Annotated in this window: 55 protein-coding genes (2 of these 55 cut by a window edge); 20 read left to right on the forward strand and 35 right to left on the reverse strand. The window is 70.4% G+C overall.

All coding sequences use genetic code 11. The features are described from left to right. From HL658_RS23360 to HL658_RS23375, 4 genes are all read right to left on the reverse strand, one after another. On the reverse strand, positions 1–85 hold the 5' end (the start) of the coding sequence (locus tag HL658_RS23360; RefSeq protein ID WP_180284286.1) for an ABC transporter permease. The gene continues 725 nt to the left of window position 1, outside the view; 85 of the gene's 810 nt are visible here — the first part of the coding sequence; it begins with the start codon at positions 83–85; its stop codon lies beyond the left edge, outside the window. Between the two features lie 12 nt (positions 86–97). Then, on the reverse strand, positions 98–955 hold the full coding sequence (locus tag HL658_RS23365; RefSeq protein ID WP_180284287.1) for an ABC transporter permease: 858 nt from the start codon (positions 953–955) through the stop codon (positions 98–100). A 158-nt stretch (positions 956–1,113) separates the two neighbouring features. After that, positions 1,114–2,160: an ABC transporter substrate-binding protein gene (locus HL658_RS23370; RefSeq protein WP_180284288.1), complete on the reverse strand. Its 1,047-nt coding sequence runs from the start codon at positions 2,158–2,160 to the stop codon at positions 1,114–1,116. A gap of 43 nt (positions 2,161–2,203) precedes the next feature. Next, positions 2,204–3,322 carry an ABC transporter ATP-binding protein gene (locus tag HL658_RS23375; protein ID WP_180284289.1) on the reverse strand — a complete coding sequence of 373 codons (1,119 nt, stop codon included), beginning with the start codon at positions 3,320–3,322 and terminating at the stop codon, positions 2,204–2,206. 199 nt (positions 3,323–3,521) lie between these two features. Here HL658_RS23375 and HL658_RS23380 point away from each other — a divergent pair, with 199 nt between their 5' ends. From HL658_RS23380 to HL658_RS23405, 6 genes are all read left to right on the forward strand, one after another. Further along, positions 3,522–4,892, forward strand: a complete 1,371-nt coding sequence (locus HL658_RS23380) for an amidase (RefSeq protein WP_180284290.1) — start codon at positions 3,522–3,524, stop codon at positions 4,890–4,892. Between the two features lie 54 nt (positions 4,893–4,946). After that, entirely contained in the window at positions 4,947–5,903 is a 957-nt protein-coding gene (locus tag HL658_RS23385) for a toll/interleukin-1 receptor domain-containing protein (RefSeq protein WP_180284291.1), read from the forward strand. A 656-nt stretch (positions 5,904–6,559) separates the two neighbouring features. Continuing rightward, positions 6,560–8,143, forward strand: a complete 1,584-nt coding sequence (locus HL658_RS23390; RefSeq protein WP_180284292.1) for an ATP-binding protein — start codon at positions 6,560–6,562, stop codon at positions 8,141–8,143. A gap of 118 nt (positions 8,144–8,261) precedes the next feature. Further along, positions 8,262–9,302 carry an L-glyceraldehyde 3-phosphate reductase gene (gene mgrA, locus HL658_RS23395; protein ID WP_180284293.1) on the forward strand — a complete coding sequence of 347 codons (1,041 nt, stop codon included), beginning with the start codon at positions 8,262–8,264 and terminating at the stop codon, positions 9,300–9,302. Positions 9,303–9,329: 27 nt separating this feature from the next. Beyond that, the gene (locus tag HL658_RS23400) at positions 9,330–10,349 is read left to right on the forward strand and encodes a Gfo/Idh/MocA family protein (RefSeq protein WP_180284294.1); all 1,020 of its coding nucleotides are present in this window, start codon (positions 9,330–9,332) and stop codon (positions 10,347–10,349) included. Positions 10,350–10,569: 220 nt separating this feature from the next. Beyond that, complete coding sequence (locus HL658_RS23405; RefSeq protein WP_180284295.1) at positions 10,570–10,965, forward strand: hypothetical protein; 396 nt, start codon at positions 10,570–10,572, stop codon at positions 10,963–10,965. A gap of 7 nt (positions 10,966–10,972) precedes the next feature. Here HL658_RS23405 and HL658_RS23410 read toward each other — a convergent pair whose 3' ends face one another. Then, positions 10,973–11,863, reverse strand: a complete 891-nt coding sequence (locus HL658_RS23410; protein WP_180284296.1) for a LysR family transcriptional regulator — start codon at positions 11,861–11,863, stop codon at positions 10,973–10,975. 133 nt (positions 11,864–11,996) lie between these two features. Between HL658_RS23410 and HL658_RS23415 the strand changes: the two genes are divergently transcribed. The 7 genes from HL658_RS23415 to HL658_RS23445 all read left to right on the forward strand — a co-directional run bounded on the left by HL658_RS23415 (position 11,997) and on the right by HL658_RS23445 (position 19,435). Then, positions 11,997–12,662: a peroxiredoxin-like family protein gene (locus HL658_RS23415; RefSeq protein ID WP_180284297.1), complete on the forward strand. Its 666-nt coding sequence runs from the start codon at positions 11,997–11,999 to the stop codon at positions 12,660–12,662. Positions 12,663–12,735: 73 nt separating this feature from the next. Further along, entirely contained in the window at positions 12,736–13,026 is a 291-nt protein-coding gene (locus HL658_RS23420) for a BufA1 family periplasmic bufferin-type metallophore (RefSeq protein ID WP_180284298.1), read from the forward strand. 4 nt (positions 13,027–13,030) lie between these two features. Continuing rightward, positions 13,031–13,909 (forward strand): MNIO family bufferin maturase, encoded by an 879-nt coding sequence (gene bufB / locus HL658_RS23425; RefSeq protein WP_180284299.1) that lies wholly within the window; start codon positions 13,031–13,033, stop codon positions 13,907–13,909. Then, positions 13,899–14,645 carry an HvfC/BufC family peptide modification chaperone gene (locus HL658_RS23430; RefSeq protein ID WP_180284300.1) on the forward strand — a complete coding sequence of 249 codons (747 nt, stop codon included), beginning with the start codon at positions 13,899–13,901 and terminating at the stop codon, positions 14,643–14,645. Before bufB ends, HL658_RS23430 begins: the two co-directional genes overlap by 11 nt. Positions 14,646–14,650: 5 nt before the next feature. Then, positions 14,651–15,157 carry a DoxX family protein gene (locus tag HL658_RS23435; RefSeq protein WP_180284301.1) on the forward strand — a complete coding sequence of 169 codons (507 nt, stop codon included), beginning with the start codon at positions 14,651–14,653 and terminating at the stop codon, positions 15,155–15,157. After that, a complete protein-coding gene (locus tag HL658_RS37305; RefSeq protein WP_246337813.1) occupies positions 15,142–16,863 on the forward strand; it encodes a methyl-accepting chemotaxis protein in 1,722 nt (573 codons plus the stop codon). Before HL658_RS23435 ends, HL658_RS37305 begins: the two co-directional genes overlap by 16 nt. Positions 16,864–16,879: 16 nt before the next feature. Beyond that, a complete protein-coding gene (locus HL658_RS23445; RefSeq protein WP_180284302.1) occupies positions 16,880–19,435 on the forward strand; it encodes a bifunctional diguanylate cyclase/phosphodiesterase in 2,556 nt (851 codons plus the stop codon). On the opposite strand, the gene HL658_RS23450 is transcribed toward HL658_RS23445, so the two are convergent. The 21 genes from HL658_RS23450 to HL658_RS23550 form a co-directional block, all read right to left on the reverse strand. Further along, on the reverse strand, positions 19,432–19,785 hold the full coding sequence (locus HL658_RS23450; RefSeq protein WP_180284303.1) for a hydroxyisourate hydrolase: 354 nt from the start codon (positions 19,783–19,785) through the stop codon (positions 19,432–19,434). The two genes, HL658_RS23445 and HL658_RS23450, sit on opposite strands and share 4 nt — an antisense overlap. 28 nt (positions 19,786–19,813) lie before the next feature. After that, positions 19,814–20,515 (reverse strand): GntR family transcriptional regulator, encoded by a 702-nt coding sequence (locus tag HL658_RS23455; protein WP_180284304.1) that lies wholly within the window; start codon positions 20,513–20,515, stop codon positions 19,814–19,816. 18 nt (positions 20,516–20,533) lie between these two features. Beyond that, positions 20,534–21,406: a phytanoyl-CoA dioxygenase family protein gene (locus tag HL658_RS23460; RefSeq protein WP_180284305.1), complete on the reverse strand. Its 873-nt coding sequence runs from the start codon at positions 21,404–21,406 to the stop codon at positions 20,534–20,536. Between the two features lie 31 nt (positions 21,407–21,437). Next, the gene (locus HL658_RS23465) at positions 21,438–21,944 is read right to left on the reverse strand and encodes an aromatic-ring-hydroxylating dioxygenase subunit beta (RefSeq protein ID WP_180284306.1); all 507 of its coding nucleotides are present in this window, start codon (positions 21,942–21,944) and stop codon (positions 21,438–21,440) included. Then, positions 21,931–23,268 (reverse strand): aromatic ring-hydroxylating oxygenase subunit alpha, encoded by a 1,338-nt coding sequence (locus HL658_RS23470; RefSeq protein ID WP_180284307.1) that lies wholly within the window; start codon positions 23,266–23,268, stop codon positions 21,931–21,933. The genes HL658_RS23465 and HL658_RS23470 overlap by 14 nt, the downstream gene beginning before the upstream one ends. Positions 23,269–23,300: 32 nt before the next feature. Continuing rightward, positions 23,301–24,365 (reverse strand): ABC transporter ATP-binding protein, encoded by a 1,065-nt coding sequence (locus HL658_RS23475; RefSeq protein ID WP_180284308.1) that lies wholly within the window; start codon positions 24,363–24,365, stop codon positions 23,301–23,303. A gap of 20 nt (positions 24,366–24,385) precedes the next feature. Beyond that, positions 24,386–25,447, reverse strand: a complete 1,062-nt coding sequence (locus tag HL658_RS23480; protein WP_180284309.1) for an extracellular solute-binding protein — start codon at positions 25,445–25,447, stop codon at positions 24,386–24,388. 41 nt (positions 25,448–25,488) lie between these two features. Beyond that, on the reverse strand, positions 25,489–26,325 hold the full coding sequence (locus HL658_RS23485) for an ABC transporter permease (RefSeq protein ID WP_180284310.1): 837 nt from the start codon (positions 26,323–26,325) through the stop codon (positions 25,489–25,491). Positions 26,326–26,330: 5 nt separating this feature from the next. Then, entirely contained in the window at positions 26,331–27,179 is an 849-nt protein-coding gene (locus HL658_RS23490; protein WP_180284311.1) for an ABC transporter permease, read from the reverse strand. Beyond that, the gene (locus HL658_RS23495; protein ID WP_211109823.1) at positions 27,176–29,554 is read right to left on the reverse strand and encodes a xanthine dehydrogenase family protein molybdopterin-binding subunit; all 2,379 of its coding nucleotides are present in this window, start codon (positions 29,552–29,554) and stop codon (positions 27,176–27,178) included. The genes HL658_RS23490 and HL658_RS23495 overlap by 4 nt, the downstream gene beginning before the upstream one ends. Next, complete coding sequence (locus tag HL658_RS23500; RefSeq protein ID WP_180284312.1) at positions 29,551–30,042, reverse strand: (2Fe-2S)-binding protein; 492 nt, start codon at positions 30,040–30,042, stop codon at positions 29,551–29,553. Before HL658_RS23500 ends, HL658_RS23495 begins: the two co-directional genes overlap by 4 nt. Then, the gene (locus HL658_RS23505; protein ID WP_180284313.1) at positions 30,039–30,917 is read right to left on the reverse strand and encodes an FAD binding domain-containing protein; all 879 of its coding nucleotides are present in this window, start codon (positions 30,915–30,917) and stop codon (positions 30,039–30,041) included. Before HL658_RS23505 ends, HL658_RS23500 begins: the two co-directional genes overlap by 4 nt. Positions 30,918–31,303: 386 nt before the next feature. Then, positions 31,304–31,918, reverse strand: a complete 615-nt coding sequence (locus HL658_RS23510; protein ID WP_180284314.1) for a GAF domain-containing protein — start codon at positions 31,916–31,918, stop codon at positions 31,304–31,306. Beyond that, positions 31,915–32,787 (reverse strand): phytanoyl-CoA dioxygenase family protein, encoded by an 873-nt coding sequence (locus tag HL658_RS23515; protein ID WP_180284315.1) that lies wholly within the window; start codon positions 32,785–32,787, stop codon positions 31,915–31,917. The genes HL658_RS23510 and HL658_RS23515 overlap by 4 nt, the downstream gene beginning before the upstream one ends. 23 nt (positions 32,788–32,810) lie before the next feature. Further along, positions 32,811–33,920: a cyanuric acid amidohydrolase gene (gene atzD / locus HL658_RS23520; RefSeq protein WP_180284316.1), complete on the reverse strand. Its 1,110-nt coding sequence runs from the start codon at positions 33,918–33,920 to the stop codon at positions 32,811–32,813. Beyond that, complete coding sequence (locus HL658_RS23525) at positions 33,917–35,422, reverse strand: amidohydrolase family protein (protein WP_180284317.1); 1,506 nt, start codon at positions 35,420–35,422, stop codon at positions 33,917–33,919. The genes atzD and HL658_RS23525 overlap by 4 nt, the downstream gene beginning before the upstream one ends. Beyond that, positions 35,419–36,528 carry an ABC transporter ATP-binding protein gene (locus HL658_RS23530; RefSeq protein WP_180284318.1) on the reverse strand — a complete coding sequence of 370 codons (1,110 nt, stop codon included), beginning with the start codon at positions 36,526–36,528 and terminating at the stop codon, positions 35,419–35,421. Before HL658_RS23530 ends, HL658_RS23525 begins: the two co-directional genes overlap by 4 nt. Then, the gene (locus HL658_RS23535; RefSeq protein ID WP_180284319.1) at positions 36,525–37,346 is read right to left on the reverse strand and encodes an ABC transporter permease subunit; all 822 of its coding nucleotides are present in this window, start codon (positions 37,344–37,346) and stop codon (positions 36,525–36,527) included. The genes HL658_RS23530 and HL658_RS23535 overlap by 4 nt, the downstream gene beginning before the upstream one ends. After that, positions 37,343–38,206 carry an ABC transporter permease gene (locus tag HL658_RS23540; protein WP_180284320.1) on the reverse strand — a complete coding sequence of 288 codons (864 nt, stop codon included), beginning with the start codon at positions 38,204–38,206 and terminating at the stop codon, positions 37,343–37,345. The genes HL658_RS23535 and HL658_RS23540 overlap by 4 nt, the downstream gene beginning before the upstream one ends. A gap of 5 nt (positions 38,207–38,211) precedes the next feature. Further along, on the reverse strand, positions 38,212–39,306 hold the full coding sequence (locus HL658_RS23545; protein ID WP_180284321.1) for an ABC transporter substrate-binding protein: 1,095 nt from the start codon (positions 39,304–39,306) through the stop codon (positions 38,212–38,214). Positions 39,307–39,475: 169 nt separating this feature from the next. Continuing rightward, positions 39,476–40,216, reverse strand: coding sequence for a GntR family transcriptional regulator (locus HL658_RS23550; protein WP_180284322.1), 741 nt, complete (start codon positions 40,214–40,216; stop codon positions 39,476–39,478). Between the two features lie 254 nt (positions 40,217–40,470). On the opposite strand from HL658_RS23550, the gene HL658_RS23555 reads away from it, so the two are divergent. From HL658_RS23555 to HL658_RS23570, 4 genes are all read left to right on the forward strand, one after another. Beyond that, entirely contained in the window at positions 40,471–40,938 is a 468-nt protein-coding gene (locus HL658_RS23555; RefSeq protein WP_180284323.1) for a tripartite tricarboxylate transporter TctB family protein, read from the forward strand. Then, entirely contained in the window at positions 40,932–42,434 is a 1,503-nt protein-coding gene (locus tag HL658_RS23560; protein ID WP_180287669.1) for a tripartite tricarboxylate transporter permease, read from the forward strand. Before HL658_RS23555 ends, HL658_RS23560 begins: the two co-directional genes overlap by 7 nt. After that, positions 42,431–43,393, forward strand: coding sequence for a tripartite tricarboxylate transporter substrate-binding protein (locus HL658_RS23565; protein WP_180284325.1), 963 nt, complete (start codon positions 42,431–42,433; stop codon positions 43,391–43,393). Before HL658_RS23560 ends, HL658_RS23565 begins: the two co-directional genes overlap by 4 nt. A 63-nt stretch (positions 43,394–43,456) precedes the next feature. Further along, positions 43,457–44,959, forward strand: coding sequence for an amidohydrolase family protein (locus HL658_RS23570; RefSeq protein WP_211109824.1), 1,503 nt, complete (start codon positions 43,457–43,459; stop codon positions 44,957–44,959). Positions 44,960–44,978: 19 nt separating this feature from the next. Here the strand turns inward: HL658_RS23570 and HL658_RS23575 are convergent, their stop codons facing one another. The 7 genes from HL658_RS23575 to HL658_RS23605 all read right to left on the reverse strand — a co-directional run bounded on the left by HL658_RS23575 (position 44,979) and on the right by HL658_RS23605 (position 52,357). Next, the gene (locus tag HL658_RS23575; protein ID WP_180284326.1) at positions 44,979–45,827 is read right to left on the reverse strand and encodes an alpha/beta hydrolase; all 849 of its coding nucleotides are present in this window, start codon (positions 45,825–45,827) and stop codon (positions 44,979–44,981) included. A 108-nt stretch (positions 45,828–45,935) separates the two neighbouring features. After that, the gene (locus tag HL658_RS23580) at positions 45,936–46,748 is read right to left on the reverse strand and encodes a beta-keto acid cleavage family enzyme (RefSeq protein ID WP_180284327.1); all 813 of its coding nucleotides are present in this window, start codon (positions 46,746–46,748) and stop codon (positions 45,936–45,938) included. Then, on the reverse strand, positions 46,745–47,686 hold the full coding sequence (locus tag HL658_RS23585; protein ID WP_343055300.1) for a 3-hydroxyacyl-CoA dehydrogenase NAD-binding domain-containing protein: 942 nt from the start codon (positions 47,684–47,686) through the stop codon (positions 46,745–46,747). Before HL658_RS23585 ends, HL658_RS23580 begins: the two co-directional genes overlap by 4 nt. Then, positions 47,683–49,575 (reverse strand): TRAP transporter fused permease subunit, encoded by a 1,893-nt coding sequence (locus HL658_RS23590; protein WP_180284328.1) that lies wholly within the window; start codon positions 49,573–49,575, stop codon positions 47,683–47,685. Before HL658_RS23590 ends, HL658_RS23585 begins: the two co-directional genes overlap by 4 nt. A 54-nt stretch (positions 49,576–49,629) precedes the next feature. After that, complete coding sequence (locus HL658_RS23595) at positions 49,630–50,601, reverse strand: TAXI family TRAP transporter solute-binding subunit (protein WP_246337814.1); 972 nt, start codon at positions 50,599–50,601, stop codon at positions 49,630–49,632. Beyond that, positions 50,598–51,014 carry an AtuA-related protein gene (locus HL658_RS23600; protein WP_343055301.1) on the reverse strand — a complete coding sequence of 139 codons (417 nt, stop codon included), beginning with the start codon at positions 51,012–51,014 and terminating at the stop codon, positions 50,598–50,600. The genes HL658_RS23595 and HL658_RS23600 overlap by 4 nt, the downstream gene beginning before the upstream one ends. Then, on the reverse strand, positions 51,011–52,357 hold the full coding sequence (locus tag HL658_RS23605) for an acyclic terpene utilization AtuA family protein (protein ID WP_180284329.1): 1,347 nt from the start codon (positions 52,355–52,357) through the stop codon (positions 51,011–51,013). The genes HL658_RS23600 and HL658_RS23605 overlap by 4 nt, the downstream gene beginning before the upstream one ends. Before the next feature lie 112 nt (positions 52,358–52,469). On the opposite strand from HL658_RS23605, the gene HL658_RS23610 reads away from it, so the two are divergent. The 3 genes from HL658_RS23610 to HL658_RS23620 all read left to right on the forward strand — a co-directional run bounded on the left by HL658_RS23610 (position 52,470) and on the right by HL658_RS23620 (position 54,389). Then, positions 52,470–53,408 carry a LysR family transcriptional regulator gene (locus HL658_RS23610; RefSeq protein WP_180284330.1) on the forward strand — a complete coding sequence of 313 codons (939 nt, stop codon included), beginning with the start codon at positions 52,470–52,472 and terminating at the stop codon, positions 53,406–53,408. Between the two features lie 65 nt (positions 53,409–53,473). Next, positions 53,474–53,797, forward strand: a complete 324-nt coding sequence (locus HL658_RS23615) for a hypothetical protein (RefSeq protein ID WP_180284331.1) — start codon at positions 53,474–53,476, stop codon at positions 53,795–53,797. 145 nt (positions 53,798–53,942) lie between these two features. Continuing rightward, positions 53,943–54,389: a hypothetical protein gene (locus HL658_RS23620; protein ID WP_180284332.1), complete on the forward strand. Its 447-nt coding sequence runs from the start codon at positions 53,943–53,945 to the stop codon at positions 54,387–54,389. Here HL658_RS23620 and HL658_RS23625 read toward each other — a convergent pair. Both HL658_RS23625 and HL658_RS23630 read right to left on the reverse strand, forming a co-directional pair. Next, positions 54,386–55,144, reverse strand: a complete 759-nt coding sequence (locus tag HL658_RS23625; RefSeq protein WP_246337815.1) for a hypothetical protein — start codon at positions 55,142–55,144, stop codon at positions 54,386–54,388. The genes HL658_RS23620 and HL658_RS23625 overlap by 4 nt on opposite strands. 698 nt (positions 55,145–55,842) lie before the next feature. Further along, positions 55,843–56,223 carry the 3' end of a helix-turn-helix domain-containing protein gene (locus HL658_RS23630; RefSeq protein WP_180284334.1) on the reverse strand. Its footprint extends 642 nt past the window's final position, so only the last 381 of its 1,023 coding nucleotides appear in the window; its start codon lies off the right edge, out of view; the stop codon is at positions 55,843–55,845.

The following is a 56,223-nucleotide window of genomic DNA, read 5'->3' on the forward strand; positions in this document are numbered from 1 at the left end:
CCGCCAGCAGCACCAGCGAGGCCAGCGCCAGCCCGGCCATGGTGACGGAGAAGCTGATCTGGTCGAGATCGCGGCGGCGCGCCATGGGGAACCTCCGTCAGGCCTGGGCGTAGCCGCGCGACAGGCGGCCCAGCAGGTTGAACAGCCACACCACCAGCAGCACCGCGGCCAGGAAGATGATCGAGATGGCGGCCGCGAAGGGCCAGTTCTGGAGCGTCGACGCCTGCTGGTAGATGTACATCGGCATGAACAGCATCTGCCCGCCGCCGACCAGCGACTGGGTGATGAAGGCGGTGATCGCCGCGGCGTAGGTCAGCAGGCAGCCGGCGACGATGCCCGGCAGCGACAGCGGCAGAGTCACCTTGCGGAAGGTGCGCCAGTGCCCGGCCCCGAGCACCGCCGAGGCGTCGGCAAGGTTGGGGTCGATGCGGGTCAGCGCGGTGATCAGCGGCAACACCATCAGCGGCATCTGCACCTGGGCCAGGGCCACCACCAGCCCGCCCTCCGTGTAGAGCATGCGCAGCGGCGTGTCGATCAGCCCCAGATCCATCAGCGCCGCGTTGACGATGCCCTGGCGGCCGAGGATGACGATCCAGGCGAAGGTGCGCACCACCACGCTGGTCAGCAGCGGCAGCAGCACCACCAGCATGATCACCCCTTTCGCCCAGCCCGGCGAGCGGACGTGCAGCCACGCCACCGGATAGCCCAGCAGCAGGCACAAAGCCGTGACCTTCACCCCCAGCCACAGGGTCGAGCCCAGCACGCCCAGGCTGAAGGCGTCGCCGAGGAAGGCGACATACTGCGCCACCCCGTAGCCGCCGCCGTCCGGCGCGGCCTGGAGACTGAGCACGAACAGCAGAAGCAGCGGCGCCACGAAGAACACCGCGAAGAAGGCGGCCAGCGGGGCGGCCAGCCTCAGCTCGTAGACCGTCACGTCGCGAAGATTGGTGCGCATGCGGGCGGTGTCCTTGCGGGGGCGCGGGAAGTGTCAGCGGCGGGCCCCCACCCAACCCTCCCCCATCTTCAACGGGGGAGGGCTTGTTCTTCTCCCTCCCCCGCGAAGTGGGGGAGGGCCGGGGTGGGGTACAACTCAGCAACGTCTCGGACAACGCCTCAGATCTTGATGTCGCGGTTGAAGCGTTGGATCCACTCCGCCCGCTGCTCGTTGATCTTGGCCCAGTCCTGGAAGACGAACTTGCGCTGCAACTCCGCCTGGTCCTTCGCCAGCACCTTGGCGATCTCGCCGCCCATCCGCACCTTGCTGTTGGTGGGGACGATCAGATAGGGGGAGTCCATCAGCGTCGCCTGCACCTCGGGCGACAGGGCGGCCTCGATCAGCTTGAAGGCGAGCTCGCGGTTGGGCGAGTTCTTGACGATGTGGATGGTGGTCTTGAAGGCGATGGCGCCTTCCTTCGGCGCCACGAACTCCACCGGCACGCCGCGCGCCTTGAGGATCTGGATGGCGTTGAAGTTGCCGGGGGAGATGTCGATCTGGCCCTGCTGGAACAGGGTGGCGAGCTGGCCGGGGTTGGCGGCGACGGCGGCGAGGTTCGGCTTCAGCTTGTCGATGGCGGCGAAGCCCGGCTCGACATTCGCCTCCGACCCGCCGTGCATCTTGGCGATCTCCACCAGGAAGCCGGTGCCGAGCGTGGAGTTCAGGTTGGTGATGCCCACCTTGCCCTTGAACTCCGGCCGCCACAGATCGGCCCAGGAGGTCGGCGGCGTCTTCACCGTGTCGGGGTTGTAGGTCAGCCCGACCGTCTGGAAGAAGGGGGCCGGGCCGTTGGCGTCCTGCGCCACCGGGATCAGATCCTTGAAATGCGCGCTCTTTTCCACCGGGTAGGGTTCGACCAGACCCTGCGCCACCGCCTGGAGGGCGGGGCCCGGATCGTGCAGCATCACGTCGATGGGCGGGTTGCCGGGGGCGGCCTTCACCTTGGAGATCTGGTCCACCGACAGCATGGGGTCGAGCACCATGTCGGCGTTGCCGTTGGCCTTGCGGAAGGCGGGGACGAGCACGGCCTTGTGCGCCTCCTCCCAGCTTCCGGTGAAGGTCGCGAAGACCAGCGGGCGGGCCTGCGCCCAGGTCAGGCCGGGGAAGGCGTGCATCGCCCCCAGCGTCAGGGCGGTCTGCATCAGGTTTCGGCGGGTCAACAGCATCCGTGTCTCCTTCGGAGGGAGGGGGTGTGGGCGAAAAAGGGGTTCAAGCCGCCTGGGGGAAGACCGAGGCGAGGCGCGGGCCGGCGGGGGCCAGCCGCACCGGGGTTCCGGGGGGCAGCACGCTGGCGCGCTGGCGGCGCGGCTCGGCGACCTTGACCGCCGTGCCGGTGCCGATGCGCACCTCGTGGACCACGGTGGCGCCCAGCGGCAGGCCGAGGTCGACCACGCCGGGGATGCCGTCCTCGTCGCCGTCGGAGCCGCCGCCGACCACGGTCAGGTGTTCCGGCCGCAGGCAGACGGTGACGCGGCCGCCGGGCGCCACCGCACCCACCGGCGCCCGCGTCTCGATCACCGCCCCGCCGTCGAGCCGGACCCTGGCGCCTTCGGTGTCGGCACCCAGCAGCGTGCCGCCCAGCAGGTTGGCGGTGCCGACGAAGCTGTTGACGAACAGGGTGGCCGGGGCGTCGTAGACCTCGGTCGGCGGGGCGAACTGCTCCAGCCTGCCCTGGCTCAGCACCGCCACCCGGTCGGCCATGGACAGCGCCTCCTCCTGGTCATGGGTGACCAGGATGGTGGTGGTGCCGGCCATGCGCTGGATGCGCTTCACCTCGATCTGCATGTCGAGCCGCAGATTCTTGTCGAGCGCCGCGAAGGGCTCGTCGAGCAGCAGGATCGCCGGCTTCACCGCCAGCGCGCGGGCGAGCGCCACCCGCTGCTGCTGGCCGCCCGACAACTGCTTCGGGTAGCGCCCGGCGAGGTGGCCGAGCTGCACCAGCTCCAGCATGCGTTCGGACTCCGCCGCCTGCGTCCGCCGGTCGGCGCCGCGCGCGGCCAGCCCATAGGCGACGTTCTCCGCCACCGTCATGTGCGGGAACAGCGCGTAGTTCTGGAACACGATGCCGACCGCCCGCTTGTTGGGCGGCTGGTCGTCGATCGCTTCGCCCCCCACCAGAACCCGGCCGCGGGTCTGGGCGATGAAGCCGGCGATGATGCGCAAAAGCGTGGTCTTGCCGCAGCCGGACGGCCCGAGCAGGGCGACCAGCTCACCCCCGCGGATGTCCAGCGTCACGTCATCGACCGCGGTGGACCCGCCGTAGCGGTGGGTGACACCGTCGATCATCAGCGTACGGCCTTGCGGGGGCTGCTCCGGGTGGTCGATCATGGGCGCGGCACCGTGGATGGTTGGCGGGATCGTTCGATGTCTTAAGAGCAAACAGCATGCCATTTTCGTGATTATTGTTTTCTAATAATGACTTAGTTATATTTTTGCGGCCACGATCGGTTGACGGGACGGATGGTTTGATCAAGATTGCGCCACCGTGCGCGTGCAACTGGTCACGGATTGGACAGGGAGGGGACGGATGACGCTCACGGAACGGCCGGCGACGGAGCTGGCGGGGCGGCTCGCCCGGCGCGAGCTGTCGGCGCGCGAGGTTGTGGCCGCGCATCTGGAGCGCATCGCCGCGCGTGACCCGCAACTCAACGCCTTCCTGACCGTGGCGGCGGGCGCCGCGCTGGCGCGGGCCGACGCGCTGGACGCCCTGCCGGCCCCGGCCGGGCCGCTGCACGGGCTGCCGGTGTCCATCAAGGATCTGGTCGACACCGCGGGGCTCCGCACGACCTACGGCTCGGCCTTGTTCGCCGACCATGTGCCGGCGGCCAACGACCTCGTGGTCGAGCGCATCGAGCGGGCCGGTGGCGTCGTCATCGGCAAGACCAACACGCCGGAATTCGGCTTCGGCGCCGTCTGCACCAACCCGCTGCTGGGGCCGACGCGCAACCCCTTCGACCCCGATCTGACCTCCGGCGGGTCGAGCGGCGGGGCCGCGGTGTCGGTGGCGACCGGCATGGCGGCGCTGGCGCACGGCACGGATTTCGGCGGCTCGGTGCGGGTGCCGGCGAGCTTCTGCGGGGTGGTGTCGATCCGCCCGACGCCGGGGCTGGTCCCCGCCCCCGGCCGCGCGCTGGGCTGGGACACGCTGTCCACCCATGGGACCATCGCCCGCAGCGTGGACGACTGCGCCCTGCTGCTCGCCGCCATGGCCGGCGCCGACCCGCGCGACCCGACCTCCTTCGTGCCATCGGTGCCGGATCACGGCGCCCGGCCGCGGCTGGCGGCGACGGCGGATTTCGGCGTCGCCCCTGTCGCCCGCGCGGTGCGCGCGCTGTTCGAGGCGGCGGTCGACGGCATCGCCCGCGCCGCCGGGCCGGTGGTCCGCCGCAGTCCGGAGTGCGGGGAGGCGGCGGCGACCCTGCGCACCCTGCGCGCCGCCCATGTGCTGAACGGCTTCGGCCCGCTGCTGGCGAAGGACCCGGAGCGCATCACCCCGACGCTGCGCTGGAACATCGAGGCCGGTCGCGGCATCACCGCCGAGCAATACCTGTCCGCCCAGGCCGCCCGCACCCGCCTCTACCGCGGCTTCGCGGCCCTGTTCCGCGAGGTGGACGTGCTGGTCGCCCCCGCCTGCTGCGTCCTGCCCTGGCCCAACGAGGACGGCGAGGTGACCGCCATCGACGGCCGCCCGGTGGAAACCATCCTCGACTATCTGGCCGTCACCACTGTGATCACCCTGATCGGCTTCCCCGTCCTGACCCTGCCCGCGGGCCGCTCGGCGGACGGCATCCCCTTCGGCGTCCAGCTCATCGCCCGGCCGGGGGAGGAGGCGCTGCTGCTCCGCCTCGGCCGCGCGCTGGAGGCGGCGGGGTTTGCGTGGGAGGCGCCGGGGGGCTGACGGAGCGGCGGCACCCGTTGTCGCGCACGCGCCGCGTGTGTTACCGTTCAGCCTATGACTCCGAACGTCTTCATCAGCTACAGCCACCGTCAGGCCGAGTGGGTTCACCGGCGCCTCGCACCCGTGATCCGGGCAAGCGGAGCCGAGGTGGTCCTGGATGTGGCGGATGGTCGGGCGGGCCTCAGCCTGGATGTGCAGATGCGGCGGTGGGGGGACGCCGCCGCCCATGTGGTGGCGGTGCTGTCGCCCGACTATCTGCGCAGCGACGCCTGCCGGCTGGAGTGGGAGCGCGCCCAGGCGCGCGATCCTGGCTTCCTCAACGGCGGGACGCTCATCCCGGTCCTGCGGGAAACCTGCGACCCGATGCCCCCGGCCCTGCAAGGCACCGCCGGCCCCTTGTATCTCGACCTGCGCACGGATGGCCGCGGCAAGCCGGACGGGGCGGTCGAGCGGGCGTGGCGCGCGCTGCTGGCGGTGTGGGGCGGCACGTTGGGCACCACCGTCACCGACTGGCTGGCGGCGCTCTGCGCGATCCGCCGGGACTTGGACGAGGGCAAGCATGTCAGCCTGTGCGCCGCCCCGCCCGTCCATTGGAAGGAGTTGATCGCGGCCCTGCCCGGTGAGGACGCCACCGCCACCCTGCCGACGGTCGATCTGGCGAAGCCGGCGCTGTGGGAACTCACCGGCTTCCTCGATGGCGTGCTGGGGGCCTTCGGGGTGCGGGCCGCGACGCCCGGCGGCGGCGATCCGGTGGCGGAACTCGCCGCCTTCTCCAGGGCCTTGGGCGCGCTGCCGCCGCAGCGGTTGGTCCTCCGCAACTTCCAGAAGGCGCGCACCCTATCCGGCTTCGGCGCCCACCTGTTCGACGCCCTCCGCTACCACGCCATGGACGACGACCGCAACCTGACCCTGCTCGTCCACACCACCGAACCCTTCGGCGGGCTGCTGCCCGCGGGCCACATCCTGTCGCAGATGACGGCCGCCCACATCCATTTGCGGCCTCGACGATGACCCTGACGCGGCCCGACCGAATCAATCCACTGACGTGGCAAGGGCAAAAGGCGGCGTTGCTGTGGCTGTGGGTAATGTACGCAAAGCCACATCGATTTTGGCACATCGCGAAAGGGCTTGATCGCTTTGGGTGGAGACGGCGGTTGCGGGCAGTTGCCGCACTACAGACAACAATATGTCTATTGGGTTTGGTTGCTATATTGTTGGGACGCGCAGTATTCGTTGAAATTGTTACTGAACCAGTGGCGTTTCCTTGGTTTTTCGCAACTGTTAGTCTCGCTATAGGCGTTGCAAGCTGCCTATCGATTGGCATTGTAATCGGGATCGCACCAGGAATTGTATGTGGGTTCAACTTTGGCATATCGCTCTGTGTAGCGGCAGGATTGACAGAGCATTTCAAAGCATATCTCGCGATTGCTTTGGTATCAATGATCGGTCTTGCGGGTATTAGCTCGTCTGATTCTCGAACAGGTTCTAAAGAATACATAATAGCTGGTATGTTTATCGGATTTTTGTTTTCATACAATTTTGATGATTACATTTTTATTGCAATTCCAATCGTCTATTGGGCGGGAGTATTGCGAATTTACTATTTGCCTATTGCAAAACTGTTTGTTTGGCCTCGTCTGAAAGGTCGCCTATGGCGGTGGCATCCGGTGGCGTGGGACGACGAGTGTCTTCTCCCCTTCCCCGACTTGGACCGGCTGCTGATCGATCTGCACTGTCATGCTCCCGAGAAGGCCTGGAGCGAAATGGATCGTCTGCTGAGGAATGTTCCGAGCCAGCGGGCCGCCGTCCAGCGGGCCTGGACGACACTGGACATCCGTGCCGCTGCCAAAGCTCAACTCGCCATCCTCGATCAAGCCCTCTCCGCACTTCCCGAAGGCAAAATGGGTTTTCTCACCCAAACCGCCGACGTCAAAGCCGCCGCCGCCGCCATCGCCGCGGACGCGCGCGAGGTCGCCACCCGCACGCGCCCGCTCTTCCGCGCTCTGGCTGCCGAGCGCCTCGTCAACCGCATCATTGCCTTCCAGGGCACCGTCACCGGCTACCACGAGCCGCTGGCGAGCGAGCTGCGGGTGGCGTCGGTGCAGTGGCTGGCCCAGGCGGAATCGTTGGCGCGGGAGGCCGGGGTGGCCGCGGAGCAGGCCGGCATCCGACAGTATTTCCGCGCCGGCGACCCGGTGGACCGGGAGGGGGAGGCCTTTGTCGCCCGCGCGCCGGTGCTGGCGGAGCTGGAGCGGCAGGTGCTTCTGGCCGCGGGATGCCCCGGCCTGCTCCTCTACGGGCGGCGGCGCGTGGGCAAGAGCACGGTGCTGAAGGGGCTGGAGGGGCTGATCCCCGGCGAGGTGCTGCCGCTCTACGTCTCGCTCCAGAACCCGCAGGCCGGCGGCGACGTGGCGCATTTCTGCGGGTACCTGCGCCAGCGGATCGCGGAGCGGCTGGGCCTGGACGTCCCGGCCGAGGAGCGGTCGGACCTGCCGGCGCTGATGGCGACGCTCGCCCGCGCCGACGCGGCGCTCGCCACCGGCGACCGCCGGCTGCTGCTGGCGCTGGACGAGTACGAGACCATCGACCAGCGGGTGGCGGAGGGGCTGTTCCCGCCGGACATCCTGGCGGCGCTGCGCGAGTCCATCCAGACGCACCGGCGCATCGTCTGGCTGTTTGCCGGCAGCCACCACATCGACGAACTGCCGCACGCCGATTGGGCCTCCCACCTCATCTCCGTGCGCAGCGTGCCGGTGCCGATGTTCACAGCGGCTGAGACGCGGGCGCTGCTCACCAACCCGCTCGCCCATTCCCCCGCCTTCCGCGTGGACGACCCGCGCCGGCCGCGCATCGCGGAGGCGTTCTGGGGCGAGGACGGCATCGCGTGGCTGCACGCCACGGCCGGCGGCTGGCCGCACCTCGTCCAGCTCCTGGCGGAGGGGGTGGTGGACGAGGTGAACGACCGCGAGGCCAAGGCTTTCGAGTCGGCCTGGCGCGGCGACGTGCTCGACCGCGCCGCCGGGCGGGGGGAAATGGTGCTGCGCCAGCTCCTCCTCGGTGAATCGCGGCTGGAGGGGGAGGCGGCCTATCTGCTGGGCTTCGCGGATGTCGAGGTGCAGCCGCCCCCCGCCGACCGCGCCGTCGCCCGCTCGCTGCACCGGCGGGAGCTGGTGACAGTGACCGACGATGGCTGGCGCCTGCGCGTGCCGCTGATGCGCCACTGGCTGGTCATGAACCGGCACCTGCTGTAGCCGCAGGCCTGCCCAACCGTCGGCACCCCGAATTTCGTATGCGCACGGGTGAAGCAAACTGGTATATCACTTCGCGCGCGCCCTGGCCGCGCGACCTGAACGAAGCGAGGATCCCGGCATGCATCCCCCCTATCTCGCCGAACCCACCCGGTACGAGCGGATGAGCTACCGTCGCAGCGGGCGCAGCGGGCTGGACCTGCCCGCCGTGTCGCTGGGGCTCTGGCAGAATTTCGGCGGGGTGGACGTGTTCGAGACCGGGCGCGCGGTGCTGCGCCGGGCCTTCGACCGCGGCGTCACCCATTTCGACCTCGCCAACAACTACGGCCCGCCGCCGGGCTCGGCGGAGGAGGGGTTCGGGCGCATCCTCGCCACCGATTTCCGCCCCTACCGCGACCAGATCGTCGTGTCCACCAAGGCCGGCTACGACATGTGGCCGGGCCCCTACGGAAGCTGGGGCTCGCGCAAGTACCTCGTCTCCAGCCTGGACCAGAGCCTGAAGCGCATGGGGCTGGACTATGTGGACATCTTCTACTCCCACCGCGTCGACCCGCGCACCCCGCTGGAGGAGACGATGGGGGCGCTGGACCATGTGGTGCGGCAGGGCAAGGCGCTCTATGTTGGCATCTCCTCCTACTCGCCGGAGATGACGCGGCGGGCGGCGGCGATCCTGAAGCAGCTCGGCACCCCCTGCCTGATCCACCAGCCCAGCTATTCCATGCTGAACCGCTGGATCGAGGGCGGGCTGCTCGACACGCTGGAGGAGCTGGGGATCGGCTGCATCGCCTTCTCGCCGCTGGCGCAGGGCATGCTGACCAACAAGTATCTGTCCGGCAAGCCGACCGACGCCCGCGCGGCCAAGGGCGGCACCCTGCGCGCCCATTTCCTGTCGGATGAGAATCTGGCGCGGGTGCGGGCGCTGGACGCCATCGCGCAGCGGCGCGGCCAGACGTTGGCGCAGATGGCCATAGCCTGGGTGCTGCGCGACCCGCGCGTGACCTCCGCCCTGATCGGCGCGCGCACTGTGGAGCAGCTCGACAACTCGCTCGACGCGCTCGCCAACACCGCCTTCAGCCCGGAGGAGCTGGCAGAGATCGACGGCCACGCGGTGGATGGCGAGATCAACCTGTGGAAGACCTCCTCCACCGCCGTCGGCGGCTGAACCGGGTATGAGTGGGGAGGGGCGGGGATGACGCACCGGATCGCCGTCGTCGGGCTGGGGCTGGCGCTCGCCCCGCACGCGGCCAGCCTGAAGGACCTCGCCGGCCGGGTCGAGGTCGCCGCGGCCGTGTCGCGCGATCCCGCGCGCCGCGCCGCCTTCGCCGCCGCGTGGCCGGAGGTCCCGTTGCTGGACGATGTTGAGCCGGTGCTGGCGGACCCGTCCATCCGCTCGGTCATCCTGCTGACCCCGCCGACCACGCATCTTGATCTGGTGCGCCGCTGCGCCGCCGCCGGCAAGCACGTCCTGCTGGAGAAGCCCATCGAGGTGACCCCGGACCGCGCGGAGCAGGCGGTGCGGGCGATGGAGGAGGCCGGGCTGACGCTCGGCGTGGTGCTCCAGCACCGCTTCCGGCCGGCGGCCGTGGCGTTGGCGGATGCCATCGAGGGCGGCGGGCTGGGGCGGCTGCTGTCGGGCAGCGTGCGCATCCGCTGGTGGCGGGACGACGCCTATTACGCCCAGCCCGGCCGCGGGATGAAGGCGCGCGACGGCGGCGGCGTGCTGCTGACCCAGGCCATCCACACGCTGGACCTGTTCCTCACCCTGATCGGGCCGGTGGAGGAGGTATTCGCGTACGCGCGCACCAGCGGCCTGCGCCCGATCGACACCGAAGACATGGTGTCGGGGGTGCTGCGCACGCGGGCCGGGGCCATCGCCACCATCGACGCCGACACCGTGTCCTACCCCGGCTTCCCCGAGCGCATCGAACTGGCCTTCGAGCGGGGGACGGCGGTGCTGGAGGGCGGGCTGCTGCGCATCCACCACAAGGACGGCACCCTCACCGAAACTGGAACGGCGGAGGCGATGGGGTCCGGCACCAACGTGATCGGCTTCGCCCACGACGCCCATCGGGCGGTGATCGCCGATTTCCTGGATGCGGTGGAGACCGGTCGGCCGCCGCGTGCATCCGGCCGTTCCGCCTTGCCGGTGCATCGGGCCATTGCCGCGCTTTTGCAATCCTCCGCTGACGGCAAACCGTCGACGCTTTGAAATCGGCGCAAATTAACTGAGTGTTTTCAACCGCACCTGATGGAACAATCCATCGGACCGCTTGGTAGGTCCGTGCTTTTTTACGGCGCCGTCTTTTTTTCCAACATCGCGCAGGAGAATCCGCCCTTCATCGATACCATGTTATGTTTACGAGCGATTGCCGCCGGGTCCGTGATACGGTAAATGGCTGGTTGCCCGTGCATCGATGGGGAGACGAGCGATGTTGACACTGGCATCCGAGGAATTACGGAATCTCAGGAAGCGGTTTCTGAAACCGCTTCTGGCACCCGCCCTGTCCGGCGAGCCGTGGAAGCCGGCGCTTGACCCGGACGCCGATCCGATCGACGCCGCGGTGATCGCTGCCAGCGTCGTGTCTTACGCATCGCGCTGCTACGCGGACTGGGCGGACCTGGACACCCGGGAGCTTCTGATGATGGTCGAGCTGTCGGCCGCCGCGAACTGCGGGCATTTCGGCATCGACCAGTGGCCGTTCGTGCACGCCCTGTCACGGATGCTTCAAGGCCGGGACCGGGCCGCCATCGAACCGTTGGTGGCCGCGTATCAGCAGCGATACCGGGCATGCCTTGCCGAGGTGGACGCGGTGTCGGGGCGCTGACGGACCTTCACGCCGCCCGGTCGGCCAGACCGGCCAGCAGATGCTCGATGAAGCTGCGGATCTTGGGCGACACGTGGCGGGTCGCGGGGTAGACGGCATGGATCGCCTCGTCCGTCACCTCGAACTCCGTCAGCACCGGGGTGAGGCGCCCGGCACGCAGGTCGTCCTCGACAATGAAGTCGGCCAACCGCGCCAGCCCCAGCCCGCCGACGGCGGCGTGGCGCAGCACCCAGAGGTTGTCGGCCTGGAAGGTGCCGGCCGGGCGCAGGATCTCGCGCCGGCCCTCCACCAGGAACTCCCAGTCCTGGCGTCCGCCCCCTGGCAGGGTCAGGCAGTCGTGCCGCGCCAGATCGGGCGGTGACTGCGGCGTGCCACGCCGTTCCAGATAGTCGGGGCTTGCCACCACGCGGCGGCGCATCGGCCGCAGCCGGCGGGCGATCAACGATGAATCGGCCAGCCGCCCGGTGCGGATCGCCAGATCGAACCCTTCGTCCACCAGCCGCACCGTGCGGTCGGTCAGGCTCGCCTCCAGCGTGACGCGCGGGTAGCGGCGCTGATAGGGCGGCAGCAGCGGTGCCACCCGCATCTGCCCGAACATCACGGGCATGGTGACACGCAGCGCGCCGCGCGGCTCCTCGTTCAATTCCGTCAGTGACTGCTCCGCCTCGTCCAGCGCCGCCAGGATGGCGCGGGCGCGCAGGCAGAAGCCGGCCCCGGCGTCGGTCAGCGCGATCCGGCGTGTGGTGCGTGCCAGCAGCCGCGTGCCAAGCCGGTTTTCCATCTGGTCCAGCCGCCGGCTGACGGCGGAAGCCGACAGGCCGAGCCGTTGGGCCGCCGCCGACAGGCTGCCGCTGTCCACCACCTCCACCAACACCGTCAGGTCGTCCAGCCGGTCCATGGAGCCTCTTCCCGATCTTTGCGTTTCACGCAAAAATCTTGTGCGCACTTCCCCATGGTTCGCAAGCGTGTGCTTTGCCACAGTGCATCCCAGGAACCACGGCGGACACCGGACACGAGGGAGGGACGAGGGGATGCGTCTGCAACGCCAGCTCCGATCCATTCGTGCACAAGGTGCCAAGACCATGCCGCCGGAGGCGGCGGCCATGATCGACCGGGTGATCGCCGACCTGAACGCCCGCGGGGTGGAGTTCGGCCGGCTGCGGCCCGGCCATCAGGCACCGGATCTGTCGCTTCCCAACCACCTCGGTCGCACGGTGTCGCTGTACGAGACGCTGGATCGCAAACCGGTGCTGCTGCTGTTCTATCGCGGGTCCTGGTGCCCCTACTGCTGCGCGCAGCTCCGCGCCATGCAGCTCGCCCTGCCGCAGATCAGGGCCGCCGGCGCGCATCTGATCGCGGTGTCGCCGGAACTGCCGGACCACAGCCTGACGCTGGCGGAACGGAACGCGCTGGACTTCGACATCCTGTCGGATCTCGGCGGTGCCGCGGCCCGGGGATACGGGCTCGTCTACCGGGTGCCGGACACGCTGCGCGACTTCTACCGCGCCAACGGGCTGGACCTCGCCCGGCGCAACGGCACCCCGTCGGAGGAGGCGTGGCACCTGCCGGTTCCCGCCACCTACCTGCTGTCACCGAGCGGCGTGGTGCGCTACGCCCGCATCGACACCGACTTCACCCAACGCCCAGAGCCGCAATCGATCGTCGATCTGCTGCTCGACCGCGGTCCGGCGCACTGACGCCGGTTGTCACCGCGGCCACCGCCGATCGGCGGTGGCCGCGCCCATCGACCAAAGGACGGAGACCTTGCCAATGACCCAGAAGACGCTGACCCTGCTGCCCATCGCCGGTGCCCTGGCCGGTGCGCTTACCCTGCTGGCGGTCCCCGCCTCCGCCCAGCAGTCCGGGATGGAGAAGTGCTACGGCATCTCCAAGGCCGGCGAGAACGGCTGCGCGCACGCCAAGGGGCTGCACTCCTGCGCCGGCAACACCAACCTGACCTACGACGGCGGCGACTGGAAACTGGTGCCGGCCGGCACCTGCGAAAAGCAGATGGGCTCGCTGAAGCCGTTCGAGGGAGCCAACCCCAAGAAGAAGGCCTGATGCCATGGCCGCGACGGCGCCTCGCCCCCACGATATCCCCGACGCGGCGGGCATCGGGCTGCGCGAGCCGCACCGGGAGGCGTTCGTCGCGGCCGGACTTCCCGCCCCCTGGGTGGAAGTCCATTCGGAGAATTATCTGGTGCCGGGCGGCCCGCGGCTGGCTGGCATCGAGCGGGTGCGGCGCGACCGGCCGCTGAGCTGCCACGGCGTCGGCCTGTCGCTGGGCAGTGCCGGTGGTCTGGACCCCGACCATCTGCTGCGGCTGCGCGCGCTGTACGACCGGCTGCAGCCCGGTCTGGTGTCGGAGCATCTGGCCTGGAGCGTGGCGGACGGGGTGTATTTCAACGACCTGCTGCCGCTGCCCTACACCGAGGAGAGCCTGGATCTCGTCTGCCGCAACATCGACCATGCGCAGGACGCCTTGGGCCGTCGGATCCTGGTGGAGAACCCGTCGGCCTACATCGCCTTCGCCGACAGCGCCATTTCCGAAGGCGAGTTCCTGGCGGCCCTGGTGGCGCGCACCGGATGCGGGCTGCTGCTGGACGTGAACAACCTGCATGTTTCCGCGACCAACCTCGGCTTCGATCCGCGGCCATGGCTGGACGCGATACCCGCCGCGGCGGTCGGGGAAATCCATCTGGCCGGCCACGCGCGGCTCCGGATCGGTGAGGAGGATCTGCTGATCGACGACCACGGCAGCGCCGTCGGCGAACCGGTCATGACACTCTTCGCCACCGTCATGCGTCGCATCGGCCCGCGGCCGGTGCTGATCGAATGGGACAACGACCTGCCGGAGCTGGATGTGCTGCTGGCGGACGCGCAGCGCGCGCAGCGCGTCATGGACACCGCCGCGACCGTGCCGGAGCTCTGTCATGCTCGCTGACACGCAGCGTGGCTTCGCCGCCCATCTGCTGTGCGGCGAGGCGGGGATCGAGGAGTCCCTGCGGCCCGGCCTGCCGGCCGCGCGGCTGGGCGTCTACCGCAACACTGTCATGGGCTCGCTCGCCGCCGTGCTGGGGCAGGCCTATCCCACGGTTCGGCGAGCGTTGGGGGAGGATCGGTTCACCTCGCTCGCCTGCCGCTTTGCCGCGGAGAACCCGCCGCGCCGGCCGATGCTGTGGAGCTACGGAGGCGATCTGCCGGGCTGGCTGGAGGCGGCCGGTGATGCGCTGCCGCCCTGGGCACCGGATCTCGCGCGCCTCGACCGCGCCATGCACGAGGCGCTGTTCGCCGCGGACGCCGACCCGTTGGACCCCGCCCGGCTGGCGTCGGTGCCGCCGGACCGGGTGGACACCCTGCGGCTGGTCCTGCACCCCTCGGTGCGCCTGATCCTGGCCGGCTGGTCGGTTCATGCCCTGTGGAAGGACCTCGACGCGGTACCGCGCGCCGAACCGGAGGCGGTGCTGGTCGGCCGGACGGACGGCGAGGTGCGGTGCGCCCGCCTCGACCCGCCCGACGGCGCGCTCGCGGCCGCGTTGATCACCGGCCGCACGCTCTCGGACGCGGCGGCGGAGGGTGGGCCTGAGGGCGGTGGCGACCTGCAGGCGATGCTTCTGCGGCTTCTGCACAACCGGCTGGTGGTCGGCTACGCGCTCGACGCCGGCCCCATGGAGGGATGACAGCCATGACACCGTCGCTTTCGCTGCCCCCGCTGTGGCGTGCGGCAGCACTGTTGCGCGCGACCGCCGACCGGCTGGAGCGGCACGCGGCACCCCTGGTCGATCTCGGCGTCCGGCTGGCCATGGCCCCGATCTTCTTCCGGTCGGGACTTCAGAAGATGTCGGATTGGCCGGCCACCGTGTTCCTGTTCGAATACGAGTATCAGGTGCCGGTGCTGCCGCCCGTCCTTGCCGCCGCCCTGGCGACGGCGACCGAGCTGACCATGCCGGTTCTGCTCGTCCTGGGGCTGGGCACGCGGCTGGCGGCGCTTCCCCTGCTGGTGATGACGCTGGTCATTCAATTCGCCGTCGGCAGCATCAATCCTTCCTTCTACCATCCACAACATTATCTGTGGATGGTAATGCTGACGGGTCTGGTGGTGCGCGGCGGCGGCACGCTGTCGCTCGACCACTTGATCACCCGCCGCCTGTTCCGCGACCACCGGGGAGCGTCGCCATGTCCATCACCGTGAGCGCCACCCCGGCCCCGTCCGGCAGCCACCGGCGCATCGCCCGGCTGGGCTGGCTTCTGTCCGCCGGGCTGATCGCGGTGCTGGCCCTGGTGCTGGGAGTCAGCGCGGTGACGGTGCAGGGCATCCGCGCGGTGGACGAGCGTTGGACCGCCTACGATCTGGGTGCCGCGGCCAAGGCCGACGCCCTGTCCGACCTGCGCGGCGCGCTGGGCTTCGGCGGGGTGATCCACCGGCTTGGCGATTTTCTGCTGACCGGCGATCCTGCGGCGGCGACGGAGGTGCGGCGCAGCCTGGGTGCCGCCACCGCCAACCTCGACGTCTACCGTTACGCGGGCACGCTGACCGCCGCCGAATCGGCGGCGCTCGATACCGTGGCGGCGACACTGTCGCAGCTCGAACCGGCCCTGGCGCGCGCCGAAACGGCGCTCAAGGCCGGGACGCCGCCCGATCGCGTCGCGCGCGAGGTGCGGCTGGACACCGCCCCGGCGGTGGCCGCGATGCGCACCCTGAACGGCGAGCTGACGCGCGGCCGTGCGGCGCTGGGGGAGGCCAACCGCGAAGGCATCGCCCGGCTGAACGCCAGCGTGCTGACCGGGGGAGGGGTCGCGCTGGTGCTGTTGCTCGGCATCGCCGGGCTTTTCCTGTGGTTCACCCATCACGGCATCGTCCGGCCGCTGGCGCGGTTGTCCGCCGCCATGCTGCGGCTGGCCGGCGGTGATCTGGAGTCGCCGGTGCCGCTGACTGGTCGGCGCGACGAGATCGGCAGCATGGCCGGCACGGTCGAGGTGTTCCGCGACGGTTTGATCGGCCTGCGCGCCGCCGGCGAACGCGAGCGCACCGAAGCCGAGCGCGACCGCCAACGGCAGGAGGCGCTGGAAGGCAACCTGCGCGCCTTCGAGGCGGAGATCGGCGCGTTGGCCGGAGCGCTGGCTGGGCGCGCCGACACCCTGAACGGCACCGGCCGCGACCTCGCCCGATCCGCCGGGCGCACCATCGACAGCACACGGGAGGTGTCGGCCGCCGCGGCGCGCACCGCCGGCACCGTCCAGGCCGTCGCCGCCGCCACCGAGGAACTGTCCGCCTCGATCGCCGAGATCGGCACCCGGGTGAACGGCTCGGTGGAGATGGCGACCGCCGCGGCCGGGCAGGCGGAGCGTTCCTCGGCCACCGTCGCCAGCCTGTCGGAGGCGGTGCAGCGCATCGGCGAGGTTGTCGGGCTGATCAACGCCATCGCATCGCAGACCAACCTGCTGGCGCTGAACGCCACCATCGAGGCGGCGCGGGCGGGAGAGGCCGGCAAGGGCTTCGCCGTTGTGGCGCAGGAGGTCAAGAACCTCGCCAACCAGACGGCGCGCGCGACAGAGGACATCACGCAGCAGATCGACGCGATCCGCAGCGCCACCGACGGCGCCGTCAACGCCATCCAGGGAATCGGCCACAGCCTTGACGAGGTGTGCCGGATGGCGCACGACATCGCCCACGCCGTGACCCAACAGGACGTCGCGACGCGCGACATCGCCCGCAACATCCAGGAGACGGCCGGTGCCGCCGGGGCGGTCAGCGCCGCGATGGAATCGGTGTCGCAGGCCGCGGAGCAGGCGGGATCGGCGGCGGAAGGCATGTTCGCCGCGGCGCAGTCGCTGGGCGGCGAGACGCAGCGGCTGCAGGCCGCGGCCCGGCATTTCTCCGACACGCTGCGGGCTTGACGGGCAAGGGGGACGCATGGACGTGGTGGCGGCGACGGCCGATGGCGGCGGGACGGCGGTGGAGCCCGCGGTCACGGACGGTGGGGCGGCCCGGAGGCCGCACCGTGTCCGCCTGACCATCGCCCAATCGTCGCTGCTGCTGGCGGCGCTGCTGGTGGTGTGCCTCGCCGCCATGACCGCCGTGGGCGTCCGGTTGAAGGCCGGGATGAACGACACGGCGGAGGGCTGGCGCGTCTATGACCTGGAGGCCGCGACCAAGGCCGACGCGCTGTCGGACCTGCGCGGGCATCTCGGCCTCGGCGGGGTCATCGACCGCTACCACCAGGGGCGGCATGCGGGCGATGCGGAGACCGCGGCGGCACTCACGCGGTCGCTCGGACTGGCGCGCGCCAACCTCGGCATCTACCGCGACATCGCCGACCTGACACCGGACGAGGAGCAGGCGGTCACCGCCATCGCCCGTTTTCTCGACGCCGTCGAACGCGACACCATCGGCGGTGACGCCAAGGATTTCGACGAGTGCCGGCGCGAGGCGGTACAGGCGCTCGCCACCCTCAACACCCGTCTGACCGTGCAGCGCGCCCGTCTCACCGCCGCCACGCTGGAGGACATCGAGGATCTCCAGCGTCTCATGGCCTTCGGCGGCGGGCTTATCGCGGTGCTGGTGCTGGGGCTGGCCGGGTCCGCCGTGTGGTTCACCCGCGCCCGCATCGTCGGGCCGCTCGGCCGGCTGGTCGAGGACGCGCGGCGGCTGGCGCGGCGCGACCTCGACCGGCCCTTCCGCTGGCCGGCGCGCGACGAGCTCGGGCTGCTCGGCCGCACGCTGGAGGACAGTCGCAACGCGCTGCGCACCCTGTTCGCCGCGATCGAGGAGAAGTCCCTGCGCCTGGGGGAGAGCGAGCGGCGCTACGCCATGGCCGCCGCCGCGGCCAACGACGGGCTGTGGGATTGGGATCTCGTCGGCGACCACCTTTACCTATCGCCCCGGATGCGCCAGATGCTGCGCTTGGCTCCCGATGCGCACGGCGGGTTGGGCGCGGTTCTGGCGAAGGTCGACGACCGCGACCGTCAAGCCGTCCGTGATGTGCTGGCGAGAACGGAGCAGGGCTCCAGCGGTGACGGCTTCGAGGTGGAGTTCCGCACCGTGCCCGGTGCCGCGGAGGCGGCCTGGGTGCTGCTGCGTGGCGTGGTGGCGCGCGACGGGGACGGGCGCGTCGTGCGGTTGGCCGGCTCCGCGTCGGACATCGGCGACCGCAAATCCTACGAGGCGCGGCTGGTCCATCAGGCTACGCATGATTTCCTGACCGGACTGCCCAACCGCGCCCATCTGGTGCGCTGGCTGCATGACCGGCAGGAGGCGACGCAAGGCGGCCCGCGGCCGGAACTGGCGCTGCTCTTCCTCGACCTGGACGGGTTCAAGAGCATCAACGACAGCTTCGGCCATGCGGTGGGCGACCGGCTGCTGATCGCCGCGGCCGGGCGCATCGCCGGGCTGCTGGCGGAGGGGGAAATCGCGGTCCGGATCGGCGGCGACGAGTTCGTGGTCGTGGTGCCGGGCGGGCAGGACTGCGCGCTCGCCCGCGCCGGCGCGCTGGAGGCCGCCTTCCAGCCGGCGCTGCGCGTGGGCGGGATGGAGCTGCGGGTGGGCGTCAGCATCGGGCTGGCGGTGGACGACGGCACCGGCGACGACCCCGACCAGCTCCTGCGCGACGCCGACATCGCGCTCTACCGCGCCAAGGAGCGCGGGAAGGGGCGCACGGTGCTGTTCGACGCGTCGCTGCGCGAGGCGATCCTGATCCGCAGCCGCCTGCAACGGGACCTTCCCCGCTCTCTGGCCGGCGGGGACGTGTTCCTGCTCTACCAGCCCATCGTCGCTCTGCCGGCCGGCGAGGTGGTGGGATTCGAGGCGCTGGTGCGCTGGCGCCATCCGGAGTTGGGCATCGTCAGCCCCGCCCGCTTCATCCCCATCGCCGAGGAGACCGGCCAGATCCTGCCACTCGGCCGCCATGTGCTGGAACAGGCGGTGGCCCAGCTCGCCCGCTGGCGGCGGATGACGCCGGGGCGCGGGCTGACCGTGAACGTCAACCTGTCCGCCCGCCAGATGTGGGACGAGGGTTATGTGGACGAGCTGCTCGGCTTCATCGCCCGCAGCGGGGTGGAGGGGCTGAAGATCGAGGTGACGGAGAGCATGACGGTCACCGACCAGGACCAGGCCGGCACCATCCTGCAACGCTTCCGCGCGCTGGGTGTGCCGCTCTGCATGGATGACTTCGGCACCGGCTACTCGTCGCTGTCGCACCTGGGCGACCTGCCCTTCGACGTGCTGAAGATCGACAAGAGCTTCGTCAGCGCGGCCGGCACCGACCCGCGGCGGGAATCCCTGCTGCGCGGCATCGTCGACCTCGCCCACCGCCTGGACCTGTCGGTGGTGGCGGAGGGAATCGAGACGGAGACGGAACGCGCGATCGTGTCACGGGCCGGCTGCGACTACGGCCAGGGCTACCTGTTCGCCCGGCCCCTGCCGGCGGCGGAGGCGGAGGCGCTGCTGCTCGCCCCGGCGGCTTCCTCCTAGGCACCGCGGAACAGCGAATAGCCCCAGGGGGTGAATTTGAGCGGCAGGTGGTAGTGCTGGGCCGCATCCGCGATGGCGAAGCGGAAGGGCACATCCTCCAGGAAGGCGGGCTCGGGCAGGGCCATGCCCTGGCCGCGCAGCCAGGGGCCGATGTGGAAGACCACCTCGTACGCTCCGGCGTCGATGCCCGCGCCACCCGTCACCGGGTGGTCGAGCGTGCCGTTGGGCTGCAGCGTGCCCTCGGCGATCAGCCGGCGCTCCGGCTCCAGCCGGTAGAGCTCGACCCGCATCCCGGTCGCCGGAACCCCGCGCGACACGTCCACCGCGTGCACCGATACGCCACCCGCCATCAACACCTCCCCCATTGCCGACGACCGGTCAGGTCGCGATCTCCCGCAGCGCCCGCATGACGGCGACACCGGTGTTGTGCATGTGCTCGCCCAGCCGCCGGCCCATCAACTCGCCGTCGCGGGCCAGCAGCGCCGTCATGAAGCTCTCGTGCTCCTCCAGGGATTCGTCCCAGCGCGCCTGGAGCATGTTGGCAATGTAGCGCGCCCGACGGATCTTGCCCGAGAAATCGGCGTGCAGCCCCAGCAGCACGCCGTTGTCGGCGACCGTGGCGATGGCGCCGTGGATGGTCTGGTTCAGCCGGAAATACTCCGTCCGCTGCCCGTTGCGGTGGTGGTGGCCGAGCTGCTCGTGCAGGCCGCGGAGATGGTCGATCTGCGCGTCGGTCGCCCGTTCGCAGACCAGCCGGCCGTTCAGCACCTCCAGCCCCGCCATCACCTCGAAGATGTCGGCGACCTCGCGGATGCTGATCGGCTTCACGATGGCGCCGCGGCTGTGCAGCAGCTCCACCAGCCCTTCCGAGGCCAGCACCTTCAGCGCCTCGCGCAGCGGCGTGCGCGACACCCCGAACTCGGTGCAGAGCTGGACCTCCGGGATGTGCGCGCCGGGGGGAAGCTCACCCTCCAGGATCATGGCGCGCAGGCGCGCCGCGACCTCGCCATGCAGGGTGGTGCGCCCGATGGTTCGGGCGCCGCTGTCGGTCAGTAAGGTTTGCTCGACGGTCGTCGTCATGGGGCGTTTCTCTGAGGGTCAATCGGATCCGGCCGCCATGGCGGCCTGGCGGTCACGCTCGGCATCCTCCAGCGGGTTGTAGGGCCGCTCGACGAACACCTTGCCGCGGTCGCTGGGCCGCACGCCGGCGGCCAGGATGGCGCCGTCATCGACCTTGGAGAGGGGGGTGTAGGCGGGGTGGTGGTGGGCGATCACCGGGCTGTTGGAGCGGCCGTTGTAGCACGAGATCAGCACCCAGCGCCGCTTGTCCGAGGCGTTGGCGTCCGAGGCGTGCGGCATGTTGGCGTGGAAGAACAGCACGTCGCCCGGCTCCTGCTCCACATGCACCCGCTCCAGCCGCTCCAGAAGATGCTCCATGCGGCGCGGGTCGCAGGAGACCTGCTTGCCGGACAGCATGTGGTCGATGCGCCCGCATTCGTGCGCGCCGCGCAGCACCTGGAGGCAGCCGTTCTCCCGCGTGCTGGGGTCGAGCGCCAGGATGCAGGTGGCCATGCGTGGGAACAGGCAGCCGCTGGCGTACCAGTAGCCGTAGTCCTGGTGCCATTCCCAGGCGCCGCCGACCTGCGGATCCTTGGCGTTGAGCTTGGAGTTGTAGTGGTAGACTTCCTCGCCGATCAGCGATTCCATGCTGTCGACGATGCGGGCGCTGCGCGAGAACAGGCCGAAGATGTCGTCGCCCGGCTCGTTCCACACCGTCATGCGCGTCCTGCTGCCGGTGGAGTCGCTGCGGAAGTAGGCGGCACTCTTCAGCGCGTCGTCCTCCTCGGCGCTGCGGCGGATCAGTTCCACCTCCTGTGGAGAGAACATGCCGCGGGCGACGACGAAGCCGTCGCGGTTGTAGGCGGCTATCTGGTCGGGGGTCAGGGCAAGGGGCGAACGGGCCATTGCCATGGGATGGGCCTCCCTTGTGTGCGGGACGGCGTCAGAGATAGACGCCGATGGAGGTGAAGGGCGCGTTGCAGTTCACCAGCGTGACCTTCTTCAACGCGATGCGGAAACCGTCCTCGGAGCGACGCAGGCTGTACTCGTAGCGGCCGGCGTACCAGCGCGGCTCCGTGTGCCGGTATTCCGCCATGACGAAAGCCGCGTACGCGCGTACGCCGGCCGGCTCGCCCGGCACCGCCTCCGCCTCGATGTTGGAGACGAGGTGCACGGTGCGGGATTCCGGCACTTGGACATGCACATCCGGGTGTTTCAGGCGCCGTATGCGCGCCGCCATGGTCACGCGGTCGTCGTAGAAGAGGGACACCGCCTCCTCCGGGCTCTTCTGGTCATGGCGGGTGGGCGCCCAGTAGGCACCGTCCTCGGTGAACAGGTCTCGCCAGTCATCGAAGCGCCGCTCGTCCAGCAGCCGGCATTCGCGGTTCACGAAGGCGGTCACCGCGTCCAGTGTGGGGGAGGGCGGGTACACCCGGTCAGCCGCGCTCATTGCCGTTGCCTCCGCACAGGAAGGAGATCCAGTTCTCCGCATACTGGATTCGCGACACGAACTCCGACGTGCCCTGGCCGCGCCAGCCGCCCTCGTGCCAGGGCTCCTCGCTGCCGGGGTGGCCGGCGAACAGGACCCAGTCGTGGGCACCGCTCTGCAACCCGGCCTGTGCCCGCTCGAACACCTCGATGTCGTCGGTCTGGATCATCGACGCGGCGGAGTGGGTGGCCGCCAGCGAGCGGATGGCCCCGGTGTTGTACGCCTCCGGCGCGCCCTTCAGCGCCACCGGAAAGACGTTGATCTCCGTCCGGTCCACGGAGATGGGGCGGACGACACGGATGTGCTGGCCGAAGGCCTGGAAGGTCATGCTGGGCCAGATCACGCTGTTGAAGCGGTCGTAGTTCAGGATTTGCCGCGTGCGGTCGACGCCGTGCCGCGCCTCCAGCCGGCGCACATACTCCTCGTAGACGGGGCCGCTCGGCAGCGTCTCCACCGGCGGGCGGCCCTGGTAGCCGTGGCCGTAGGGGAAGCCCACCACACCGAACGGCTCCCAGTCGATGGACTTCTTGCCGTCGACCATGATCCGCGGTCCGCCACCGTGGCGGGAGAACTGGCGCCCGTCGTCGTCGAGCGTGGAGACGTGGGTGTAGGTGGCGTGGTGCAGGTCGACGCCGTTGTCGATCTGCAATTTCCAGTTGGCGCGGATGATGTAGCGGCTGCACCCGCCGACGAAAGCCACCTCCCCATCCGGCGCGCGGTCGACCAGATCGTCGATGCTGTGCCTGATGCCGTTGAGGTAGGTTTCGAGGTCCGGCCCCTCCTCCGTCAGGCTGGCGAAGACGAAGCCGCGGTATTCATCCACCCGCGCCGCGCGGGCAAGCGACATCCAGGACTCGATCTCCGCGCGGTCGTGCGGGTAGCTGCGCCGCTGCGGCAGGGACGCCAGCGTGCCGTCGGACCGGTAGGTCCAGCCATGGTACGGGCACTTGAAATGACGGGTGTTGCCGCTGTCCGTCGCGCAGACCGACACGCCGCGGTGGGCGCAGCGGTTGGACAGGACGTGGATGGCGCCCTTGGCGTCGCGCGTCATGATCACCGGCTCGCGGCCGATGCGGGTGGTGATGTAGTCGTGCGGGTTCGGCACCTGCGAGGCGTGGCCGACGAAGATCCAGGCGCGCCCGAACAGGCGCTCCATCTCCAGATCGAAGATGCCGGGGTCGGTGTAGAGCGACCGGTGCACCCGGTCGGGCCGCACCAGCGTGCGCAGCTCCTCGTCGGTGAAGGCCGGCCGGGGCCGGGCCGGCGGCGGCATGAGGCCGTCCATGGCGTTGTCTCCCGTTGCGGTTGGTGGGCCGCTCAATGGTCGTGCAGGATGATGGCGCGCTCCGGCTCCCAGCAGACGCGCACGGGCTGGCCGGGGGCGGGCAGCGCGTCCTCCGGCCGGCCATCGACGGTGAGCGTGCCGCCGTCGCCGAGGTCGACCGCGAGGCTGACGTGGCTGCCGACGAAGACGCTGTCGGTCACGCGCCCGTCCAGCACGTTGTAGCCGTTGACCGCCGCCCCGTCGGGCAGCAGCCGCAGCCATTCCGGCCGCAGGCCCAGGGTCAGCCCGCGGCTGCCGATCGGCACGCCGGACGGCAGCCGCAGCGGCGACGCGCTGCCGCCGCGCGGCCGGCCGTCGGCGGCCAGCGGCACGAAGTTGATGCGCCCGACGAAGGAGGCGACGAAGCGGCTGGCCGGGCGCATGTAGATGTCGCTGGGCGTGCCGATCTGCTCCACCCGGCCGCCCTGCATCACCACGATGCGGTCGGACATGACCATGGCTTCCGTCTGGTCATGGGTGACGTAGAGGGTGGTGATGCCCAGCGCCTTCTGGATGGCGCGCAGTTCCTGCTGCATGGCCTCGCGCAGCTTGAGGTCGAGTGCCCCCAGCGGCTCGTCCATCAGCAGGATGGCGGGCGGGTGCGCCACCGCGCGGGCGATGGCCACGCGCTGGCGCTGGCCGCCGGACAGCTCGCCCGGATGACGGTCGCCCATCCCCGTCATCTTGATGAGGTCCAGCAGTTCGCCGGCGCGGCGCCGCCGCACCGCCTCCGGCGCGCCGCGCTGCTTCATGCCGAAGGCGATGTTCTCGGCCACCGTCAGATGCGGGAACAGGGCGTAGTTCTGGAAGACCATGCCCACCTCCCGCTTGTTGGGCGGCAGGTGCCCGACCTCGCGCCCGTCGATCAGCACACGGCCGCCGGTGGGATCGACGAAGCCGGCGATGATGCGCAGCGTGGTGGTCTTGCCGCAGCCGGAGGGACCCAGCAGCGTCAGGAACTCCCCCTCCTCGACCGCGAGGTCGAGGGCGGCGAGGGCGACCGAGGAGCCGAAGCGGCGCTCGACCCGTTCCAGGAGGACCTTGGGCGGTCTGGTCATGGGATGATCTCCGCGGGGGGTCAGCGGGTGATGCTGCGGTTCCATTTCTGGACGTAGGCCGCCTCGTTCACCTTGCCGAAGTCGATGCTGTACATGCCGGCGAGCTGGTCGGGCGACAGGCGCAGGAAACCGTAGTCGGGGTTTTCGCGCAGCTTTGCGAGCGCCGGGCCGCTCACCGGCACCTGCCCGCCGGCGGTCAGGGTGGCGACCTGCATCTGGTCCGACAGGAAGGCGTTGATGATCCATTCCGCCGCGGCGGCGTTCTTCGCCCCCTTGATCTTGACCAGATAGCCCTGCTTCAGCACGCCCGACTTGCCGGCGACGGGCGGGAAGGCGATGGCGAGGTCGACCTGGCCCTTCAGGCGCTGGACGTTGCCGGCCTGCGCCGCCGCCGCCCACACGTCGCCCGAGGCAAGCTGGGTCTGGAGGTTGGAGGAGGAGGACCAGAAGCTGGCCGGGCCGATCGTCTTGACCAGCTCCAGCCCCGGCCCGATGTCGGCCTCGCCGCCGCCGGCCTCGTGCGACATGCCGACGATGGCGGGCATGGCGCCGCCGGCGCTGATGTCGGGCAGCGAGACCTTGCCCTTGAGCTTGGGGTTGGCGAGATCGGCGTAGCGGGTGGGGGCGGGGATGCCGGCCTCGGCGAACTTCGCCTTGTTGTAGACGATGCCCTCCTGGGTGATCCAGACCATCACCTTCTTGTCGTCGTAGAAGGCCTTGTCGACCTTGGCGATGTTGGGGATCTTGGTAAGGTCGATGGTGTCGAGGAAGCCGCCGGCCGCGAGCTGCGGCAGCAGGTTGTCCATCGTCTCCAGCACGTCGAAGGGCGGCTCCTGCCCGCGCGCCGCGATCAGCTTCGCCATGTTGTTGGCGGGCTGACCCAGCACGAACTCGATCTTGCCGCCCTCCGCCTCGAAGGCCTTGGCGACGTTGGCCTCGACGATGTCGCGCCACTTGCCGCCGAAGGTGCCGATGCGCACCGTCACGCCATCGAACTGGCCGGCGGCGGCTGTGCCCGCGGTCAGCGCCAGCGCGATTGCCGCCGCACCAAGCCCGCCCATCAGCCGTTTGAAGCTCTGCATGTTCCGTCTCCCTGTTCTTGTCCAGCCAGCCGGAGGCGCCGTCAGTCCGCGGCCCCGGTCTTCACGAACTTGTCGAGCCCGACCACCCGCTGCACCGCCCACACGACGACCAGCGACAGCACCGTGACGATCGTCGAGATGGCTAGGATCGTCGGCTCGAAATCGAACTGCATGGAATGGAAGACCTCGACCGGGAAGGTCACCTGATGGCTGCCGGCGAGGAACACCGACATCGGGACTTCGCTGAACGAGATCATGAAGGCGTAGAGCGCACCGGCGAAGATGCCGGGCTTCAGCATGGGCAGCGTCACCTGCCACAGGGTGCCGAGACGGCTGGCGCCCAGCACCAGCGCCGCCTCCTCCACCGTCTGGTCGAAGCGCTGGAGCACCCCCACCAGCGTGCCCACCACATAGGGTGTGGCGGCGAAGACGTGGGCGATCACCATGCCGGTGAAGCTGCCCACCGCGTACCAGCCGGTGGCGGCCCCCAGCGCGTAATAGAGCTGGAGGAAGGCCACCCCCGACACCACGGCCGGGATCTGCATGGGCGCACGGAAGACGGCGAGGATCGCCGCCTTGCCAGGAATGTTGGAGCGCACGATGCCGATGGCCGCCGGGATGCCGATCAGGCAGCTCGCCAGCGTGCACAGCCCGGCGATGCGCAGGCTGTTCCACAGCGCGTCCCAGTAGCGGTCGGGGATGCGCCAGTAGGATTCCAGCGTGAACCGCTCGGGCGGGAACACGACATACGCCCGCTGCCCGTAGTCGAAGGAGGAGACGATCACGAACAGGATTGGGCCGAGCAGCACCGTGTAGGCGACGGCCAGGACCAGGGCCGCGGCGATGCGTTCGGGGGTGCGGTGATGGAGCTTCGCCATGGCCGTCACACCAGCATGCCGCGCCGGGCGCGCGCGAGCAGCGCCACCGAGCAGCCGTTGATCACGATGACCACGGTCAGCAGCAGCACCGCCAGCGCCGCCCCCAGACCGTAATTGGTCTCCAGCAGCACGGTGCGCTGGATCACCACCGGCAGCGTCAGCACCTTGCCGGCGCCGATCAGCGCGGTGGAGGAGAAGCCGCCCATGCTGACGTTGAAGATCATCAGCCCGCCGGCCGCCACGCCGGGCAGGCAGAGCGGCAGCACCACCTGCCGGAACACCTGCCAGCGCGAGGCGCCATGGACCTGCGCCGCCTCCTCCAGCGAGCGGGGGACGGTGACGATGACGCTGTAGAAGAGCAGGATGGCGAAGCCCAGCGTGTAGTACATCAGCCCCAGCACCACGCCCGGCAGGGTGCCGATGATGGTGATGGGCCGCTCGATCAGCCCCAGCGCCATCAGCGCCCCGTTCACCGGCCCGTTGCTGCTGAAGATCATCATCAGCCCCAACACCTTGATGACGATGGTGATGAAGGACGACACCACCACCGCCGACAGCAGGACGATCGACAGCCGCCCGTCGGTGCGCGCGATGACGTAGGCGACGGGGAAGGCGATCAGCAGCGTCAGCACCGTCGCCATGGCGGAGACCCCGATCGACAGCCCGAGCGACTGCACGAAATAGCTGTCGGTGAAGATCTCGATGAAATTGTGCAGCCCCACCGCCGGGTCGAACTGCCCCATGCCGAGGTCGCGGTGCAGGCTTCCCTTCAGGAAGATGATCTGCGACGCCAGCAGCAGCAGCACCGACAACGCCAGCGGCGGAAGCAGGACGATGTCCCAGCGGGCCTTCATGGGGTGCCTCCCTCTCCATTCCGGGGCCCGGTCCGGAGCCCTGTTTGGAGCAATGTCTCGAGGATGCGCACGGGGGACAGCGGCGCCTCGGCGAAGCGCGCGCCGAACGGGGCGAGCGCGTCCTCCACCGCCGACACCACGGCCGCCGTCACCGGGATCACCCCGACCTCGCCGGCCCCCTTGACGCCCAGCGGGTTCAGCGGCGACGGGCTTTCCCGGTACAGAAGCTCGATGGGCGGGGCGTCGTGCGCGGTGGGCAGCAGGTAATCGGCGAAGGTGGTGGTCAACGGCTGCCCCTGCTCGTCGTGGCGGAACTCCTCCAGCAGCGCGTTGCCGATGCCGTGGACGATGCCGCCGGTCACCTGCCCGTCGACGATCAGCGGGTTGATCCGCCGGCCGCAGTCGGTCACCGCCACATAGCGCAGGATGCGGACGCCGCCGGTCTCAACGTCCACCTCCACCTCGCAGGCGTGAAAGGCGTTGGCGTAGGCGAGCTGGTCGAAGCGGGCGTGCTCCACCGCCTCCAACCCCGCCGACACACCGTCGGGGAAGGCGTAGCCCGGCAGCCCGCGCAGCATCCCGGCGATGCGGGCGAGCGGCACCGCCATGCCCGGCACCCCGTCCACCTCGACCATGCCGTCGCGGATGACGAGGTCGGCGGCTGCGGCCTCCAGCAGGCCGGAGGCGACGGCCAACGCCTTCTCCCGCACCGCGCGGGCCGCCATCAGGACTGAGGAGCCGGCGGTCACGGTCTGCCGGCTGGCGTAGCCGCCATGGCCCAGAGACACGAAGCCGGTGTCCCCGGCGATCACATCCACCCGCTCCACCGGCACGCCCAGCGTGTCCGCCGCGATCTGCGCCAGCGCGGTCTTCAGCCCCTGGCCCATGGCCAGCGCGCCGGTGTAGACCGACACCCGACCATCCGGCATGACGCGCACCAGACCGGATTCGAAGGGGCCGCGCCCCGTGCCCTTCACCGCATGCGCGATGCCGAGACCGATGTGGCGCCCGGCGGCGCGCGCCGCCGCCTGCCGCGCGCCGAAGCCGTCGTAGCCGATGGCCTCCAGCCCCATCGCCTGACAGGCGGGATAATCGCCGCTGTCGTAGGCGATGGGTGCGCCGGCGCGGGTGCGCATCGGGGTGGGGTAGGGCATCTGGTCCGGCCGGATCAGGTTGCGCCGCCGGATCTCGGCGCGGTCCAGCCCCAGCCGCTCCGCCGCCCGGTCCATCAGCCGTTCCATGACGAAGCAGCCTTGCGGGTAGCCCGCCCCGCGCACGGGGATGACCGGGACGAGGTTGGTGCGCACCACCGCCACGTCCATGTCGTAGGCCGGCAGCGCGTAGGGGCCGGGCAGCGAGGTGGCGCTGTTGAACGGCACGTTGACGCTGTGCGGGGCGTAGGCGCCCTGGTCGTGCACCAGCGTGCCCCGCACCGCCAGCAGCCGGCCGTCCCCATCCAGCGCCATCTCCACCGACCAATGCTGGTCGCGCTCCTGGATGGCGCTGACGAAATGCTCCTGCCGGTCCTCGATCCATTTGACGGTGGCGTCGAGCGCCCTGGCCGCCGCGGCGACCGCGACCTCCTCCGGGTAGACGAGGTATTTGGTGCCGAAGCCGCCGCCGACATCCGGCGTCACCACCCGCACCCGGTCCTCCGGCAACGACAGCCGTTCGGCCAGAGTGTGGCGCAGCTCGTGCGGCATCTGGGTGGAGGACCAGACCGTCAGCTCGCCGCTCTCCGAACAGTGACGGGCGACGACGCCGCGCGTCTCCATCGGGCTGCCGCCGCCCCGGTGCAGGCGAAAGCGTTCGGCCACCACGGCGTGCGCGCCGGCGAAGGCGGCGTCCACCTCGCCGAAGGCCACGCGGAAGCGCTTGAACAGGTTGCCGTCGGCCGTCGAACAGGCGCGTTCCGCACCGGCGTCGAGGGCGGCGCGCGGGTCGGTCACCGCCGGCAGCGGCTCGTACTCGACCACCACCCGCTCCGCAGCGTCCTCAGCAACCCGGCGGGAGGAGGCGACCACGATGACGACCGGCTCTCCCACATGCAGCGCCTCGTCGCGGACCAGGGCGAAGGGCATCACCTCCGGCGGAAGCTGCCCCTCGGGAAAGGCGATGGGCAGGCGCAGGTCGGTCAGCAGCGGCGTCAGGTCGGCGGCGGTCAGCACCGCGGCCACGCCGGGCAGGGCGCGGGCGTCCGCCGTGTCGATGCCCAGCACGCGGGCGTGGGCGTAGGGGCTGCGCACGAAGGCGGCGTGCAGCGTGCCCGGAAGCCGCAGATCGTCCACGAAACGCCCGGCACCTCGCAGCAGCGCCGGATCCTCGATGCGCGGGACGCGGGTGCCCAGGGTGGCGGTCATGACGGTGGCGGTCATGGCGCAGCCTCCGCGGCCAGGACCGTCGCGGCGTCGAGCGCCGCCGCAACGATCGGCTGGTAGCCGGTGCAGCGGCAGAGGTTGCCGGACAACGCGTCGCGCACCGCTGCCTCGGTCGGACAGGGGTCGGCGCGCAGCAACTCCACCAGCGTCATCAGCACGCCGGGCGTGCAGAAGCCGCATTGCAGGGCGTGGTGACGGCGGAACGCCTCCTGGAGCGGGTGCAGCGCGGATCCCCGCGCCAGCCCCTCCACCGTCTCGACCGCAGTGCCCTCCGCCTGCACGGCGAAGAGCAGGCAGGAGCGCACCGCGGTGCCGTCCACCAGCACGGTGCAGGAACCGCAGACCCCATGTTCGCACCCCACATGGGTGCCGGTCAGGCCGAGATCCTGGCGCAGCGCGTCGGCCAGCGAGACGCGCGGCTCGACGGTGAGCGTCACCTCCCGTCCGTTGACCGTCATGGATATGGCGCGGGGATCGCCGGTCATGCGGCAACCCTCTTGCGGTCGGCGCGCCCCACGGCGGCGGTCAGCGCCCGCTTCGCCATGGCGGTGGCGAGGCGCGCGCGGTACCAGAGCGGCGCCTGCGGGTCCTCCAGCGTGACGCAGGGGCCGGCCAGGGCGGCGGCCTCGGCAATCAGTGTGGTGTCAGGGGTGCGGCCCATCAGCATGGCCTCCGCTTCCGTCACGCGCAGCGGGGTCGCGGCCACCGCGCCGAGCACGAGGCGCACGGCGTCGACCCGCCCGGCCCCGTCCAACGCGACCAGGGCGGCAGCCGAGGCCATGGCGAAGTCGCCGGGCCGCCGCGCGAACTCGGCGAAGCCGGCGCCATGGCCCTCGGGCCACGCGGCAAGCTCCACCGCCACCAGCATCTCGTCGGGCTCCAAACCCGTGGTCATCATGCCCAGCGCGAACTCCTCCATGGCAAGACGGCGGGTGCCGCGCGCGCTGGCGGCAACCAGCCGCGCGTCCAGCGCCAGCGCCGCCGCCGGGATTTCCGCCGCCGGGTCGAGGTGGCAGAGGCTGCCGCCGACGGTGCCGCGGTTGCGGGTGACGGGGTGGCCGATCTGCGCGACCGCCTCGGCCAGCAGGGGCAGGCGGCGGCGGACGACGGGAGAGGCTTCCAGCGCCCGCTGGCGCACCATGGCGCCGAGCGTCACCCGGTCCGCCCCTTCCTCGATGCGGTCGAGCCCGTCCACACGGTTGATGTCGATGAGGGTGGCGGGTGCCGCGAGCCGCATGTTCAGCATCGGCACCAGCGACTGGCCGCCGGCCAGGATGCGGGCGTCCGGCTGCCCGGCCAGAAGGCCGAGCGCCTCGTCGAGCGAGGCGGGGCGGTGGTAATCGAACGGCGGCGCTTTCATGGGTGGAAAGGCTCCGGTTCCGCGTCGGGTGTGGCGTCCGTCGACCTGTGCGGCAAAACGACGCGCCGATCATCCCTTCGCAGAATCCGTGCCAACCCCTGCGGATCACCCCCGTCGGGCTCGCCCGTCAGGGCATCCCGTTTGCTAGCGGATTGATCGCGCAGAAAATTATCGTACACGTGCGATTTATTCGCTCCTCCCCGAACGGCACTTGATCCCGCATCAGTTGAAGAGCGTCACGCGTCCGGTCGTTCCCATAAAAGACGTGTTTTTGGGCACAGTGTCAGATGATGAGCAGCGTGATCATTGTCGATGCATAATGAATTACAGTGGCTGTACGGCTGTGATCAGGCTGCGGGGGCGGTTTTTGCAGCCCCCGCACGCCATCACCCGATGGTGTCCGGCTCCTGCCAGGGCGGCAGGCTGTCGGCCAGCCGGGCCAGGAAGTCCGGACCGCCCTGGGCCACCCACACAGCGGCGGCGAGGTCGGCGAAGTGGAGCAGCAGGTCGAGGTCGCCGCGGTCGTAGGTGTTCCGCGCCTGGGCCGCCACGTTGAACATGCCGAGCACCGTGCCCCGCCAGACCACCGGCGCGTAGAGGGCGGAGCCCATGCGCGCGGTGGAGAGGATCTGGCGGAACATGGTGTCCTGGTCGGTGTTCGGCAGCACCACCGCCTCGCCCGTGCGCACCACGTAGCCGGGGCGGCTGTCGCGCATGCTGATGCGCAGCCGGTGTTGTTCCGGCGGGAAGTCGTGCTCGGCGATCAGGATCAGGTGGTCGCGGGCGGGGGCGGCGAAGAAGATGCCGGACACGCCGAAATCCCGCTCCCCCGGCTTGAGGGCGCCCGGCCGCAGTCGCGCCTCCGGATCGCCCAGGCAGGCGCGGGCGGCCCGCGTCAGGGCCGACACCGCGCTTTCGGGATCGCCGGCCGAGCGGGCCTCCGCCGACGCCGTCAGCAGTGCCGCGAGCACCGAGGTCACATGGGAGAACTGGTCCTTCACGACGACGCCTCCTCGCCGAAATGCTTGAAGTGGCGTTTCGCGAAAGCCTTCTGGTTGTTGTAGATGGAACCCTTGTGCTCCGTCGGGTAGGGCAGCCGTACGAAGGAGCCGTCGAAGCCCACCACGTTGGTCGGCTCGCCGGAGACGAGGCGGCGGTTGTACTCGTCGTAGTCCACCCCGTAGAACAGCGGCCAGGCGTCGGCGGCGGCGTATTCGAAGAACAGGATGCGACGCTTGCGGGCGGACTCGTTCAGCGCCGAGCCGTGGATCGTCAGCGGGTGGTGGAAGGACACGGTGCCCGCCGGCCCGGTCAGCGGCACCGCGGCGTTCAGGTCCAGCGTCGCCGGGTCGATGGCGCCGACGAAGTAGCCGCCGTCGTGATGGTCCTTCAGCCCCCCCTTGTGGCTGCCGGGCAGCACCAGCATCGGCCCGTTGTCGAGCCCCACATCGTCCAGCATCACCGCGGCGATGGCGAGCGCCATGCGGCTGTGCGGGATGAAGGCCCAGTCCTGGTGCCATTCCAGCGGCGCGCCGTAGCGCGGCGCCTTCATGTTCACCTTGCTGTGGTGCAGACGGACGTTCGGTCCCAGCAGCCGGTTGACGACGGCGCGCATCGCCGGGTGCCGCGCCGTCTCCATATAGAGCGGGTCGACGTTGTGCGGCTTCTTGATGCGGCGGACGCGCGGATCGTCGGGGGTGTGCGAGTCCTCAAGGTCGAAGACGTCGTTCTCCACCTCCACGCCGCGGGCGGACGCAACCACGCGGTCGGTGAGGTCGGACAGTGCGGCGACCTCCGCCGGGGACAGCAGCGCCTCGGCGACGCAACAGCCGCGCTGCTCGAAATCCTGGGCCAGTTGGTTGGTGTCCATGGGTGTGTCTCCTTCCCTAACGTTCATTGGCGTTCGACGATGGCGGCGACCACGGCGCCGCCGGGCGGCCCCTGGTGCTCCGCCCCGCCGGACAGATAGACGTGCGTGTCGCCGGTGACCGCCCCCAGCACCCCGCTCATGAAGGCGCGGTAGTGGCGGACGGGGTGGATGTCGCTGTCGTCCAGCATCACGTGCTGCGCGCCGCGCAGCCGGTCGGTGGCGGGCGGCTCGCCCTTGACGATCAACCCGGCCAGCCGCAGCGGCCCCGCCGGTTCGGCCTGCCCGCCTGCCAGCGTCATGCCGAGCCGGCGCAGCAGGGCCGCCACAGCCGGGGCGTCGAGCGGGTCACGCATGGTGGTGCTGCCCACGCTCTGCGGCCCGGACCAGCCGCGCGCGTTGCCCAGCACGAGCACGCTGGCGCGGTCGTCGTCGATGCCGGCGGTGACGCAGGCGCGGCCGGTGAACAGGTCGGGGCGGGCGGCGATGGCCGCCTCCGTCGCGTCCTCAACCCCCACGTCGCCCAGCGCCACGGCGACGCCCAGCGCGCTGGCGGCGCGCGAGCGGCCCTTGATGGTGCCGATGCTGGCCGCCGACAGGCCGGCGGCGCGGGCCGGGTCGTGGAAGTCACCCGGCATGGGGATCGGGCATTTCACCTGAACGAAGGCCACGTCGGCGGGATCGGTGATCCCCGCCTCCGCCATCGCCGCGCGCACCGCGTCCGCGGTGGCGGCGATCTGGGCGGCCCGGCCGATCGCCTCCGGCGCCAGCGGGACGGAGGCGGCGGTGGCCAGCGCCAGCGCCCGCTCGTCGCCCTCCGCCGCCGCGGAGGGCCCGGCGCAGAAGACCAGCAGGTGCGGGGCGTTCATCCCCTCGGTCCCGCCGGACAGGACGAAGAGCACGCGGGCCCGCACCTCCGCCGGCGCCACGCCGAGCCGGCGCGCCAGCTCGCCGGCCACGGTCACGGTCGCGAACTCACGGGTATGGTCGTTGGTCAGGCCGTTGCCGGGCGTCTTGCCCATCACGGCGACGATGCGGGCCGGATCGATGGTGCCGGCGTCGATCAGGGCGGCCAGCGCGCCGCAATCGCCCGGATCGGGCATCGGGACACGGTGCACCCGTGCTGTGCGGGTCATGGTCCGAACTCCCCATAGCGGGTGAAGGGAAAGGGGGATGCGGCGAGGCACTGGCAGAAGGCCGCGGTGTGCGGTGCCAGCGCCTCGGCCAGCGCCTTGCGCTCACCCACCGTGGCGCGGATGCGCTCGACCGTGCTCTCGACGCGGGCGCGCAAGGTGTCGAGATCGACCAGGGTCGGCCGCCCGTCCTCCACCACCGTGCGCCCGCCGACCATCACACGGCGGACCGCGGCGCCGTTCTCCACGAACAGCATCTGCACGAGCGGGTCGTTGAGCGGCAGGTAGTTGACGTGCCGCAGGTCGAGGAAGGCGAGGTCGGCGAGGTAGCCGGGGGCGATGCGGCCGAGCCGGCCGGCGAAGCCCATGCTGGCCGCCCCGTCCTCGGTCGCCATGCGCAGCACCTCGCGCGCCGTCAGCCAACGTTCCGGGTCCGGTCCCATGGCGTGGCTGATCAGGGCCGCCGTGCGCATCGCCTCGAACATGTTCAGCCCGTCGGCGCAGCTCGACGCGTCGGTGCCGAGGCCGACCGTGATGCCCCGCTCCAGCATGCGCCGGGCGCGGGCGAGGCCGGAGCCGAGGCGCAGGTTGCTGCCGGGGTTGTGGGCGATGGCGGCCCCGCGTGCCGCGATGCGGTCGAGATCGGCGTCGTCCACCCACACCGCGTGGGCAGCGGTGAAGCGCTCGTTCAGCAGGCCGGCGGCATCGACCCGCGCCGTCAGGCTCTCGCCGTAGCGGGACAGGCCTGCCACCGCCTGCACCTTGGATTCGGCCAGATGCATGTGCGTGCGCAGACCCGTCTCCGCCGACAGCTCGGCGCAGGCGCGCATCAGCCCGTCGGAGCAGTGCAGCGGGATGGTGGGGGCGAGGCCGAGGGGGGCGGTGTCGGCGTCGAACGGCCAGTCCCGCGCCACCCGCCGCATCGCCTCCACCAGCGCCTCGGGACCGGCGAAGCGGATCGCCTCCACCTGCGGACGGAGGGTTTCGGGCAGCGCGTCCTTCAGGCCGGGGATGGCGCCCCACAGGCCGGTGTCGGCCAGCATCGGCATCATCTGCACCCGCATGCCGGCGTCGACGTGGCCTTGCGCGGCGGCGGCGATTCCCTCCGGCGAGGGCATGGGGATCTCGTTGTGCAGGTCCACCGCCGCCGTGCAGCCCTTGGTCAGCATCTCCACCGCGCCGAGCTGGGCGGCGATGTAGCGGTCCTCCGGCGTCAGCAGGGCGTTGGTCCAGGGGCCGTGGTTCAGGTGCAGCTCCAGCGTCCAGCGATCGTGCACCCCCTTGGCGAAGGCGAGGTGGCTGTGGGTGTGGGCGTTGACCAGACCGGGGATCACCATGCAGCCGACGGCGTCCAGCCGCTCCGCATCCTCCGGTCCCGGTGCGCCCGGCGGCAGCACGGCGGCGATGCGGCCGTCCTCGATCAGCAGGTCGGCGAAGGGGGCATCGGGTGTTTCGGCGTCGAGCAGGCGGGCGCCGTCGATGCGCAGGGGGCGGCGGCCGGTCATTGCGGCAGGTCCCCGGCCACGGGCACGCAATCGGCGGGGGCGACGGCGACCGCGACCGTATCGCCGGGGGCGGGCAGCGGCCGACCGTCGGCCTTCACCACCGCCTCCAGCCGCCGTCCTTCCGGCAGCGTCAGGTCGAAGCGCAGATCGGCGCCCAGATAGTGCAGGCGGGTGACGGTGGCCGGCAGCCGGTTGAAATCGCCGTCCAGTTCGGTACCGGCTTCGACCACATGCAGCCGCTCCGGCCGAACGGCAACGCCGGACGGGGCCGGCGCGCCCACCCGCGGATCCGGCAGGCGCACCCGCAGCGCCAGCCCCTCGGTGGTGCGGAACAGGGCGGAGCCGTCCGGCAGCGCCGACTCCACCACACCGTCGAACCAGTTGCAGCGGCCGAGGAAGGAGGCCACGAAGGCGTTCTCCGGCCGCTCATAGAGGCTGCGGGGCGGGCCGATCTGCTGGATGCGGCCGTGGTTCATCAGGACGATGCGGTCGGCCATGGCGATGGCCTCCTCCTGGTCGTGGGTGACGATGAGGGTGGTGGTGCCGGCCGCCGACAGGATCTCCCGCAGCTCGTGCCGCAGGTCGTGGCGCAGCCGGGCGTCCAGGTTGGACAGCGGCTCGTCCAGCAGCATCACCGACGGGTTGGGGGCGAGCGCCCGGGCCATGGCGACGCGTTGCTGCTGCCCGCCGCTGAGCTGCGACGGCCGCCGCTCGTCCAGCCCGTCGAGCCGGACGAGGCGCAGCACCTCCCGCCGTCGCCGCTCGCGTTCGGCTTTCGGCACGCCGCGGCGCTTCATGCCGTACTCGACGTTCTCCGCGACCGTCATGTGCGGGAAGAGCGCGTAGTCCTGGAAGACCAGCCCGATGTTGCGCTCGTAGGGGCGGGCGTTGCTCATGTCGCGGCCGTCGATGGCGACGACGCCGGCGTCCGGCCGCTCGAAGCCGGCGAGGATGCGGAGCGTGGTGGTCTTGCCGCAGCCGCTGGGGCCGAGCAGCGCCACGCACTCTCCGCGTTTGAGCTCGAAGGACACGCGGTCGAGCGCCGCCGTGCGGCCGTAGCGCTTGGAGATGTTCTGGATGTCGACAACGGGCTGTGATGCGGTCATGAGCGGTAGATTCCGTAGCCGATGACGCGGTCCAGCCCGACGAGGCGGTCGAGCACCAGGATCGCCACGGCGGTGAGGCCGACGAAGAGGGCGGAGACGGCGGCGATGGTCAGGTTCAGGTTGGCCCGCATCTCCGCCACCAGAGCCACCGGCAGGGTGGTGGTGAAGGGATCGGACAGGAACAGGCTGACCGCCACCTCGTCGAAGGACAGCACGAAGGCGAAGAGCGCGCCGGACAGGATGCCGGTGCGGGCCAGCGGCATCACCACGTCGAGGTAGGCGCGGAACTCGCTGGCTCCCAGGATCATGGCCGCCTCGACCAGCGAGCGGCGGATGCCGACCAGCGCCGCCAGCGTGGCGCGCAGCGTGAAGGGCAGGGTGATGATGATGTGGCCGAACAGCAGCCGCCACCAGCCGTCGCGCACCCCCAGCGTGGCGCAGAGCGCCAGGATGGAGAAGCCCACGACGACCGTCGGCACGAACTTGGGCGACAGGAACAGGGTCTCCAGCGCGTCGCGGCCGGGGAAGCGGAAGCGGTCGAGGAAGACCGCCGCCATGCCCCCGGCCACCACCGAGACGCCGGTCGCCAGCAGCCCGATCTGCAGGCTGACCCACAGCCCGTCGAGATAGGCGGTGTTCTCCCACAGCGCCTCGTACCAGTGCAGCGACAGGGACGGCGGCGGGAAGGGGCCGATGTACTCCCGGGCGTCGAACGACATCACCACCGACACCGCCAGCGGGATCACCAGGAACAGCACCGCCGTGCCGAACAGCAGCACGAAGAGAACGGACGCGACGACATCCCCCAGCCGCTTCACCGGACACCCCCCGCCGCCGGCCACAGCCGGCGGATCACCGCGGTCAGCCCGAAGACGATGCCGAAGGACAGCACCAGCATGATGATCCCGATGGCGGCACCCGACGGAAAATTCGCGATCTCCGAGAAGCGGATGTACATGAGGTTGGAGACGAACAGCACCACCCCGCGCCCGAGGATCAGCGGAACCACGAAGTTGCTGATGCACATGGCGAACGCGATCAGGAAGGCCGACAGCAGCCCCGGCACCGCCAGCGGCAGCACCACCCCCGTCACCGCCCGCCAGCGCGGGGCACCCAGCGCCATCGCCGCCTCCTCCAGCCGCGGGTTGATGTTCTGCACCGTGCCGATCAGCGTCAGCGCCACGATGGGCAGCACGAAATGCAGGAGACCGACCATCACCTGCACCTCCGCGAAGGCCGCACTCGACGCCGATGTGCCGAAAAGCTGGGCGATGCCCTTCAGTGGCCCGGTGGGCCCGTAGGCCATCAGGATGGCGTAGAGCCGCGCCACCACGCTGAGGAACAGCATGGCGATCAGCAGCCCCAGGATGCCCTTGCGCAAGCCCCGCCGCGGCGTGCGCGCCGCGACATAGGCGATGGGGAAGGCGAAGATCAGGGCCAGCAGGCTGACCAGCGCGCCGATCCGGAACGTCTCCCAAAAATACAGCGCGTAGGCGGGGTTCAGCAGCTCCGCGTAGTTGGCGAGGGTGAGCGGGCGGTCGGCCTGCCCGCCGACCCGGCCGCCCACGAACTCACGCAGGCTTTCCAGCGCCAGCAGCCCGAGCGGGGCGACCATCAGGCCGCCCAGCAGCAGGCCGCCCGGCACCAGCAGCAGCCAGGCCGCCGGTGTTGGGCGCATCCCCGTCAGGCCCGGAGCAGAGGGACGATTTCCGTTTCCCACCGCTTCGCCCAGTCGTTCACCTGGGCGGACAGGTAGCCGAAATCGGCGACGTGGGCGTATTGCGCCAGCTCGTCCGGGGTGTAGTAGAAGTCGGCCGCCTTCTCCCCGACCTTGGCCTTGGGGTTGGTCGGGCCGGACCCCAGCGGGATGTTGTACATCTCGTTGACGTCGGCGCGGGCGAAATGGTTGGCGAAGCGCTTGGCCGCCTCGGTCCGGTCGCTCTTCAGGATGCCGAAGCCCTCGTTGTAGAGGAAACCCTTGTTGTCCTTCAGCCGGTTGAGGATGGTGACCGGGAAGCGGTCCTTCACCACCGACCAGCCGCCGTTGTTGAAGAAGGCGACCGACACGTCGCCGGCGCTCATGGCGTTGATGAATTCGGAGTTGTTGTTGATCACGCGGCCGATGTTGCCGCGCTTGGCCAGCTCCTTCAGGAACTCCCAGCCCGGCTCGACGTTGCGCTCGTCGCCGCCGCGCTGCATCGCCAGGGTGACAAGCAGCAGGCCGGTCAGGTTGACCGGGTAGGGCACGCAGATCTTGCCCTTGAAGCGCGGTTCCAGAAGCTGCTCGATGCTCTCGATGGGCTTGTCGACGAGATCCTTGCGGTAGCCCCAGAAGGCGCCGGCGGTGCTGAGCGGCACGCTCATCAACTGGCCCTTGGCGTTCTTCTGGAAGAAGATCTCCGGGATCTCCTTCAGGTTCGGCATCTCCGCCACGCTGACCGGCTCCAGCCAGTCCTCCTTGATCATCGCGGAGAAGACCGGATCCCAGCAGGAGATGACGTGGTAGGGGACGTTGGGCCAGTTCGGCTTGATCTTGGCGACGATCGCCATGGCGCCGCCGGCGTGCAGTTCCCAGGCGATGCGGTCGCCCGTCTCCTTCTCATAGGGGGCGACGATCTTCTTCGACACGTCGATCCAGGCGGCGCCCCACTGCACCACCATCAGGTTGGTGCCGGCGGCCTGCGCCGGCCTCACCAGCCCCGGTCCGGCCACCGCCGCCGTCGTGCCGGCGAGAGCCGCACCCTTCATCCACTGGCGCCGCGTCAATCCGCTCGTCATCCCGTGCCTCCATCCCGTTCGTGCAATCCCTGTGTACGAACGGGATTACAAGAAGCGTGCCAGAAGCGGAGCGATTGGGAATCAACAGGCGCCCGGTTCATAAGCCATCATGTGCGCATTTCGTGTGCATCACGATGGCTAGATTGGATACAATCTGGACTCCGATTGCTCACCCACGGGTGAACACACTGGTGAAATCGACGGCCGGCGGGCGGTCGTCCGGGAAGCGCAGTCGGCGCTCCACCGCTTGCAGATGCTCGGTCATCATCGCGACGCTGCCGGCCGCATCGCGCGCGGCGATGCGGTCGACCAGCGCCTCGTGCTCATCGACCGAGCAGAGCGGCGCCTCCCGCGTGTCGTAGAGCATGTTGATCAGCGTCGTCTGCGCCACGAGCTGGGCGATGAAGCGGGCCAGCGAGCGGTTCCCGGCGAGTGCGGCCAGCACCAGATGGAACTCCGCGATCAGCCGGCGGGCGGTGCCGCGCTCCTCGCCGGCCAGCGCCGCCTTCTGGCTCGCCACATGGGCGCGCAATGCCGATAGGTCGGCCGGCGTGTGGTGCAGGGCCACCATGGTGACCACGTCGGCCTCCACCAGACGGCGGGCGGCGTAGATGTCGTTGGCGTCGCGCCGCGTCGGCCGGGCGACGAAGGCACCGCGGTTCTTGAACATCTCCACCACGCCGGCGAAGGCGAGCTGGCGCAGGCTCTGGCGGATGCGGGTGCGGCTGACCTGGAAGACGACCGCGAGCTGGTCCTCCCCCAGCTTGGTGCCGGGCGGGAGCTTGCCGTCCTGGATGGCGTCGAAGATCGACACGTAGATGTCGTCGTCGGCAGGCGCCGCGAAGGCGGCGGCGTTGATCGACCGCAGCATCGGCAGGGTGTCGTCGCCGGGGTCGCTTCGTCTGGGCATGGCGGGTGCGGTGCCGTGATTGGTGGGAACCGACCTATCGTATCCAACCCGCGCGCTGATTGCACGCACACCGTTGATGGGCATCCCTGCGGCCAATTGCATCGCGCTCGAACGAATGCCCGTCGCTTGGGCAGGGAGTGGCGTCAAAGTGCGCATATCTCCGTATGAAAGCTGCGCCAACCTGTGTGAATGATTGGATACGATCTGGCATCCGTCTTGCTACCAGCCTGGCAACAGACTGGAAGGGGGCGGACATGCGCGCGGATCTCGCGCTCTCCATCGTCGTGATGCTCACGGGCGCGGTCGCGCTGGCGATCCTGCCGCAGCAGATCGCCGGCTACGGCTACGACAGCATCAGCGACATGCGCTCGCCGGTGGTCTTCCCGGCGGTGTCGGCCGCCCTGCTGATGCTGCTGGGCGCGGTGCTGGGGCTTGGCACGCTGGCGCGAGGCGCCGCGACCGCCGCCGGGGGCGAGGGCACCCGGCCGGGCATCCGCACCGCCGCGGTCTTCGTCATCATCGTCGGTTACGTGGCGGCCGTGCCCTGGATCGGGCTGCCGGTGGCGAGCTTCATCACCTTCCTGCTGATGTCCCTCGCCTTCGGCTACCGGCGCCCGCTGCCGATGGTGCTGGTCGCGGTCGGGACCATCGCGCTGGTGCTCTACCTGTTCGGCCATCTGCTCCTGATCGTCTTTCCCGTGCCGAAGGTGACGCTGTGGTGATCGACAGCCTGCTCGCCGGGCTCGCCTTCCTGGCGAACCCCTGGACCATCCTGGCCGCCGGTTTCGGGCTGGTGGTCGGCATCGTCGTCGGGGCGCTGCCGGGGCTGACCGCCACCATGGCGGTGGCGGTGCTCTCGCCCTTCACCTTCTTCATGGACGCCGCCATCGGCATCCCGTTCCTGCTGGGCGTCTACAAGGCCGCCATCTACGCCGGCTCCATCCCCGCCATCACCATCAACACGCCGGGCACCGCCGCGGCGGCGGCCACGGCGCTGGACGGGCATTGGCTCGCCCGCCGGGGACAGGCACGCAAGGCGCTGGAGATGAGCCTTTACGCCTCGGTCTTCGGCGACCTGTTCGCGACCTTCGTGCTGATCTTCGCGGCGACGGCGCTGGCCACGGTGGCGCTGCGTTTCGGCGCACCGGAGTTCGCCGCCCTGTTCCTCTTCTCCCTGACCATGATCGCGGCGGTCAGCGGCGGCAGCATGGTCAAGGGGCTGATCAGCGCCGCCATCGGCGTGTTCATCGCCTGCATCGGGCTCGACCCGATGTCCGGCTACAACCGATTCACCTTCGGCTCGGTCGACCTGATGGGCGGCGTGTCGCTGGTGCCGCTGCTGATCGGCATGTTCGCGCTGAGCGAGATCCTGATCCGCAGCGAGTCCCTGGCAACCGGGGCTGCCGACGCCGCGATCGGGCGCGAGCGCCTGAGCTGGGCCGAGTTCCGGGCCGTGCTGCCCACCCTGGTGCGCTCGTCCGGCATCGGCGCCTTCATCGGCGCGCTGCCCGGCCTGGGGGCGGAAATCTCCTGCTGGATCGCCTACGGCGTCGCCAAGCGCCGCTCCAAACGCCCGCAGGAGTACGGCCGCGGCTCGCTGGAGGGCATCGCGGCGGCGGAATCCGGCAACAACGCGGTGTGTCCGGCGGCGTTGGTGCCGCTGCTGGTCTTCGGCATCCCCGGCGACACGGTGACCGCCATCCTGCTTGGCGCCTTCATGGCGCAGGGGCTGACGCCAGGGCCGATGCTGTTCGAGAGCCACGGCGCCACCGTCTACGGCCTGTTCGCCATCCTGCTGGCGACCAACGTGATGCTGCTGGGCTTCGGCCTTCTCGCGGTGCGCTGGCTGCCGCGCATCACGCTGCTGCCGGACGGGCTGCTGTTCCCCGCCGTGACCATCCTGTGCTTCGCCGGGGCCTACTCGGTCAACTCCAGCCTGTTCGACGTCTTCGTCATGGTGGCGGGCGGGGGTGCCGGCTACCTGATGCGCAAGACCGGCGTGCCGGTGCCGCCGCTGGTCATCGGGCTGCTGCTGGCCCCGGGGCTGGAGAACAGCCTGCGCCAGACCATGATGCTGTCCGACAACAGCCTGTCCATCTTCGTCGAGCGCCCGATCGCCGCCGGCATCCTGGCGCTGATCGCGCTGGTCGTGCTCGGGGCCGCCGCGCGCAACGTGACGATCCCCAACCTGTTCCGTGTCCAGTGGAGGTTCAAGTGACGTTCCGTCTTCTCGCCGCCGGGGTCGTCCTGGCGTCGGCGCTCGGCGCCGTGGCCGCATCCGCCGAGGAGTTTCCCTCCAAGCCGATCCGCTTCGTGACGCCCTACCCGCCGGGCGGGGCCACGTCGCTGCACGCGGCGATCATCACCACGGCCGCCGAGCCCTTCTTCGGCCAGCCGATGATCTCCATCATCCGGGCCGGCGGCGGCGGCGTGGTCGGCACAACCGAGGTGTCGAAGGCGGAGCCCGACGGCCACACCGTGCTGTTCGGCGACCCCACCATCATCAGCCTGCGCCCGCAGGTGGAGCAGCTTCCCTTCAAGGCCGACGACTTCATCCCGGTGGCGCGCATCAACTACGCCCCGGCGGTCTTCGTCGCCGGCAAGAACGCGCCCTTCTCCAACCTCAAGGAGATGACCGACTACGCGAAGGCAAACCCGGACAAGCTGGTCTACAGCTCCGACAACGTGAACGGCCTGACCTACGTCGCCTTCGAGATGCTCAAGAAGGAGACGGGGACCAAGATGAAGGGCGTCGAGTTCGGCGGCGGCGGCCCGGCCATCACCCAGCTCCTGGGCGGCAACACCATGGCCTACGCCGGCCTGCCCACCGTGGTGGGCGAGCACATCACCTCCGGTGCCGTGAAGCCCATCTGCGTCGCCGACACCCAGCGCTGGGACGGTTTCAAGGACGTGCCGACCTGCACGGAGGCCGGCGCCCCGATCATCTGGCACTTCTGGCTGGGCGCGCTGGTGCCGAAAGGCACCCCGACGGACCGTGTGAAGCGCCTCTCCGACGGCTTCGGCGAGCTGGTGAAGGACAAGGGCTTCCTGACCCTGATCGGCCGCATCAACAGCCGCATCGACTTCCAGCCGCACGAGGAGTTCGCCAAGACGCTGGAGGCCGAACGCGCCGCGCTCAAGGCGCTCTACGTGTCCCTCGGCAAACTGCCGGGCTGACGCCGCGACGGGGGCCGCCGACCGCGGCCCCCGCCACCCTGTGAAACGCACGAGGACAACACCGTGGCTTGGACGTTGACGGGGGCGATCGCGCTCCTGGGGCCGGAGGCGCGCGCGAGCGACGGGCCGGTGGACATCGTGATCGAGGGCGGGCGCATCGCCGCCATCCGCCCGGCCGGCAGCGCGGAGCCGGTCGGCACCGTCATCGACGGGCGGAAGCGTTTGGTGGCGGCCGGGCTGGTCAACGGCCATCACCATTCGCACGAGCACTATCACAAGGGCCGCTACGACCGGGTGCCTCTCGAACTGTGGATGAACAACGTCCGCCCGCTCGATCCCATCCCGGTGACGGCGCGGCAGGTCTATCTGCGCACGCTGGTGGGGGCCATCGAGGCTCTGCGATCGGGCGCCACGACCATCGTGGACGACCTGAACGTCAGCCCGGTGCTGCACCGCGACCACGTGGAGGCCGCCTTCCAGGCGTACCGCGACGCCGGCATCCGGGCGCTGGTCGGCATCACCCTGTTCGACAAGCCCTTCTTCCGCGCCATGCCCTTCGTGGAGGAGGAGTTCGAGCCGGAGCTGCTGGCCGAGCTGGACGGCAAGCCGCGCACCCCGGTGGCGGAGGTCAAGGACTTCGCCCGCGAGTTGGCGCGCGATTTCCACCCGGCGCGGAGCCGCGTCGGCTACATCGTGGCGCCGTCGGCCCCGCAACGCTGCACCGACGATTTCCTGCTGGAGATGCGGGCCTTCGCCGACGAGTTCGACCTGCCGCTGATGACCCATGTGCAGGAGACGCGGCTCCAGGCGGTCAGCGGCCCGCTCTTCTACGGCTGCACGATGCTGGAGCATCTGGACAAGCTGGGCATCCTGAAGCCCAAGACGACGGTGATCCACGCGGTGTGGGTGACCCCGCACGAGATCGAGCGGCTGGCCGCCAGCGGCGCCACCGTCCAGCACAACCCCAACAGCAACCTGAAGCTGGGATCGGGTCTGGCGCCGCTGCGGGCATTGCTCGAGGGCGGGGTCAACGTCAGCCTGGGCACCGACGGCTGCGGTTCGATCGAGACCGTGCACATGCTGAAGACGGTGTCGTCGACAGCGCTGGTCCACAAGCTGCGCGGTGACGACTACGAGCGCTGGATCGGTGCCGAGGAGGCGTGGCGCGCCGGGACCATGGGCGGGGCTACGGCGCTGGGCTTCGGCGACAGCCTGGGCGCGGTGGAGGAGGGCAGGATCGCCGACCTCACCGTATGGCGCCTCGACCGCATCCCCTTCACCCCGCTCAACGACCCGCTGCGCCAGCTCGTCTACAACGAGACGGGGGCCGGGCTCGACACCGTGTTCGTGGACGGCGAGCCGGTGATGCGCGACGGCCGCCTGACCCGCATCGACGAGGAGGCCCTGCTGGCCGAGATCGCCGAGGAGCATGCCGCGCTCGCACCCCTGATCGCGCGGTCGGAGGTCCAGGTCGGCCGGCTGTCCGCCGCCTACGGCCGCATCTGGGAACGCTGCCGCGCGCTGGATCTCGATCCGGCCACCTACCCGGCCAAGCTGGCGTTCTGAGGGTTCAGCCGGCGGCTCCCTACCGGCCGCTGGCCGCGCCCGCTCCCGAAATGAGGCGGGCGAGGGCGGCTGCGGCCCCGGTCCCCGGTATCCCCAGATCGCGCACGCTGCTCATGTGGTCGGTGCCCTCTACGATTCCGGCCCGGACGGGCACGCCCTGGGCGGCGAGGTGGTCGCCGAACCGGGCGGCCTGCTCGTGGAAGGGCGGCGTTTCCCGCTCGCCGACCAGGATCTCGCAGGCGACGGAGGGGGCGAAGCGGTGGGTCAGCGGGGTGAAGTCGCGGATCTCCTCGTCGGTCAGACCGACCTCCGCCTGCAGGAAGGAGTGGCGGAGCGGCGCCAGATCATAGAGGCCGCCCAGCAGCAGCGCCCCCCGGATGCCGTAGGGCGATGCCGCGCCCGGCCCGTCGAACAGCCAGCAGGCGAGATGCGCGCCGGCCGAATGGCCGCTCACCGTGATGGCGGCGGGATCGCCGCCATGCGACGCGATGTTCCCGACGGTCCAGGCCGCCGCCTGCCGGACCTGACGGACCAGCGTGTCCATGCGGACGTGCGGCATCAGGTCGTAATTGACGATGGCGGCGATGGCGCCCGCCGCCGTCACACTGTCGGCGATGTAGGAGTAGTCGTCCTTGGTGAAGGCGCGCCAGTAGCCGCCGTGCAGGAAGATGTGCACCGGCAGCGGCCCCGCCCGGTCGTCGGGGAAGAACAGATCCAGCGTCTCGCCGTCACCGCCGCCGTAGGCCACCGTCTCGAAACGCAGTCGGTCGCGCGTCGCGGCACTCCGCGACCGGAAGCCGGCGACCTGCTCGTCGAAGTCGGGAACATGGTCGCGGATGCGGTAGAGATCCTTGCTGTCCTGGGTCATCGTTCGGCCGGCCTCGTCGGATTGGTTGGCGGAGCGGACGATACCCGCAGCGCCGCCCATCCGCCATCACGCATGCTCACCAACGCCCGGTCACCGGCAACCGCCGCGTCAAGGCCGAAGCAGCGCCCGCGCGGCGGCCGGATCGGCCGGCGTCCGGCCCAGCAGCGGCAGCACCGCGGCGGCTTGCGCCACCAGGGCGGCGGTGTCGGGCGCTGTCGTCCCGTCGGCAAGCCACAGGTTGTTCTCGAACCCGACCCGCACATGCCCGCCAAGCGCCGCCGCCGTGGCGGCGCAGGCCCCCTCCCGCGCACCGAACGCGCACAGCATCCATGGGAAACGGCCGCCATAAGCGGCGAGGAAGGGCAGCAGGTCGCGCGGGTCGGAGGTCTGGCCCGCCGTGTAGCGGCCGAGCACGAACAGCACGCTGCATCCCGTGTCGGGGATGACGCCGCGACGCACCAGCGTTTCGAAGCGAGCGACGTCGGCGGTGTCGTAGAGGATGTGCTGGACCAGCACGCCGGCCGCGGCGTGGGCGGCGTAGAAGCGGGCCGCATCCGCTTCGGCCGCCGCACCCGGCACCAATTCCCGCAGGGCCACGGAGAACGCCTCCGGCCGCAGCTCGTCCATGGCGGCCATCTGCGCCTCGGGCGCGTAGAGGCCGACCGCCTCCGTGGTGGGCTGAATCAGCAGGTCGGCCCCGGCCTCCCGCCGCACCGCGGTGATGGCGGCGCGGTAGGCGTCGGGGTCGAGGCTGTGGCGACCGTCGGCGTCGCGCACATGCAGGTGCAGCATGGTGGCCCCGGCCTCCCGGCAGCGCGCCGCCTCCCGCGCGATCTCGTCGGCGGTGAGGGGCAGGGCGGGGTGGTCGGCCTTGCCGCGGCGGGCGCCGTTGGGGGCGGCGGCGATGACGATCGGGGTCATGCCGCACCTCCCGCCGGGCCGCGGCCGAGCAGGCGCAGCAGCCCCATCAGCGCCGCGTCGCGCTCCGCCTCCAGCTCGGCGATGGAGCGGCCGGCGGCTTCCTCCGCCACACCGGCGACGATGCGCTCGCGCACCTCGGGTCCCAGGGAGGGATTGCCGAGCGCCGCCCAGCGGCGTTCCTGGCTGGGGCCGAGATGCTCCAGGTAATGGGCGATGCCACCCTCGCCGCCGCCCAGGTGATAGGTCATGTGCGGCCCCATCAGCGCCCAGCGCAGGCCGGGGCCGTGGCTGATGGCGGCGTCGATGTCGGCGACGCTGGCCACCCCCTGCTCCACCAGATGCACGGCCTCCCGGTAGAGGGCGGAGCTCAGGCGGTTGGCGATGTGGCCCGGCATCTCCCGCGACAGCACCACGGGCCGCCGGCCCAGCGATTTGTAGAAGGCCACCGCCGAAGCGACCGCCGCCGCGTCGCCGCCGACGATCTCCACCAGCGGCAGGAGGTGCGGCGGGTTGAACGGGTGCGCCACGATGTGCCGGCCGGCATGGGTGCAGTCGGCGACGATGGCGCTGCGGACCAGCGCGGACGTGCTGCTGGCGATCACCACCTCGGGCTGCACCAGCCCGTCGATCTCCGCCAGCAGGCGGCGCTTCAGCCCCTCGTTCTCCGGCGCGTTCTCCTGCACGAACGTCGCGCCAATCAGCGCATCGGCCATCGCCGTGTGGAAGGACAGCCGCCCCTCCCCCCGGCAACCCAGGGCGCGGAGCTGCTCCAGCGCGCGGTCCACGAAGCGGCGCAGCCGCTCCTCCGCACCCGGCGCCGGGTCGGTGGCGGCCACGTCCAAACCGTGGGCCAGGAACAGGGCGGCCCAACTCGCCCCCACGGTGCCGCAACCGACCACGGCGATCCGCCGCCGCGTATCCTCGATGCCGTCCGTCACGCCCGCGCCTCGCTCGTCACCAGGGTCTCCGTCAGGGCTGCGCCGATCCGGTGCCGGCGCAGGGTGTATAGGGCGATCAGCCCCGCCGTCGACACCACCAGCCCGTACCAGGTCGGCAACGCCGCCAGCAGCGCGATGGCCAGCAGGACCGCCCCCGTCAACAGCCGCGAGTGGAAGTAGCGCACCCCGGCGAACAGGTTGGCGAAGGCCAGCGTGAACACCGTACCGGACACGCAGGCCTCCAGGAAGCCGATCGCCCCGCCCTCCGCCAGCATGCCGGGATAGGCGATGAACATGAAGGGGATGACGTAGGTGACAGCACCCAGCTTGCACGCCTCCCGCGCCACCGCGACCCATCCCGTCTGGGCGATGCCCGCCGCCACGAACACCGCGATGCAGACCGGCGGGGTGATGGTGGAGATGGTGGCGTAGTAGAAGACGAACATGTGCGCCACCAGCGGCGGCACCCCCGCCTTGGTCAACGCCGGGGCCAGCACCGCGGCGACCAGCACATAGGCGGCGGTCGTCGGGATGCCCATGCCGAGCACGAGGCACACCACCGCCGTCACCACCGCGATGGCGAAGATCGAATTCTGCGTGATCCCGATGATCACCGACGACAGCGCCACCCCCAACCCGGTCAGGTTGACCATGGCGACGAGGATCTGCGCGCCGGCGAGCAGCACGCCGATCATCACCAGCGCCTTGCCGGCATCCTCCAGCGCGCCGACCAGCGTGGTCAGCACCGTGCGGAGGTCGGAGCCGGAGCGGATGTTGAGCCCCACATAGGGCACCAGCATCGCCATCACCCCGAAGAAGGCCGCGGTCTGCACCGACCGGCCGGTGAGGATGCCGTAGAACAGCCCGCCGAAAGCGGCCAGGATCGGGGCGATGCGGCGCGCCGTCAGGATGTCCGACCAGGGCGGCATCTCCGACTCCGGGACCACCCGGAGCCCGCGCTCCCGTGCGATCAGGTGCACGGTGGCGAAGGCGCCGAGGTAGAACAGGAAGGCGGGCAGGGCCGCCGCCATGGCGATGTCGAAGTAGGAACGCCCGATGATCTCCGCCATCACGAAGGCCGCGGCCCCCATCACCGGCGGCGCGATCTGCCCGCCGGTGGAGGCCACCGCCTCGATCCCGCCGGCGAGCGGGGCCGGGTAGCCCAGGCGCTTCATCAGCGGGATGGTGAAGTTGCCGGTGGTCGCCACGTTGGCGACCGCGCTGCCGCTGATCATGCCGAACAGGCCCGACGCGACCGTCGCCACCTTGGCCGCCCCGCCGGGGCTGCGGCCGCTGACGCGCACCGCCAGATCCATGAAGGTCTGACCGCCGCCGGTGAACAGCAGCGCGCTGCCGAACAGGATGAAGGCGCCGATGGTGGTCGCCGCCACCCCCACCAGCAGGCCCCAGATGCCGAGATCGCCGAGCAGCAGCGTCTCGGTGACGAACTCCATGTCGAAACCGCGGTGACCCAGCTTGCCCGGCAGCAGGTGGCCGAGCAGCGCGTAGGCGATGCCGAGGAGAACGATGGTCGGGAAGACGCCGCCGATGGCCCGGCGCGACACCTCCAGGATCGCCAGCACCAGCCCGGCCGTCAGCGCGATGTCGAGCGTGCCGGCGGTGGGCAGGCTGCCCATGATCGTCTCGTATTCGACGATCACATAGCCGCAGCCGGCGAAGGTCACGGCGGCGAGCACGATGTCGACCGCGATGCCGGCCCCGCTCCAGCGGGTGCCGCGACCGAGCGGGAACATCAGCAGCCCCAGCCCGACCACGATGGCGACGAAGATGGCGCGCTGGATCAGCCCCTCGAAGGTGCCGAAGGCGGCGGTGTAGAGGATGAAGCCGCCGAGCAGGACGGCCACGACCTTGGTCAGGGTGTCGCGCACGGCGGCGGCTCCCGGTCAGGAATTGGGATCAGGACTTGTGATCGTGACTCGGGTTCAGGACTTGGGCTGGAGCTTCTCGGGAATGGTCACGCCGCGTTCCTTCAGGTAGCGGGCGACGCCCGGGTGCAGCGGCACCGTGCCGTTCTCGATCGTCAGCTTGATCAGGTCGGCGCCCTTCATTTCGCTGAGCGCCGCCGCCTGCACGGTGGTGTCCTCGAACGCCGCCTTGGCGATCTTGTAGGCGAGGTCGTCGGACAGGCCGGGGCGCGCGTGCACCGCCAGACCGAAGCTCCAGGTGGTGTAGGCCGGCACGCCGTCGGCCGCACCCGCGGGCACGTTGACGACCGACAGGTCGGGGAAGGTCGTGGCGATGGTCTTCTGCTGCTCCGGGGTCAGCGACAGCACGCGCACCGGCGTCATCGTGGCGATGTCGAGGGTGGAGCCGTCCAGCCGGTTGCCGGCGCCCGACTTCACGTAGCCGATGGCACGGTTGTCCTTCACCGCATCGACGATGTCGGTGGTGGAGCCGCGCACATAATCCGGCGCGATGCCCAGCGCCTTGAACACGGATTCCGCCGTCTTCTCGGTGGCGGAGCCCTTCAGGCCGGGGTTGAAGCGCTTGCCGGCCAGCCCGGCGATGTCCGTGACGCCGCTGTCGGCCCGCACGATCACGTTCTGCGGCGCCGGGGCGTAGACCCACAGCAGGACGTTCTCGACCTTGCGGTCCTTGAAGTCCCCCTCACCGGCGTAGGCGTGGAAACCGACGTTGGTGGTGACAAGGCCGAAATCGATCTGGTTGCGCGCGATGCGGCGCAGGTTGTCCACGGTGGCGCCGGTCTCCACGACCGCGCTGTCGACGCCCGGCACCTTCTCGTTGATGAGCTGCGAGACGGCAACGAAATAGCCGTACTGGCTGGACGAGGCCGAGGTGGCGCCGATCAGCAGCTTGGTCTGGGCGTTCGCCGGGGCGGCGATGCCGAGAGCCGCGGCGACGGCCAGGGCCGCGAGGGTCGGGGTGCGCATCATGGGGTTTCCTCCTGTTTGTCTTGCTGTTTGGCTTGCGGGTCGTTGCCCACGGTTTCGAGCAGGTGGCGCGGCACGCGCACCGGCATCGACAGGACCAGGAAGGACAGGGTCTTCCCGTGTCCGTCCAGATTGAGGGCGAGGTTCACGCCCCCCTCCAGCACGTCGTCGATGACGAGGTTCAGCGCGTGCAGACGCGGCAGCTCGTACCGGACCACCGGGCCGGGGCCGCGATGGGCGAACAGCGCCCGCACCCGCTCCGCCGTCACCTGATCCCGGATCAGCGGGAAGTGGGCGGGGCGATGGGCGATGACGCTGACGTTCAGGCGGTCGCCCTTGTCGCCGGTGCGGCCGTGGGCGATACGGTGCAGCGGCACCTCGACGGTGTCGTCCATGGCGTTCGTCATGTCGGTCATTCCAGGATCTCGATGTCCGGCCGTACCAGCGCGCGGGGGATGTAGCCGGACGCCGTGGCGATGCGCTGGCGGACAGCCGTGCGCACCCCGCCGCCGCCGGCCGGGCCACAGGTGTAGAGCGCCAGCACCTCCTGCGCCGCGCGCTCGGCGACGGCGCGCTCCGGCGTCGCCACCGCGATGCGCATCCGCACGTCTTCCACCGCCGGCGCGCGCCCGGCAAGGCGTTGCCCGCCGTCGTCGCCGAACACACTGGAGACGCCGACGATGTCACCGCGCACCCGGCAGTCGGCGGGCAGCCGGCGCTTCACCACATCCAGCGCCAGACGCGCGCGCGCCACGGCGTTCGGCCCGGCGTAGGAGATCTCGCCCTCGCCCAGCCAGCCGCCGTCGTAGCCGACCGTCACCTTCAGCCGCTCCGGCCGCGGCCGCCCGGCGGCGCCGGTGACGCGCACGCGGTCGGGCCCGTCGGGCACCAACTCCACGCAGGTGATGTCGAGCGTCACGTCGGGGGTGAGGTAGGCGGCGGGGTCGTGCACCTCGTAGAGGATCTGCTCGGAGACGGTGCGGCGATCGACGAGGCCGCCGGTGTCCTCGGCCTTGCCGATGGTGAAGCCGCCGTCGGCGTCCATGGCGACGATGGGGAAGCCGATGCGGTGGGGGTCCGGCACGTCCTTGACGCCCGGGTCGGCGAAATAGCCGCCGGTGACCTGGCTGCCGCATTCCAGCAGGTGACCCGCCAGCGTGCCGCAGGCGATCCGCCGCCAGTCGTCCTCCGCCCAGCCGTGGTGGTGCAGGAAGGGGGCGAGCGCCAGCGATGGGTCGGCCACCCGCCCGGCGACCACCACGTCGGCGCCCAGCGCCAGAGCGCGGGCCATCGGCCCGGCGCCGACATAGGCGTTGGCGGAGATGGGGGCGGTCACCGTCAGCGGCGTGCCATCCTCCGCCTCGATCCGATCGAGCAGCGAGGCGGCGGCGAGGTCGTCGCCGGTCACCACCGCCACCCGCATCGGCCGGCAGCCCAGCCGCCGGCCCATCTCCAGGATGCGTTGCGCCGCCGCGCGCGGGTTCGCCGCACCGAAATTGCCGAGGATGCGGATGCCATGGCGCAGGCAGCTGTCGAGCACCGGTTCAAGCAGCGGCTCCAGCAGCGGTTCGTACCCGCGCTCCGGATCGCGCGCGCGGTCGAGCTGGGCCAGGGCCAGCGTGCGCTCGCCCAGCGTCTCGAACATGATCGCGGCGGGCAGACCCGACCGCGCCAGCGTCTCGACCACCGGACCCGGCGCGTCGAGCCGGTCGCCCGAAAAGCCGGCGCCGCAGCCCACGAGGATCCGTCCGTCACCCATCATCCCGTCCCGCCCCATCGTTTTGCGAAGTCAGCCAGCAATCCGCATGCAAACCATTTTCGCCGGGGCTGATTAGGTTGACAAACTGATTTATTGGATCGATTAATCACCAATGCTTATGAATGTGACCTTGCGCCAGCTCCAGGCCTTCCGGCAGGTCGCCGAGCAGGCGAGCTTCAGCAAGGCGGCCGAGCGCATCGGCCTGTCGCAGCCCGCACTCAGCGCCACCATCCGCAAGCTGGAGGAAACACTGGGCGTGCGCGTCTTCGACCGCACCACGCGCCAGGTGCTCCTGACCCCGGAGGGGGAGGAACTGCTGCGGCTGGCCACCCGAATGGTTGACGAGTTCGAAGCGGTCGCCGGCGATCTTCAGGATTATCTGGCGCGGCGGCGGGGCAGGGTGGTGGTGGCCGCCCTGCCCACCGCGGCCGCGGTGATCCTGCCGCCGATGATCGCCCGCTACCGTGCCGACAACCCCGGCATCGACATCCGCATGCACGACGGGCTGCACGGCGCGATCCTGGAACAGGTGCGGTCCGGGGCCGCCGACTTCGGCATCACGGTCGAACCGCAAGACACCGACGAGTTCCGGTTCGAGCGGCTGCTGGCCGACCGCATGGTCCTGGTGTGCAGGCCCGACCATCCACTGGCCGGCCGCACCGCCGTCACCTGGGCGGAGATGGCGGAACACCCGACCGTCGCCATGTCGCGCACCACCAGCGTGCGGCAATCCATGGAGACGGCGTGCGCACAGGCCGGCGTCACCATCCACCCGCTCTACGAGGCGTCGCACCTCGCCACCATCGGCGGGCTGGTCGGGGCAGGGACGGGCGTGGCGGCGTTGCCGTCGCTGTCGCTGCCGCTCCTGCGATTCGCGGGTCTGGCGTCGGTTCCGCTGGAATCCCCGGTGATGGAACGCGGAATCGGCATCGTCCGCCGGATCGGCCGCTCCGCCTCGGTGGCGGCGCGCGGCCTCCTCGCCATGCTCGCCCTGCACAGGGAGCCGTCGGAGGCGGATGGGCAGGGCAGCGACGGGGTGGAAGTGCATTGACGTTCCGCCCCCGATGGCAACATACTGCCGTTCGCACACTTATAGCGTGCATACGGGGGTATGAGATGCGGCCGGATCTGTTTCGTACCAGCGAACTGGCACACCGCTACTTCACGGTGCTCGGCTGGGAAAAGCTGCGTTACGAGCCCTGGACCTACCGTTCACCCGACGGCCGGGTCTGCCGGCTGAATCTGGATGAGGGCACCGGCATCGTCCAGGCTGCCTATGGGGACATGTCCGCGTCCTTCGACGCCGCGGTCGGCTATGCGGCAACCACCGCCTTGCCGGCAGGCGGGCTGTCTGACATCATGCCGTCCAGAAGGCGCGCGCACAGGCTCGGGTGGCTGCGACGCCTGCTTTCCGTGGCGAGGATCGTCGCCATCCGGTGAACGCGCAGCACGGCCGCCTCGAGAATGGACTGTCATGACTCCGGTCCTGGAAATGAGGGCGGTTCCGCTGGTTTGGAGGGGGTTTCCCGCCATCCTCCGATTCGGCCGCGGAGAGCCGGAACCACCGCCGCCCCCGGTGACCGAGGTGATCATCCATCGCCAGCCGCTTCGCGTCGCCGCCGACTGGCAGGCGGCACTCTGCGACATCTGGCGGGCCCACCGGGTGCTCTCACCGGCCTTCCTGAAGGAGATCGAGGCGCTGGGGCTGCGGGACCGCTGCGGATTCTTCGCCAACAGCGGCCCTTCGGAGCAGGAATTGCGGGTTCGCATGCTGGCGGAACCGACCGTGCGCTATTTCGGCCGGGACTGGGCGCAATGCCAGCTCGGCCGCCCGCATCTGGAGGATCCGCACGCGGACTATGCCGCCCGCATCGACCGCGAATACCAGGAATCGATCGACGGGGGCGAGCCGCTGCTCAACCTGATCACCATGTTGCGGCCGGGTCAGCCACCCACCTTCTACACTCATGTGCTGCTGGGGTGGACCGCGGGCATAGGGCGCCGCGCGGTCCTCTCCGGGGTGGATTTCTAGGCGGCCTCGGCCACCTCCACCAGCGGCTCCGCCAGGTCACCCAGGAACATCGCCCGCGTCCACGCCATGAAATGCATGGGCAGTGCGCGCAGGCCCGGCTGGTTGAAGGTCACGCCCGGCACAGGGTCCATGAGACGGGTGCCCATGTAGCCCTCGTTCCACACGCGCTCGGCCAGGTCCGGATCGGAAAAGCCGATGAAGGCGTCCGGCTGCCAGCGCAGCCAGCCCACCAGCTTGGTGGCACGGTGGCAGATCGGGAACAGGGCGCGTCCGCGGTGGTCGGGACGGGTCCAGCCAGCCAGCGCCCAGGCCACCCGGCCCCGCATGGACAGCGCCAGCGGCGATGTCACCTCGCACCAGGCGTCGCCCGGAGGCTGGTCGTAGAGGGCGGAGAGGTCCTGGAAGATCGAGCCGACCGACCGGTCGCGGCAATCGTAGAGCACGATGGCCTGTGCGGTCACCACGGCACCGTCACGGCCGGTCCCCACCAGCCACGCGGCGTTGCCGGGGTGCAGCCGCCGGTGCCGCGGATCGCAGGCGGGGAGCATCGGCTCCCACGAGCCGGCCGCGACGGCTTCGTCATTGATGGCGGCCAGCGACCACATGTTGCTGTCCAGGTGAAGCGTGACCCCGGCGGCACCGGCCTGGGCGACGAGCCGGTCGCGGGCGGCGGCGATCAGGCCACCGAGCGGCCCGGCGGGAACGGGCAGGGAAGCCAGCGGCACGGCTGCGGAGTGCGGGAGAATGCTGTCCAATGTTGTCTCCATGGGTTGAAGCTCCCGGTCGGGAGCCACCCCATGGTGACGCATACGAACGTGATGTGCGCGCTGTTGCCGCAGCCCCGCGGCGGCGCGTATCGCATTCCAAACGTGAGTCCACCACCGTAGACGAACTGCTGGATCGTCTCGTGCGACACCGTGCCCTGTGCGCACGGCTCCCGCTTCAGTCGGCCCGCGATCCGCTGCGGCGACCAGCCAGCCCGCAGCTTCGCCACCACATGCGCGCGCGGATCCGCACGGCGGGTCAGCTTCGCCAGACGCCGCCGCCGTTCCCGCGCCATGTCGTGCCCCGTCACGCAGCAGTAGCCGCGGTCGTCTTTCCCCCAGCGGTCCCGGAAGCTCGTGTGATAGAAGTTGCGGCTGATCTCCCGGTGATCGTCGAATGTTGCAACAAAGCTGAAGTGTCAGGGTGTTCGGCAAAGCAGGACTGTCAGTGCGCCGCGGTCCGGCCGGCGATGGCAACAGTGGGCCCTTCAGGTCGATGGTGGAACGCGGGTGTGGGTGGCCGGCGCGGTCAAGCCCGCAGCCGCCGGAGGCGGAGGCCCGCAGGGCCTGGCTTGACGGCGCCGGCCACCCACACCACGATCGCCAGCGGGATGAAGGTGCCGTCGCGGCGCCCAATCGGACCCTGCCGTGCCCGTGCTCCCGCAAGACCGGCACGCCTGCGGCGGCCCTCACCGCGGCCGGTTGAGGCCGGCCCCGGCGCGCGCCTCGGCGCGCTTGTCCACGAAGCCCTTGCGGCCCGGCGGCTTGCGCCCGGTCTTGCGGTAGCCGTTGCGCTCGCTGTTGGTCTTGACCGTCGGCGGCGGCTGGGCGTCCTGCATCGCCTTCACCCAGGCCAGCGCCGCGCCCAGCCGCTTGTTCTCCACGATCGCCGCGTGGCCGACCCGCTGGTCCTTGTCGAAGGCCGTGTAGGGCAGGGGGATCCCCTGCCAGCGGATCTCCAGCCGCCCGTCGGCGTAGGCGTAGGTGTCCACATACTGCCCCACCAGCCCACGCGTCAGCTCCGTCTCCTCCAGCATCACCCGCCGACGCTCGTAGGACAGCGTCAGCTG

It is taken from the genome of Azospirillum oleiclasticum (assembly GCF_013423485.1).
Lineage (GTDB): Bacteria > Pseudomonadota > Alphaproteobacteria > Azospirillales > Azospirillaceae > Azospirillum > Azospirillum oleiclasticum.

Coding starts and splice junctions, on each gene's coding strand:
- HL658_RS23580 (WP_180284327.1), bottom strand. CDS start 46,748: ATGACCCCGATCGTCATCGCCGCCGCCCCCAACGGCGCCCGCCGCGGC.
- HL658_RS23500 (WP_180284312.1), bottom strand. CDS start 30,042: ATGACCGGCGATCCCCGCGCCATATCCATGACGGTCAACGGACGGGAG.
- HL658_RS23525 (WP_180284317.1), bottom strand. CDS start 35,422: ATGACCGGCCGCCGCCCCCTGCGCATCGACGGCGCCCGCCTGCTCGAC.
- HL658_RS23575 (WP_180284326.1), bottom strand. CDS start 45,827: ATGACCCAGGACAGCAAGGATCTCTACCGCATCCGCGACCATGTTCCC.
- HL658_RS23450 (WP_180284303.1), bottom strand. CDS start 19,785: ATGGCGGGTGGCGTATCGGTGCACGCGGTGGACGTGTCGCGCGGGGTT.
- HL658_RS23375 (WP_180284289.1), bottom strand. CDS start 3,322: ATGATCGACCACCCGGAGCAGCCCCCGCAAGGCCGTACGCTGATGATC.
- HL658_RS23380 (WP_180284290.1), top strand. CDS start 3,522: ATGACGCTCACGGAACGGCCGGCGACGGAGCTGGCGGGGCGGCTCGCC.
- HL658_RS23480 (WP_180284309.1), bottom strand. CDS start 25,447: ATGCAGAGCTTCAAACGGCTGATGGGCGGGCTTGGTGCGGCGGCAATC.
- HL658_RS23400 (WP_180284294.1), top strand. CDS start 9,330: ATGACGCACCGGATCGCCGTCGTCGGGCTGGGGCTGGCGCTCGCCCCG.
- HL658_RS23485 (WP_180284310.1), bottom strand. CDS start 26,325: ATGGCGAAGCTCCATCACCGCACCCCCGAACGCATCGCCGCGGCCCTG.
- HL658_RS23370 (WP_180284288.1), bottom strand. CDS start 2,160: ATGCTGTTGACCCGCCGAAACCTGATGCAGACCGCCCTGACGCTGGGG.
- HL658_RS23410 (WP_180284296.1), bottom strand. CDS start 11,863: ATGGACCGGCTGGACGACCTGACGGTGTTGGTGGAGGTGGTGGACAGC.
- mgrA (WP_180284293.1), top strand. CDS start 8,262: ATGCATCCCCCCTATCTCGCCGAACCCACCCGGTACGAGCGGATGAGC.
- HL658_RS23515 (WP_180284315.1), bottom strand. CDS start 32,787: ATGGACACCAACCAACTGGCCCAGGATTTCGAGCAGCGCGGCTGTTGC.
- HL658_RS23430 (WP_180284300.1), top strand. CDS start 13,899: ATGCTCGCTGACACGCAGCGTGGCTTCGCCGCCCATCTGCTGTGCGGC.
- HL658_RS23455 (WP_180284304.1), bottom strand. CDS start 20,515: ATGACGACGACCGTCGAGCAAACCTTACTGACCGACAGCGGCGCCCGA.
- HL658_RS23420 (WP_180284298.1), top strand. CDS start 12,736: ATGACCCAGAAGACGCTGACCCTGCTGCCCATCGCCGGTGCCCTGGCC.
- HL658_RS23490 (WP_180284311.1), bottom strand. CDS start 27,179: ATGAAGGCCCGCTGGGACATCGTCCTGCTTCCGCCGCTGGCGTTGTCG.
- HL658_RS23460 (WP_180284305.1), bottom strand. CDS start 21,406: ATGGCAATGGCCCGTTCGCCCCTTGCCCTGACCCCCGACCAGATAGCC.
- HL658_RS23465 (WP_180284306.1), bottom strand. CDS start 21,944: ATGAGCGCGGCTGACCGGGTGTACCCGCCCTCCCCCACACTGGACGCG.
- HL658_RS23600 (WP_343055301.1), bottom strand. CDS start 51,014: ATGACCGACATGACGAACGCCATGGACGACACCGTCGAGGTGCCGCTG.
- HL658_RS23545 (WP_180284321.1), bottom strand. CDS start 39,306: ATGACGAGCGGATTGACGCGGCGCCAGTGGATGAAGGGTGCGGCTCTC.
- HL658_RS23540 (WP_180284320.1), bottom strand. CDS start 38,206: ATGCGCCCAACACCGGCGGCCTGGCTGCTGCTGGTGCCGGGCGGCCTG.
- HL658_RS23555 (WP_180284323.1), top strand. CDS start 40,471: ATGCGCGCGGATCTCGCGCTCTCCATCGTCGTGATGCTCACGGGCGCG.
- HL658_RS23615 (WP_180284331.1), top strand. CDS start 53,474: ATGCGGCCGGATCTGTTTCGTACCAGCGAACTGGCACACCGCTACTTC.
- HL658_RS23495 (WP_211109823.1), bottom strand. CDS start 29,554: ATGACCGCCACCGTCATGACCGCCACCCTGGGCACCCGCGTCCCGCGC.
- HL658_RS23475 (WP_180284308.1), bottom strand. CDS start 24,365: ATGACCAGACCGCCCAAGGTCCTCCTGGAACGGGTCGAGCGCCGCTTC.
- HL658_RS23445 (WP_180284302.1), top strand. CDS start 16,880: ATGGACGTGGTGGCGGCGACGGCCGATGGCGGCGGGACGGCGGTGGAG.
- HL658_RS23415 (WP_180284297.1), top strand. CDS start 11,997: ATGCGTCTGCAACGCCAGCTCCGATCCATTCGTGCACAAGGTGCCAAG.
- bufB (WP_180284299.1), top strand. CDS start 13,031: ATGGCCGCGACGGCGCCTCGCCCCCACGATATCCCCGACGCGGCGGGC.
- atzD (WP_180284316.1), bottom strand. CDS start 33,920: ATGACCCGCACAGCACGGGTGCACCGTGTCCCGATGCCCGATCCGGGC.
- HL658_RS23435 (WP_180284301.1), top strand. CDS start 14,651: ATGACACCGTCGCTTTCGCTGCCCCCGCTGTGGCGTGCGGCAGCACTG.
- HL658_RS23405 (WP_180284295.1), top strand. CDS start 10,570: ATGTTGACACTGGCATCCGAGGAATTACGGAATCTCAGGAAGCGGTTT.
- HL658_RS23595 (WP_246337814.1), bottom strand. CDS start 50,601: ATGATGCGCACCCCGACCCTCGCGGCCCTGGCCGTCGCCGCGGCTCTC.
- HL658_RS23610 (WP_180284330.1), top strand. CDS start 52,470: ATGCTTATGAATGTGACCTTGCGCCAGCTCCAGGCCTTCCGGCAGGTC.
- HL658_RS37305 (WP_246337813.1), top strand. CDS start 15,142: ATGTCCATCACCGTGAGCGCCACCCCGGCCCCGTCCGGCAGCCACCGG.
- HL658_RS23385 (WP_180284291.1), top strand. CDS start 4,947: ATGACTCCGAACGTCTTCATCAGCTACAGCCACCGTCAGGCCGAGTGG.
- HL658_RS23365 (WP_180284287.1), bottom strand. CDS start 955: ATGCGCACCAATCTTCGCGACGTGACGGTCTACGAGCTGAGGCTGGCC.
- HL658_RS23550 (WP_180284322.1), bottom strand. CDS start 40,216: ATGCCCAGACGAAGCGACCCCGGCGACGACACCCTGCCGATGCTGCGG.
- HL658_RS23530 (WP_180284318.1), bottom strand. CDS start 36,528: ATGACCGCATCACAGCCCGTTGTCGACATCCAGAACATCTCCAAGCGC.
- HL658_RS23505 (WP_180284313.1), bottom strand. CDS start 30,917: ATGAAAGCGCCGCCGTTCGATTACCACCGCCCCGCCTCGCTCGACGAG.
- HL658_RS23605 (WP_180284329.1), bottom strand. CDS start 52,357: ATGGGTGACGGACGGATCCTCGTGGGCTGCGGCGCCGGCTTTTCGGGC.
- HL658_RS23470 (WP_180284307.1), bottom strand. CDS start 23,268: ATGGACGGCCTCATGCCGCCGCCGGCCCGGCCCCGGCCGGCCTTCACC.